This is a genomic window from Hyphomicrobium sp., assembly GCF_003987855.1.
In the GTDB taxonomy this organism is placed as follows: domain Bacteria; phylum Pseudomonadota; class Alphaproteobacteria; order Rhizobiales; family Hyphomicrobiaceae; genus Hyphomicrobium_B.
The window spans coordinates 132,778-188,717 of record NZ_RXIZ01000015.1 but is presented as its reverse complement, the minus strand read 5'-3'; the positions used below and the strand labels follow the sequence as shown (position 1 = coordinate 188,717).

Genomic DNA, 55,940 nt, shown 5'->3' with positions numbered 1-55,940 from the left:
CCGCGCGGCATCGGCATTCGTCGATCCGGTTTCGGCGACGTGCACGATGCGAGGCGGCGAGAACCCTTCCATCTTTGGTTAGAGGGCGTGGCCCGGAACGAGCACGGCGGCCGCAGCGCTTGCCGCGTCGACGACGGCGCCGCCGACGAACGGCAGAACAAAGATCACGGTAAAGACAGCCGACAATGCCATGACCGCGAAGGTCCGTCCCTCGCGAGGCGCGAACGCTTCAGCCGGCTCGTCGAAGAACATGATCTTGACGATGCGGAGATAGTAGTAGGCGCTGATCACGCTGGCGATCATGCCGATGACGGACAGCGGATAGAGCCCGGCTTTAATGGCCGGGAGAAACACGTACCATTTCGCCCAGAAGCCCGCGAGCGGCGGAATGCCCGCGAACGAAAACATCAGCAGCGCGAGAATGGTCGCAAAGGTCAGGTCCGACCGTGCGAGGCCTGCGAGGTCGGAGATGTTTTCGACATAGCGATCGCCTCGACGCATCGAGAGAACGCAGGCGAAGGCACCGAGCGTCATCGCCACGTAGATCGCCAGGTAGATCAGAACTCCGGCGGTTCCCTCGGCGCTGTTAGCGGCAAGTCCGACCAGGGCGAAGCCGACATGGCCAATGGAGGAATAGGCCAGCAGGCGCTTGATATTGTTCTGGCCGATGGCGGCGAACGCGCCGAGCCCCATCGAAGCGATCGAGATGAAAATGATGATCTGCTGCCATTGCGAGGCAACGGCGGGGAGCGCCGCCTGCGTGAAGCGAAGAAGCAGCGCCATGGCGGCAATCTTCGGCGCACCGGCAAAGAACGCGGTCACGGGCGTCGGCGCGCCCTGGTAAACATCCGGCGTCCACATGTGGAAAGGCACGGCGGCGATTTTGAAGGCGATACCGACGAGAACGAAAACGAGACCGAACGTCAGTCCGACGTTGGTCGTCATCTGCGGCAGGCTGACGGCGGAGGCGATGGTGGCGTAGCTCGTCGAACCGGTGACGCCATAGAGGATCGAGGCGCCATAGAGCAGCATGCCGGACGACAGGGCACCAAGGACGAAATACTTCAGGCCCGCTTCGCTCGAGCGAACATCGTCGCGCTTGAAGGCGGCGATGACGTAGAGGGCGAGCGATTGAAGCTCAAGGCCGAGATAGAGGGCGATGAGGTCATTGGCCGAGACCATCATCAGCATGCCGAGCGTGGCGAGCAGCACGAGCACGGGATATTCGAACAGCAGGAGCTTGGCGCGGCCGAAATTGTCGAAGGTCATCAGCAGCGTCAGAGCGCCGCCGACGAGAATGACGATCTTCAGGAAGCGGGTGAAGCTATCGGAGACGAACGCGCCGTTGAACACGCTGGCCGTGCCGGTCTGCTCGAAGACCGCGACTCCGGCGATCACGAGCACGATGATCGCCAGCCAGGAAACGGTCCGGCCGGCAGCCTCGCCGTCCTTCGTGAAAACGCCGATCATCAAAAGCGCGATCGCGCCGAGCGCCAGAATGAGCTCCGGCATGACGACGGAAAGGACCGTGCTATCGATCATTGGACACCTCGGGTCGTCAGCGACGCGGCGGCCGTTCCCTGCGCGGACTGATAATTCTGGACGAGATTTTTCACGGACGTCGCCGTCACATCAAGGACGGGCGAGGGATACACGCCGTAAAAGATCGTCAGGATGATCAGCGGCGTGAGGATCGCGACCTCGCGGGGCGAAAGATCAAGAATGCTCTTCAAGCTGGCTTTCTCGAGCGCGCCGAAGATGACGCGGCGATAGAGATAGAGCGCGTAGGCGGCCGACAGGATCACGCCCGTCGTCGCGATGATCGCGACCCAGGTGTTGGCGTGGAAGGCGGCGAGCAGCGTCAGAAATTCGCCGATGAATCCGCTCGTTCCCGGCAGCCCGACGTTCGCCATCGTGAACACCATGAAGGCAAACGCGTACTTCGGCATCCGCTCGACCAAGCCGCCATAGGCAGAGATCTCGCGCGTGTGCATGCGGTCGTAGACGACGCCGACGCAGAGGAAGAGTGCCGATGAGACAAGGCCGTGGGAGAGCATCTGGAAGATCGCGCCATCCACGCCTTGCTGTGTGGCGGAGAAGATGCCCATCGTGACGTAGCCCATGTGGGCGACGGATGAATAGGCGATGAGCTTCTTCATGTCTTCCTGAACGAGCGCGACGAGCGACGTGTAGACAATCGCGACGATGGATAGCGTGAACACAAACGGCGCCAGATCGGCGGACGCGTTCGGGAACATCGGCAGCGAGAAGCGCAGGAAACCGTAGCCGCCCATCTTCAGGAGAATGCCGGCAAGGATGACGGAGCCTGCCGTCGGCGCTTCGACGTGCGCGTCGGGAAGCCACGTATGGACCGGCCACATCGGCATCTTGACGGCGAAGGAAGCGAAGAACGCCAACCACAGCCACCATTGCATCTCAGGCGGGAATTTCGTCTGCAGCAGCGTTGGGATATCGGTGGTGCCGGCGTGCCAGTACATCGCCATCATGGCGAGCAGCATCAGCACGGAGCCGAGCAGCGTGTAGAGGAAGAACTTGAAGCTGGCGTAGACGCGGCGCTTTCCGCCCCACACACCGATGATGATGAACATCGGGATGAGGCCGCCCTCGAAGAAGAGGTAGAAGAGAACGATGTCGAGCGCGCAGAAGACGCCGAGCATCATCGTCTCGAGGATGAGAAAGGCGATCATGTACTCCTTGACGCGGAGTTGGATCGATTCCCAGCTCGCAAGGATGCAGAGCGGCATCAGGAACGTCGTCAGGATGACGAACAGCATCGAGATGCCGTCGACGCCCATCTTGTACTTCAGCGGGCCGAGCCAGGCATGCTCCTCGACGAACTGAAAGCCGGCGTTCGCGGAATCGAAGTTGATCCAGATGAGCAGCGACACCGCGAAGGTCACCAACGTCGTCCAGAGCGCGATCCAACGCGCATTGCCCTTGGCTTCAGGATTGAGGAACGCGATCAAAACCGCGCCGACGAGGGGCAGAAAGACCGTGATCGAGAGAATGTTGCTCATTTGAGCACCCCGCCGAAGAGCCCGTTATAGGTGAGCCACGTCAGGATGGCGGCTACGCCGATCAGCATGGCGAAGGCGTAGTGGTACATGTAGCCCGTTTGCAGCTTGACCACCCGATCGGTGACACGAACGACGCCTGCCGCCGTGCCGTCGATGGTGCCATCGATGATGGCTCCGTCGCCGCCCTTCCACAGCAGCCGGCCGATCGCGAAGGCGGGCCGCACAAAAATGAAATTATAAAGCTCGTCGAAGTACCACTTGTTGAGCAGGAACAAGTAGAGGGGCTTGAACGCGCGGGCGGTCGCTTCCGGCAGCCAGGGCGCGCCGATGTAATAGACCCAGGCGATCGCGAAGCCGAGGAGCATCGCGACGAACGACGAATAGCTCACCCATTCCGGCACATCGTGCATCTCATGCAGGATGTGATTGTTCTGTCCCGTGAAGATCGCGGCGCCCCAGAATTCCTTCTGGTCGTGGCCGATGAAGTACGGCGCGAACACGATACCGGCAGCCACCGCGCCAAGCGACAGAACGGCCAGCGGGATCATCATCGACGGCGGGCTTTCGTGCGCGTGATCGTAGGTGTGATGGTCGGCGCGCGTTTTGCCGTAGAAGGTTAGGAAGACGAGCCGCCAGGAATAGAACGACGTCATCAGGGCGGCGATGACGAGCAGCCAGAACGCGTAGTTGTTCGGCGTCGCGGCGGCGTAGGATGCCTCGATAATCGCATCCTTGGAATAGAAGCCAGCAAAGCCGGTGAGATGGGGAATGCCGACGCCGGTCAGCGCGAGCGTGCCGATCAGCATGGCGGCGAACGTCCACGGGATCTTAGGGCGCAGGCCGCCCATGTGGCGCATGTCCTGCTCATGATGCATGGCGTGAATGACCGAGCCCGCACCGAGGAAGAGCAGCGCCTTGAAGAAGGCGTGCGTGAAGAGATGGAAGATGCCGGCACCATAGGCGCCGATGCCGCACGCCACGAACATGTAGCCAAGCTGCGAGCATGTCGAATAGGCGATGACGCGCTTGATGTCGTTCTGAACCAAGCCGACGGTCGCCGCGAAGAACGCGGTTATCGCGCCGATCAGGGTGACGAAAGCCAAGGCGTCGGGGGCGAGTTCGAAGATCGGCGACAGGCGCGCGACCATGAAGACACCGGCCGTCACCATCGTGGCCGCATGGATCAAAGCCGACACGGGCGTCGGGCCTTCCATCGCGTCCGGGAGCCAGGTGTGGAGCAGGAACTGCGCGGACTTGCCCATCGCGCCCATGAACAACAGGAGCGAGATCGTGGTCAGGATATCGACGTCGTGCCCTGCGAAGTTGAACGTCTTGCCGACGGCGCCCGGAACCGCTGCGAACAACGCATCGAAATTCACGGTATGGAAGACGAAGAACAGTCCGAAGATGCCGAGGGCGAAACCGAAGTCGCCAACACGGTTGACGACGAACGCCTTTATGGCCGCGGCGCACGCCGACGGTTTCGTATACCAGAAGCCGATGAGGAGGTAGGAGGCAAGGCCGACGCCTTCCCAGCCGAAGAACATCTGGACGAGATTGTTGCTCGTCACCAGCATCAGCATCGCGAAGGTGAAGAGCGAAAGATAGGCGAAGAAGCGGGGACGCGAGTCGTCCTCGTGCATGTAGCCGATGGAATAAAGGTGCACGAGCGATGACACGGTGGTGACGACGACGAGCATCACCGAGGTCAGAGTGTCGATCTTCAAGGCCCAGGAGATGTCGAGTTCGCCCGACGTGATCCAGCGCATGAGCGTGATCTCATGCGTCTCGTGACCGAGCGCGACCTGGAAGAAGACGATCCACGAAAGCACCGCTGCGATCATCAGGAACGATGTGGTGATGACCTCGCACGGGCGCGCGCCGATAATGCGACCGAAGAAGCCCGCAATGAGCGCGCCGGCAAGCGGCAGGAAAACGATGGCGGCGTAGATCATCCCGCCTCACCCCTTCATCATGTTGATGTCTTCAACCGCGATCGAACCGCGGTTGCGGAAATAGACCACCATGATCGCAAGACCGATGGCGGATTCCGCGGCGGCGACCGTCAGCACGAAAAGTGCGAACACCTGCCCGACGAGGTCGCCGTTGAAATGCGAGAACGCCACGAAGTTGATGTTGACCGCGAGCAGCATCAATTCGATCGACAGCAGAATGACGATGACGTTCTTGCGATTGAGAAAGATGCCGAAGATGCCGAGCGTGAACAGACACGCCGCGACGACAAGATAGTGTCCCAGCCCGATGGTCATTCGGCGGCCTCCGGATGCTTGGCAGCTGGCGGGATGACGGATCCGCCGCTTGGAACCTTGATGATTTCGAGCCCCGTCTTCGGTCCGCGGGCGACCTGGGCCGAGATCGATTGGCGCTTGACGCCTTCACGATGCTTGAGGGTCAGCACGATGGCCCCGATCATCGCCACGAACAGGATCAGGCCCGACGCTTCGAAGAAGTAGACGTATTTCGTGTAGAGAATTTCGCCGAGCGCCTGCGTATTGGTAATGTCCGAACCAGCGGCGGGAACCGGAGAAGCGACGTTCAGCGTGGAAGCCGCGGTCAGGCCGCGATAGCCAACCAGCGCCAGAATCTCGGCGAGAACGATGCCGCCGACCAGCGCGCCAATGCCCGCATTCTTGATGAAGCCCGCCTTCAGTTCCGCGAAGTCGACGTCGAGCATCATGACGACGAACAGGAACAGCACGGCAACCGCGCCGACATAGACGATGACGAGCAGCATCGCCAGGAATTCGGCGCTCAGAAGGACGAAGAGCCCGGCGGCATTGAAGAACGCCAAGATCAAAAAGAGCACGGCGTGGACGGGATTCTTGGTCAGGATCACCGCTGCGCCCGATCCCACCGCGAGCGCCGCGAAGATGTAGAAGAAAATAGCCGATGCCATTCTACCCCCTCACCCGGCGATTCGCGCCGACCTCTCCCCGAGGGGAAAGGTGTGTGTCACAGCGTATCCCCTCTTCCCTTGGGGAGAGGGTTGGGGTGAGGGAGAGTTGCTCGATCACGTTCATGACTTCCCTCACCGGTACTTCGCGTCGAGCGCGATGTTCTTGGCGATTTCCCGCTCCCAACGGTCGCCGTTCGAAAGCAGCTTTTCCTTGTCGTAGAAAAGCTCCTCTCGCGTCTCGGTCGCGAACTCGAAGTTCGGGCCTTCGACGATGGCGTCGACAGGGCAAGCCTCCTGGCAGAGGCCGCAGTAGATGCATTTCGTCATGTCGATGTCGTAGCGCGTCGTCCGGCGCGTGCCGTCGTTACGGCGCGGGCCCGCTTCGATCGTGATCGCCTGCGCCGGGCAGATCGCCTCGCAGAGCTTGCAGGCGATGCAGCGCTCTTCGCCGTTGGGATAGCGGCGCAGCGCATGCTCGCCACGGAAGCGGGGCGACAGTGGGCCTTTCTCATAGGGATAGTTCAGCGTCTTCTTCGGCGAGAAGAAGTACCGCATCGTGAGAAAGAAGGCCGAGACGAATTCGGTGAGGAAAAGCGACCTCACGCCTTGCGTGACGTTCATGACAGGAAGCCTCCGAATTGCAGTACGGCGGCCGTGAGAATGACCATGACGAGCGACAGGGGCAGGAAGACCTTCCAGCCAAGACGCATCAGCTGATCATAGCGGTAGCGCGGCACCATAGCCTTCACCATGGCGAACATGAAGAAGACGAACACGAGTTTCAGCAGGAACCAGAGAATTCCAGGAATGGCGTTCAATGGCCAGAGATCGACCGGCGGCAGCCATCCGCCCAGGAACAGAATTGTCGTCAGCGCACACATCGTGGTGATCGCGACGTATTCGCCGAGCATATAGAGGAGGTATGGGGTCGAGGAATATTCGACCATGAAGCCGGCGACGAGCTCAGATTCCGCCTCGACGAGATCGAACGGCGGCCGGTTCGTCTCGGCGAGCGCCGATATAAAGAACACGACGAACATCGGGAAGAGCGGCAGCCAGTGCCAGTCGAGGAATGAGCTCGTCAGGCCGACGCGCGTGCCGAGCCCGGCGCGTTGGGCGTTGACGATGTCGGTGACGTTGAGCGAGCCGACGCAAAGGATCACGCAGACGATGACGAAGCCGATCGAGACTTCATACGACACCATCTGCGCGGCCGAGCGAAGGCTTCCCATGAAGGGATACTTCGAGTTCGAAGCCCAGCCGCCCATGATAATGCCGTAGACGCCGAGCGAGGAGATCGCAGTGAGGTAGAGGATGCCGACATTCATGTCGGAGATCACCCACTTGCCCCAGCTGTTCTGGTTGACCGGAATGACCGCCCAAGACGCAAGCGCAAACACCGCGGTTGCAAGCGGGGCCAGCAGAAACACCGCCTTGTCGGAGCCCGCCGGAATGATCGTCTCCTTGAGGACGAATTTCAAAAGGTCGGCGAACGACTGCAACAGGCCGAAGGGGCCGACGACATTGGGGCCGCGGCGCATCTGGACAGCGGCCCAGACCTTACGGTCCATCAGAAGCAGGAATGCGATGATGATCAGCAGCACGACGAGGAGCAGCAGGGAAAAGCCGACGAGCGCCAGCAGGTTCCAGCCATAGTCCGTCATGAATGTCTGCAGCGATTCGAGCATGGTTCCCTACTCCGCTGCGTTGAGTTTTTGGTTTTTGGAGGCTCTGAGCGCGCTCATGCCGGCCATCACCGCGGAAGCGCGGGCGATTGCGTTCGTCAGGTAGAAGTCGGCGATCGCCGGCGCGAACGGTTCGGACGAGGGCTGACCGGAAAGTTTGGCCAGCGTTTCGAGGCCCGAGACAGCACGCGTCTCGACCGTATCGAGAGCGGCAAGCTGCGGGCTTACGCGGTACATCGCGGCGCGCAGTTCTTTCAGGTTGTCATAGGGCAGCGTCGCCCCGGCACGCTGAGAAAGCGCGCGGAGGATCGTCCAGTCCTCTTTCGCGCTGCCGGGCGGGAAGACCGCGCGCACCGTTTGCTGCGCGCGCCCCTCGGTGTTGACGTAGGTCGCGCTTTTCTCGGTGTAGGCTGCACCCGGAAGGATGACATCGGCGCGCTCCGCGCCTTTGTCGCCGTGGGTTCCCTGGTAGACGACGAAGGCTTTGGCATCGAGACGGGTCAGATCGCACTCGTCGGCACCGAGCAGGTAAAGGAACTGGGTTTCGGGTCCGAGAATGCCTGCGATGTCCTTGCCGCCCTTCCCCGGAACGAAGCCGAGATCGAGGCCGGCAACGCGAGCGGCAGCATTATGGAGAACGTTGAAGCCGTTCCAGCTCGCGTCCTTGCCTTCCGATGCCGCGAGCAGAATTCGCGCGGCGAGCGAGAGCACTGCGAGACCGTCCGGCCGGGCAAACGCACCCTGCCCGACGATGACCATCGGCTTTGCCGCCGTCTTCAGAGTTTCAGCGAAGGAGTGCTTGCCGCTGGCGATGTCGGCCAATGTTTCCGGACCGGCGCCGAGGTACTCGTAGGGATAGGCGAGATCAACCTGCGGGCCGACGACGGCGATCTTGGTCGGCGCCGTGCGCCAGCGCTTGCGGATGCGTGCGTTGAGCACCGTGGCTTCGATGCGCGGATTGGCGCCGATCAGCAGAATGGCGTCGGCCTGCTCGATGCCCTCAATGCTGGAATTGAAGAGATAGCTGGCGCGGCCGAGTTTTGGATCGAGCTTATCGCCGGCTTGGCGGCAATCGAGCGATGTGGCGCCGAAGCGGGCGAGAAGATCCTTCAGCGCGAGGATTTCCTCAGCGCCCGCGAGATCGCCGGCAATCGCGCCGATCTTGTCGGCTGGTGTCGATTTCAGCTTTTCGGCAACGAGGCTCAGCGCGGCGTCCCACGTCGCCGGCTCGAAGCGGCCGTTCTTCTTAATGTAGGGCTGATCCAGGCGCTGTGTCTTGAGCCCGTCGGAGACGTGCCGCGTCTTGTCCGAAATCCATTCCTCGTTGATGGCGTCATTGTTGCGTGGAAGAATTCGCATAACGGTAGCGCCGCGAACATCTGCGACGATCGAGGAGCCGACCGCGTCCATCACGTCGATCGTTTCGACGCCTTCCATTTCCCAGGGGCGAGCGCTGAACGCCCATGGCCGATGCGTCAGGGCGCCGACCGGGCACAGATCTACGGCATTGGCGCTCATCTCGGACATGATGCCGTGCTCGAGATAGGTCGTGATCTCGGCGTCCTCGCCGCGACCGATCAGGCCCAGTTCTTCGACGCCTGCGATCTCCGTCATATATCGAACGCAACGCGTGCAGTGGATGCAGCGCGTCATCATCGTCTTGATCAGCGGCCCGATGTGCTTCTCTTCGACCGCGCGCTTGTTCTCGTGATAGCGCGAGCGTCCCATGCCGAAGGCCATGGCCTGGTCTTGCAGGTCGCATTCGCCGCCCTGGTCGCAGATCGGACAATCGAGCGGGTGGTTGATGAGGAGGAACTCCATCACCCCTTCCCGCGCCTTCTTCACCATCGGCGAGGCGGTGTTGATGATCTTGGGCGAGCCATCCTTGTTCGGCGGTAGGTCGTTGACGAGCATGGCGCACGACGCGATCGGCTTCGGCGAACCCTGCACTTCGACGAGGCACATGCGGCAATTGCCGGCGATCGACAGCCGCTCGTGATAGCAGAAGCGCGGAATGACCGAGCCCGCCATCTCGCAGGCGTGCATCAAGGTCGTGCCGTCCTCGACCTCGATCGGTGTGCCGTCGACAATGAGTTGCTTTGGCATCTTGCTTTACCCGCCGCTTATTCCGCCGCCATGCGCGCATGCTTGGCTTGATATTCCTCGATGCGCTGCTCGATCACAGGGCGGAAATTCTTGATGAGGCCCTGGATGGGCCAAGCCGCCGCATCGCCCAGCGCGCATATCGTGTGGCCCTCGATCTGTTTCGTCACGTCGAGCAGCAGATCGATCTCGCGCTTCTCGGCTTCGCCGCGTTCGAGGCGCTCCATCACCCGCCACATCCAGCCGGTGCCTTCGCGGCACGGCGTGCACTGGCCGCAGCTCTCATGCTTGTAGAAATAGGAGATACGCCGGATAGCCGCGATGATGTCGGTCGACTTATCCATCACGATGACCGCGGCAGTGCCCAGACCGGAACCCAGCTTGCCCAGCGCGTCGAAATCCATCGTCACGTCGGCTGCCTGCTCGGCGGTGATGCAGCGGACCGACGAGCCACCCGGGATTACGGCGAGCAGGTTATCCCAGCCGCCGCGAATGCCGCCGCAGTGCTTGTCGATCAGCTCCCGCAACGGGATGCCCATTTCTTCCTCGACGACACACGGACGCTCCACGTGCCCTGAAATCTGGAAGAGCTTGGTGCCGGTATTGTTGGGTTTGCCGAGCGCCGCGAACCACGTCGAGCCGCGCCTCAGGATCTCGCCCGCGACGGCGATGCTCTCGACGTTGTTGATCGTGGTCGGTGCGCCATAGAGGCCGACGTTCGCCGGGAACGGCGGCTTTAAGCGCGGCTGCCCTTTCTTGCCTTCGAGGCTTTCGAGCATCGCGGTCTCTTCACCGCAGATATAGGCGCCGGCGCCGTGGTGGACGTAGATGTCAAAGTCCCAGCCGTGACTGTTGTTCTTGCCGATGAGCTTGGCGGCGTAGGCTTCATCGATCGCGCGCTGCAGCGCCTCGCGCTCGCGGATGTATTCGCCGCGCACGTAGACGTAACAGGCGTGCGCGCGCATGGCGAAGGATGCAAGCAGCGCGCCCTCGACCAGCAAATGCGCATCGTGGCGGAGGATCTCGCGGTCCTTGCAGGAGCCGGGCTCGGACTCGTCGGCGTTGATGACGAGATAGCTCGGCCGGGCGTCGGCCTTGGGCATGAACGACCACTTGAGTCCCGTCGGGAATCCGGCACCGCCGCGACCACGCAAGCCCGACTTCTTCACCTCATCGATGATGTAGTCGTGACCCTTGTCGATGAAGAACTTCGTTCCGTCCCAAACGCCACGGCTTTGCGCGCCCTTGAGGCTGACGTCGTGAAAGCCATAGATGTTGCGGAATATCCGGTCGCGATCATGCAGCATGCGCGCTACCCCTTGGGCTTTTCGCCGGCTTTGCTTTCGGGCCGCCACCCGGAAGCGAGCTTTTGAGCCTGCTCGATCCACTTGTCACGCGTAACGCGACCCTTAAAGCCGTCAAGCTGACTTTCGAACCATGCGATGTTCTCGGGCGTCCACTTGGCGATCTGATCGAAGTGCCAGATGCCGATTGCGTGCAGCTTGCCGACCAAGCCGTCGCCGACACCCCAGATGAGCGAGAGATCGTCTCCCGCATCACTACGCGGGCCTTTCAGCAACTCGGGCTCGACCGCCGGGACTGCGGCAGCCGCGGCGGCGATGGCCCGGTCGCGCATCATATCGGCCTTGATCCGATCGAGTTCGCCGGCGGAGAGCGGCTTGCCGTCGCCACGGGCTTCGAGTTCCTTGACGAGACCGGCATTCGCCATTGCCGTCAACGCTGCAGGATGAACCGGCGGCGCGCCCTGTGCCGATGCGTTTCCCGATGATCCTGGCGATGAAGGCGACGTTCCCGCGGCGACCTCAGCCTTGTGCGCGGGAGATGCCAGAGCCGATGGCGGCGCGGTTTCCTGCACCTTGTCGGATGCCTCCGCGGTCGTCTCCTCGAAGCGCTTCTTCCAGGCTCCGATCGTCGAGCCGTCATATAGCGTCTTGTCGGTCAGCGACGTTGGTCCGGTGCTCGGACACGAAGCCGTGCGTCCGGTCTGCGAGCCCGGCTTCGGCTGCTGTCCGGCGATGAACCCGTCGATGATCTTTTCCAACTGTTCAGCGGTCAAATCTTCGTACGTATCCTTGTTGACCTGCACGACAGGAGCGTTCGCGCAGACGCCGATGCATTCAACCTCTTCCCAGGAGAGCGTGCCATCGGCGTTCGTATGATGGGCATGCTCGCTGATGCGCTTCTTGCACACCGAGATGAGTTCGCCCGAGCCACGCAGCATGCACGGCGTCGTGCCGCAGACCTGCAAGTGCGCCTTGCTGCCAACGGGCGACAGCTGAAACATCGTGTAGAACGTCGCGATTTCCATGCCGCGGATGTGCGCCATGCCCAACATGTCGCAAACGAGCCGGATCGCCGGCTCGGGAAGCCAGCCGCCGGCCTGCTCCTGCGCCCGCCAGAGCAGCGGAATGATGGCGGATGCCTGCTTGCCCTGCGGATATTTCGCGATCGTCTCTTGCGCCCACGTGAGATTCTCAGCCGTGAAAGCAAACTGGGCAGGTTGCTCAGGATTCAGTCGGCGAACGGCCATTCACGGCTCCCTCGAACGTCAATCCCATGCCGCCGCAAGAAAACGAGCCGCCGTCAGCCGGGCTATTCAGGCCTTGTGCTCTTCGTCGATTCACGGAGCGACATTAACTCTCAGGTACGCACGCGGTCCAGTACGAGGATCGCGTTCGCAAAGCAAGCTTTTGTCTATGTGCCGCATGCGACAAGTATTGATGGTCATCAACACAGTGGTGCGACGAAAAGCGCGAAGGTCAGGGCGATGCTGGCGGAAGCGTCGTCGTCGACTCAGAGGGAAGGATGCCACGCCGCTGCAACGTCTCGGACGGACGCTCGGTCGCCCAACGCCGTTCGGAAAAACCGAGAGGCACCGCGAGCCAGCCGAGCAGCAAAAGAAACGTCGCAATCGGTGCGAGGAACAGCGAGATCTGCGAACCAACGCGCAGCAGTCCCGTCCACAATCCGGCGAACAGGAGCCCAAGCGCGATGATCACCCAGCCGCCGTCATCGGCGCCGCGCGCCGTCGCAAACAGCAACCCGGCGAACAAGCCGACCAGACCAATCAAAACCGGTACGAACGGCATATCGGACTGAAGCGCACCCATGGGCCACCCGCGCGTGCGGGCGAACAACCGGTATGTCGCGAGGCTCAAACCCCATCCGAGTGCCGCGACCGCGAGCAGGAAGAGGTTGTCGACCAATGGGGCAGCACTTGGAAGCATACGCGGGTCCTTTCCCCCGATACTGAACTACCCGAGCATCGTACCTGAGGCGAAACGGGCGGGGATAAGTTTTTTTCATAGGACAGGCGATTGCCGATCGATTTTGCCGGAGCCGAGGCCGAGCGATCCCAGGATCGCCGAATGTATGACGCTTTCGCGCGGTTAGGCGCTCTCGGCCCTGGACTTCAGCGCGTCGTTCATGGCGCGGAAGCCCCGCTCGCTGTCTCTGAGTATGCCGCCCACCAACGGCACCAACAGGCCCGAGAAACTTTCGGACTGCTCAAAACGCGTGCCCGCCGCTTCAGGGGTCAACGCAAAACGATGTTCGCCGGTAAAGAGACCCGGGATCGGCAGTGATCCGCGCCAGCAAAAGACGCGCTCCGGCACGTACTCCACGACGACCGGGGTGAACGTCGCCGGCTTACGGCCGGGCGGCACGATGATCGCCTCCAGTCGTCCGCCCAGGCGCTTCTCACCCTTGAGGCTCTGGATGAACGGGTTCCAGGATGGATAGCTGTCGAAATCCATCAGCACCGACCAGACGCGCGAGGGCGCGGCCGCGATCAGCACGGACGTCGTGATCGCGCGGGACATGGCGCTTCCTAGCGGTCGATTTCGCCGAACACGATGTCGAGCGAACCGAGGATCGCCGAGACGTCCGCCAGCATGTGGCCACGGTTGATGAAATCCATTGCCGCCAGGTGCGGGAAACCCGGTGCGCGGATTTTACAGCGATACGGTTTGTTGGAACCATCCGCCACGAGATAAACGCCGAACTCGCCCTTGGGCGCTTCGACCGCGGCGTAGACTTCGCCGGGGGGAACGTGGACGCCTTCCGTGTAGAGCTTGAAGTGGTGGATGAGCGCTTCCATCGAGCGCTTCATCTCGGCGCGCTTCGGCGGCACGACCTTCTTGTTGTCGGCAACGTGCGGTCCCTGGCCGCTCGGCGACTTCAAGAGTTCGCAGCACTGCTTCATGATCTTGGTCGCTTCCCGCATTTCCTGCATGCGGATGAGATAGCGATCGTAGCAGTCGCCGTTCTTGCCGATCGGAATATCGAAGTCGAGTTCGGCGTAGCATTCGTAGGGCTGCGCTTTGCGCAGATCCCAGGCCGCACCCGAGCCGCGCACCATGACGCCCGAGAAACCCCATGCGAACGCTTCATCCAGGGACACCACACCGATGTCGACGTTGCGCTGCTTGAAGATGCGGTTTTCCGTCAGAAGCCCGTCGATGTCGTCGCAGACCTTCAGGAACGGATCGCAGAAGGCATAGATGTCGTCGATCAGCTTCTCGGGAAGATCCTGATGCACGCCGCCAATGCGGAAATACTTGGCGTGCATCCGCGAGCCGGAGGCGCGCTCGTAGAAGACCATCAGCTTCTCGCGCTCTTCGAAGCCCCAGAGCGGAGGCGTTAGAGCGCCGACGTCCATCGCCTGAGTGGTGACGTTGAGAAGATGCGACAGCAAGCGGCCGATTTCGGAATAGAGGACGCGAATGATCTGGGCGCGGCGGGGAACTTCGAGGCCAAGCAGCTTTTCGGCTGCGAGACAGAAGGAATGCTCCTGGTTCATCGGCGCGACGTAGTCGAGCCGGTCGAAGTAGCCAATCGCCTGCATGTAGGTTTTATGCTCGATCAGCTTTTCGGTGCCACGGTGCAGCAGGCCGACGTGGGGATCGACGCGCTCCACCACCTCGCCGTCAAGCTCGAGCACGAGGCGGAGGACGCCGTGTGCCGCGGGATGCTGCGGCCCGAAGTTGATGTTGAAATTGCGGATCTCAGTCTCGGCCATTCTCAAACGGTCCCGCGCGTTATCGGAGCAAGCCGGGCGATCTTCGCCTTCTCGTTCACTCGCTGCTCGAACTTTTCCCAATCGACGACCATACGCTGATGCTCGCCTTCACCGATCAAATCAATGCCATCGTGGGCTTTGACATGAAAATGGAGGCGGCGGCCAGCCACTTTCGTACATTCGGCGTCCACCGTCACGGTTTGTCCCGGGACTGTGGCTGCGACATGTGAAACGTTGATGTGGACGCCCAACGACCCCTCCCCCTCATCGAGATGCGGAGCAATGACATGCAGGCAAGTCCATTCCATCAACCCGACCATGAACCCGGTGGCGAAGACGGTCGGCATCAGCTGGAACTCGTGGGCTTCCGGGTAGAGATGGGGCACGGTCTTGTCTGCCGGCACGCGATAGGAAAATTGCGCCCTGGCTCCAGCCTTCAGCGTGTCCTTCATCCGCGTTGCCTCACAGGCGATCTCGCAGATTGCGAATGGTGACGAAGAGGCTCGATGCGGTACCGGCTACGGCGAACATGCCGACGAAGAAGCTCCAGAAATGCGGCTCGGTCGTGTGACCAAACCAAGAGTACAGCACTTCGGCGACCGCCGAGATGATGACGACACCGGCGGGAACGATGATGGTGCCGTAAGGCAAAAAGCGGCAGACCGCGCCCAGCGCAAGGCCAGCCAGCGCACGCGGCCAGTCGAGCATGAAAGATGCGATTGCCACCACGCCTGCAATCGCAACGCTGAGTTCGAACTGCATGGGGACATTGGCCCTGTGCGTCAATGCCATTTCACGCCTCCGACAAACTGCGGACTGGCAGCGGGTAGCAGCCACGTCTCTGCCGAATTATGAAACCGATAACCCGTCCAAGCTGAAACGGTACGGGCGACTTATAGTTCGGTAGGCGAGGCAAAGCGAAAACCGATGCGCACTATACTGAACAAACGGCAACCTAGCTCGAGGATTTGGGAACCGCTTTCTCGTCGCCAGGCAGAACGTGGCTCGGGCCTTCCCAAGGGCTCTCGAAATCGAAGTCGCGGAATTCCTGCGTGAGCTTTACCGGCTCGTAAACGACGCGCTTCTTCTCGTCGTCGTAGCGAACCTCGACGTAGCCGGTCAGGGGGAAGTCCTTCCGCAGAGGGTACCCCTGGAAGCCATAATCGGTCAGCAGCCGGCGCAAGTCGGGGTGGCCCGTGAAGCGGATACCGTAGAGGTCGTAGGCTTCACGCTCGTACCAGTTCGCGGCCGGGAAGACGTCATTGACGCTGGCGATGGGCGTGGCTTCATCGGTCGAGATCTTCACGCGCAGCCGTTGATTGAGACGGGGCGACAGCAGGTGATAGACCACGTCGAAGCGCTCGGCGCGCTCGGGGTAGTCAACGCCGCAAATATCGATCAGGACCTCGAACAGGCATTTTGGGTCGTCGCGCAGCTTCGTCAGCACTTCGACGATGTTCTCGCGGGCGACGATGATGGTGACCTCATCGTGGGAGATCTCATTCGAGAGGGCCTGGCCTCCAAGAATTGTGCCAAAATACGCGGACTGGGCGGATAGGTCCATGACGGTTCGACCCACTATGGCTTCGCGCTCGTGCGCATCAGATCGGAGCAGCCGGCTGTCGCCTGCTCGCCCGATTCCAGATAGCACGCAGCGATATGATCTGCACTCAAGATGCGCCCCTGAACCTGGCCCTTGCTGGCCGGAGAGACCCATCCGAACGATACATTGTCAGGGAAGACGATGCCGAAGAAATCCTTGCGACCATCCTCGTAGACGAAGTAGCCGCGAAAGCGCCGGTCGGTCTGCTCGGTGATGTGCACAGTGCGGTCGCGCGTGCGGAGACCATGGACATCTCCGATCGTATTCGTCTTCCCCGTCCAGGTGCCGATCAGGCTCGGGCCATCATCGGCCATCGCGGGGCACGCGAGAACGATCGCCCCCAGCGCGAAAGGCAAGCTTCGAAATGTCCGCCGCGCCAGCACAACAGCCACCGTCTTTCCCATTAACGCTCGATCGTGCCCGTGCGGCGTATCTTACGTTGCAGCAAGAGAATTCCGTAAAGGAGCGCCTCCGCGGTCGGAGGGCATCCCGGCACGTAGACGTCCACCGGCACGATACGGTCGCAACCGCGGACGACGGCATAGGAATAGTGATAGTAACCGCCGCCATTGGCGCAGCTGCCCATCGATATGACGTAGCGCGGCTCCGGCATCTGGTCGTAGACCTTGCGGAGCGCGGGCGCCATCTTGTTGGTCAGCGTGCCGGCAACGATCATGACGTCGGATTGGCGGGGCGAGGCGCGCGGGGCGAACCCGAACCGCTCGACGTCATAGCGGGGCATCGACGCCTGCATCATCTCAACGGCGCAGCAGGCGAGGCCGAACGTCATCCACATCAGCGAGCCGGTGCGCGCCCAGGTGATCAGATCGTCAACGGTGGTAACAAGAAAACCCTTGTCGGCCAGCTCGTTCGAGACGTCAGCGAAGAACGGATCTGAAGCTGGCGCAACCGTCGTCGAGGCGCCTTCGCGCACGCGGTCGAACGTCCGATCGAGGATCAGGCCACCCGGCCCCTCACCTTTGCCGATCATTCCCATTCCAGCGCGCCCTTCTTCCACTCGTAGATGAAGCCGATGGTCAGCACGCCGAGAAACACCATCATGGACCAGAAACCGAAGACACCCACCGACTTGAAGGCCACGGCCCAGGGGAACAGGAAGGCGATCTCGAGGTCGAAAATAATGAAGAGGATCGACACCAGGTAGAATCGCACATCGAACTTCATGCGGGCGTCGTCGAAGGCGTTGAAACCGCATTCATACGCGGACACCTTTTCCGGGTCCGGATTACGAACGGCAACGAGAAACGGCGCAACCATAAGCGCTGCGCCGATAAAAAGCGCTACGCCGATGAAGATGGCGATCGGCAGGTATTGCGAGGTCAGATCAATCATCGCAGTGCGTCCGCTGGTACGAGAGATTCCAGGCTTTGTCGCGATGCGGTGTTAACCCACGCCGCCAAGTGGTGCAACTCCCCAGTCCTGACCCCATCAGGCGCTTGAAAAAGAAGAGGGGTTCGAAGTCAACATGTCACATGCGCGGCTGCCGCCCGTTCGCACGCTTGCTTGCGCTCGACCCGTACCGAGAGAATGCGCACACGAAGCAGTACGCGAAGTTCAAGCCTGTGGATCAGGCTGAGGTCATTCCAATAGCGTTCGTATTCCGACGATCTCCGCCGATCTTTTATCCGGCAGTTAGTTTGCCGAGCCCCCGCTTAGGCTTTGGCTCATCCTGCTTTTATTAAATCGCAATTCGTACCCGCGAATGTAAGCATTGTTCAGCGGCCATTCACGGGCTGAAGCGTTACATCGCGGAAATCCGAAGGGAGACCCCCGATGAAAGCAATTCTTTTGGCCGTTTCCGCGCTCGCTGCAGCTGGATCCCTTGCCCCTGCAGCGCAGGCCGCCGACCTTGATGGATATGAGGGAGGGTACGTCGATCGCGGACCCGTCGTCGAGCGCCGGTATTACGAATACGACGAAGCGCCGGTCGTGACGTATTACGCGCCCCGCGTATATCGGCCATATCCGTATTACGCGGGTTATTACCCCTACGGATATTATGGACGCCCCTACTGGCGCGCGCACGGCTATTGGGGTGGCCGCGGCGGCTACTGGGGACATCGCGGACATTGGGGTGATCACCGCGGCTGGCGGTGACCCTTGGTGACGACGCGCGCATGAAACGGATTGAGTTGATTCCACGCGCCGCATGGGCGCGTGGCAGTTGCATATCCGGCCTTCGTCATCACGGTTGTTCATTACGCAGCGCCGAAAAGGCGCAAAATTGCAGATAGCCTCGCTGTCGCCCCGACTCTTAGGCTAGGGAAGGCGCCATGAGCATGAGCGCCTTCAGCCAGGACCGGGATCGCGGAGACGTGCAGGGGAAGAGTCCCCCGGCGATTCGTCGCCGCATGTCCGGCGCCCGCGCCGCAGCCGGCATTGTCGCGATCTGTCTCCAGCTATTCTCGGCAAGCATCCTCGAAGCGCAGGAGCGCGCGCCGGGATCTTCCTCGGCGGCGGAAGCGGCCGGGCAGATCGCCGATTTCTTTGGCCAGATGGGCGACCAGATCTACGAAGACTGCATCTTCGAACTCTCGCAGGAGCAGATCGAGGTGCAGCAGGCGCTGATCGTCGCTTACATCAAGGCGGGCGCGAGCAGCGCGGTCGCCCGTAAACTCGCGGTGAAGCAGATCCATACGCCGAAGCTTTCCGCAAAGTGCGAGCAGATCCGTCGCATGCCGAAGCAGGCAGCGCCTGTGATCGAGGAGCCAACTGCCCCACCGCCGCCGCCGGCTGAAAAACCGGTTGTTGCCGCGTTGCCGAAAATTCCAGCGAAGCCCGTCGGTCCCGCGATCAGCGTCGTCAACAAGAAGACGCTGCCGCAGTGGGACTGCGCTCCGGGCGTGGACTTCGTGACCATTCAGCTCAACGGCTATGCGCGAAAGCTGACGGGTGGCGAGATCTGCAATCCGTTCGAGGACGTGGTGCACGAGGTTCCAGCAGGCGCGTCCAACTTCCGCCTCGGCTATACCATCCGCACCGGCCGCCTATTCATCGTCTCTGACGATCCGCGCGTGCGCGGCCAGACGATCGCCTGGGCGATCTCGGGGCGCGAGATGTGCCGCAACAATCCCGATCCCGATTGCTTCGCGACGCGCGCCGTCGGTCCGTTGCCTCCGGGCGAATACACATTTGGTTCGCCCAATGGCGAACAGCGCATCACGTTCGGTCCGAAGACAAAGCGCAACGTCGCCGGCATCTACCTGAGGAAACTCTGGAACACGGACAAGTTCACTCCGCGCCAGACTGCAGCCATTCTCGCGCGAGGCAATATCGCCATTCACGAGCGTCTCAAGGGCGAAATGTCGGAGGCGTGTCTTGGTCTCGAAGCAAAGGGCTGGGCTTACGTCGCGTCGCTGATCAAGAGCGGGCGCGCGACAGGGGTAAACGCCTACATCGACGAACCTTATCCGCAGGTCGCGGAGAACCCGCCGATCGTCGTCGCCTCATCGTTCTCGCTGACGTCGCTCTTCAAATAACCGTCGCCTGTCACGCCAGAACGTATCCTACCGGCTGCAGTTCGTCGGGCAGCGGCTTCATGCCAAGAAAATCCATGAGCTCTCGCTCGACCGTTCGGACCAACGCTTTCAGCGGCAAACTGTTGTCGGCCGGCGCGAATGGCTCGGCAAGATCGTCTCCGATCGCATCCAGGCCGAAGAAGGTGTAGCTGATGAAGGCGACGATCACCGGGGTTCCCCAGCCGAGCTGGGGCGCCAAAGCAAACGGAAGCAGCACGCAGAAAAGATAGACGCTTCGGTGAATGAGAAGCGTATAGGCGAACGGCAGCGGCGTTGACTTGATCCGCTCGCAGGCCGCTTGCACACTTGCAATAGCGTTCATCCGGTTCGCGAGCGTTGCATATCGCCAATCGGACAGGGTGCCCGCCTTGTTGAGCGATATGAGCTCCGATCCGATCCCTCGCAGAATCGCATCGCAGGTGTTCGGGCCTTCGGGCGCCTCGACCTCCCACTTCCGTGCCGCCGCCGTTTCGTCTCCGCCCTGCAGACGGGCGGCAAGCGCGTTGACATAGGCGATGAGCGAGATGAAGACGCGCTTCCTCGAAGTCTCATCCAGATCCGGCAATTCGCGCGCGAGAGAGCGGACCTGCACGAGGAGATCGCCCCATTGCTTACGCCCTTCCCACCAGCGGTCATAGGCGGCGCTGTTGCGAAAGCTCATGAATATCGAAATGGCAATGCCAATCAGGCCGAAGGGCGCGGTGCCGAGGTGGGACATCGGCTCCAAGTGAAAGTCACCGGTGAAGACCACGACGCAGGCCAGCACGGTGATGAACAGGCAGCGCCAGGCAACGCGCCCCGCAATAGAACCGCGTACCGCGAAGAGAATATCGAAGAGCGTTGGCTTCGGTCTGACGATCACGATCGTGCTCCCCGCGAAATGGGCAGTCCCACCCCGCCTCTGGTAGCTCAGACAGAACATCCGGGGCAATTCGTTTCGGCTCGGCAGCCCGACTCGGCAGAGGATGAGGCCCGACGCCCTCGGCGCTTGCGGATCACCTCGGCCGCTGAAATATTCCCCGAACCCGAATCTATTTCGCCAGATGCTCGCAGGTGACCCTTGACCGGATCCGATACCGTTTCGACTAGCCGCGTCCTCCTCGCGAGTCTCGCGGGCACGGCAATCGAGTTCTTCGATTTTTATATCTACGCGACGGCATCGGTCATCGTCTTCCCGACGCTCTTCTTTCCCAACGCCGACCCGACTACGGCGACGCTGCAATCCTTCGCGACGTTCTCGATCGCGTTTTTCGCGCGTCCGGTCGGTGCCGTGCTGTTCGGCCACTTCGGCGACCGGATCGGGCGGAAGGCAACGCTCGTTGCTGCGCTTTTGACGATGGGATTGGCGACGGTGGCGATCGGGCTGCTGCCCACTTACGGATCGGTCGGCGTGTGGGCACCGCTGCTGCTGGCGACGTGCCGCTTCTTCCAGGGTCTGGGACTCGGCGGCGAGTGGGGCGGCGCGGTGCTGCTTGCGACGGAGAACGCGCCGGGATCAAAAAAGTCGTGGTTCGGCATGTTCCCGCAGCTTGGCGCGCCGATCGGTTTTTTGTGCTCGACGGGCATTTTCCTGCTGATCACGGAAACGCTGACCGATGCGCAATTCCTATCGTTCGGTTGGCGCATCCCGTTCCTCGCCAGCGCCCTCCTCGTGCTGGTCGGCCTGTACGTGCGGCTTCGCATTTCGGAAACGCCGGCTTTCAAGAAAGCCATGGAGAACGACGAGCGCGTGCGCGTTCCGCTCCTGACGGTCTTTAGCCGTCACGCGCTGCTCCTGGTGTTCGGGACTTTCGGTGCGCTGGCGACGTTCGTGCTGTTCTATCTCATGACCGTCTTCGCGCTGAGCTGGGGGATCAGTTCGCTCGGCTTCACGCGGCAGCAGTTCCTACCGATCCAGATGGTCGGCGTGGTGTTCTTCGGACTGACGATCCCGCTGTCGGCCTGGCTCGCGGACCGGTTCGGCCGCCGCAACATGCTGTTGTGGGCCACGGCTCTGATCGGCCTGTTCGGCTTGCTGTTCCAACCGCTCTTCGGCTCGGGTGAGACCGTCAATGTCGTCACCTTCATGATCTTGGGTCTGGCCTTGATGGGGCTGACGTATGGGCCTCTCGGCACTGCGTTGTCCGAGCCGTTTCCCGTCGGCGTTCGCTATACCGGGGTGTCCCTAGCTTTCAATCTCGCGGGGATTTTCGGGGCCTCGCTCGCACCCTACATCGCGACGACGCTTGCCAAAGACTACGGCATCGAAGCGGTGGGCTTCTATCTCGCCGGCGCGGCTCTCATTACGTTTCTGGCGCTTCTCGGGCTCGGGCGATTGGAAGCGGAATCCAAGAGAGAAACGCTCGCGGCCGCGGCTTAGGCGGGCTTCCGTCGCCCCGGCGGCCGGGTCGATAAAATTGCGTTCTCAATCTACACTGAACGTTCGTCTCAAGGCCCTTAGCGCATCGCAATACGCTATTCGTTTGACTATGGGTGATCGCCGCAAGACATTTCCCAATGTCGCGGCGAGAATTCGGCTCGCTTCGAAGTCATGGCCGGGACCGCGGCCGGAGGCACAGATGACGTCATTCCTTCGATCCATTGTGGTGTTCGCTCTCCTCGCGTTGGCCGCAGCCGCGCCTGCATGGGCCGACGATCAAAAGCTCTCCAAGCAGCAACTCGACCAGATGCTGGCGCCCATCGCGCTTTATCCGGACGACCTTCTATCGAACGTATTAATGGCAGCGACCTATCCGCTGGACGTCGTGGAAGCCGAGCGCTGGCGGACCGATCCGGCGAATGCAGATCTCAAGGGCGCCGCCCTCGTCGATGCCTTGAAGGCCAAGACTTGGGATCCAAGCATCAAGGCGCTTGTTCAGTTTCCTGACGTCCTCAAGATGATGAGCGATCAGCTCGATTGGACGCAGAGGCTCGGCGATGCCTTCCTCGCCCAACAAGACGACGTGATGAATGAAGTGCAGTTCCTGCGCCAGAAGGCCGACTCGAGCGGGCACCTCAGGAGCAACTCGCAACAGACCGTCACGCAACAGGACGGCTCCTACATCATCCGGCCGTCCGATCCCGACGTCGTCTACGTGCCCGTCTACGAACCGTCCGTCGTCTACGGCCCGTGGTGGTATCCGGACTATCCTCCCTATTATTGGGGATACCCTGGCGCGGCGTTTGTCGACGGTTACTTCTGGGGCCTCGGCGGCATCGCGATAGCCGGCGGCATCTGGGGCTGGAACCATTGGAACTGGCGCGATCGCCATATCGACATCAACGTGAACCGTTGGAATGCGATCAACGGCGACCGGCATCGCATCAACAATCAAGTCTGGAAGCACAATCCGGATCATCGCTGGCGCGGCGAACACCGCGGCAAGGATTTCAGCCGCGCGGACATCGAGCGCCGCCTGCAGAAAACCGATCATTCCGTGGTCAACAAGAACTTCAACCACGGCGCGGAGCTCCGCAAAAATGGCCGTAACTTCTCCAAGACGCACGCCCGCAATCCGCAGACGGTGCGCCGGCGCACCGGCGGCGGCGGCAATCAAAACTTCGTCAAGAGAGGCGGCGGAGGCAATGCCGCCCGTCCCGCCCACATCCGGCGCGCGCCAGCAGCTCATCGCGGCGGCGCACGACGTGGTGGAGGACGGCGGCGCTAATAGGCCGGCAGCGATAAAATACGCCCCGCTCGTATCTGCGAGCGGGGCGTTTTGCATTCGAGGCTTTGGACTATCGGTTAGCGGCGATCATCGAAGTCGCCGAGCCGGTTGAAGCAATCCTGCAACTGCTCCGCGCGTCCGCGCTGTTCGTCGAAAATTGCGCGACGCGGCGCCCAACGGCACCACATGAAATGGCCGCGCAGATCGGAATCCCAGCGCGGACCGCGATAGCCGCACCGGAAGCGATTGTTCGCATCCGCCTGGACCTGTGCGATGCGCGCATAAACTTCGCAACTGGCGCGCTTGCCTTCGACATCGCCGCGACGGTCATTCGGGCCGAACCTGAAGGAGAACCCGCGGTCGTCCAGACGAATGGTCTGAGCCTGCACAGATGCCGTTGACGCCAGAATACCGGCCGCTGCCAAGCCCATCACGAAAAAGCGCATTCGATTTACCTCATTGGATGTTTCCGGGCATCCCAATAGTCATCGATTGTGGCTGCCTCATTGCATCCAAGGGGCAACATTCGCACCAGCGCGCCCGGATCGGGGTGAATTTCCTTCGCCAAACCGGTTTGACCCAGATCAGCGTCCGCCACCCCGCCCATGGTAGCCAGATGCGGGTGTTCGGCCCGCCGGCGGGCGAGCAGGCGACCTCGTCGTGCAACTGCGGAATCGGGACTGAGCAGCGTGAACAGCAATGCCCTGCCTAACCCCCTGCTGACCATCGATCTCACCGGACCCGGCACGATGCTCGTGGCTCGCGGCGGCTGGACGGGTTCCGACACCAAGCAGCTCGATCATCTGATCGACGCCTTCCTTTCGGACAGCTCCCGCAAAGCGGTGACGATCGACATGCGGGGGATCGAGGCGTTCGACACCTTCGGCGCGTGGGAGCTTTCGCGCCTTGCGGCGACCCTGAGATCCCGCGGACATGAGCCGACGATCGTTGGCCTCGAAAGCCGCTACGATGTTCTTTTTCGTTCCGTTGAAGATGCGAGTGTCCGTGCCGACAAAGAGCAGGTGACGCCCCGGAATGAATTCACGGGCCTCGCGGCTCTTGGCGAAACGGTCGTCGGTTGGGGGAAGGGTTTTCTTCTCCTGCTCAACATGGTCGGCGCCGTTTGCGCCGCCGCAGGACGGGCCATCCTCAAGCCCTCGACCTTTCGTTTCACATCGGCCGTGCACCAGCTCGATCGCGTGGCATGGCAGGCCATTCCGATCATCCTGCTGATCACCTTCCTGATCGGCAGCATCATCGCCCAACAGGGCTTCTTTCATTTCAGGAAGTTCGGCGCCGACGACTACGTCGTCGATATGGTCGGCATTCTCGTCTTGCGCGAGATCGGCGTGCTCATCGTCGCCATCATGGTCGCCGGACGTTCGGGAAGTTCTTACACCGCTGAACTCGGCTCGATGAAGATGCGCGAGGAGATCGACGCGCTCCGCACTATGGGATTCAATCCCGTCGACGTGCTGATCTTGCCTCGCATCGTCGCGCTGGTGATAGGCCTGCCACTGCTCACGTTTCTGGGTGCGATGTCGGCGCTTTACGGCGGTGAGCTTGTGGCGTGGCTCTACGGCGGCATGAGCCCGGAGATCTACATCGCTCGCCTCAAGGAGGCGATCTCGATGACGCACTTCAAAGTCGGGATGATCAAGGCACCGTTCATGGCGTTCGTCATTGGCGCCGTCGCCTGCACGGAGGGGCTGAAGGTCGGCGGCAGCGCCGAGTCGCTGGGCCTCAGAACAACCGCCTCCGTCGTCACGTCGATCTTTCTCGTGATCGTCCTCGACGGCCTTTTTGCCGTTTTCTTCGCGTCGATCGGGATGTGATCGGATGCTCACCCCGATGGAACAGCCCGTGCTCAGCGTCCGCGATCTCGTCGTGGGATTTCGCGATCGCAATGTGCTCGATCATCTCTGCCTCGATGTCCAAGCCGGGCAAATCCTAGGGCTCGTCGGTGGTTCAGGGAGCGGAAAATCCGTGCTGCTGCGGACGATCCTGGGATTGCTCCCGAAGCGGTCAGGGACCATTGCGGTTTTCGGCACGGATCTCGACAGCATCGACGATGCCGCCCGGCAGAAGCTTCAACGCAGATGGGGCGTTCTCTTCCAAAACGGTGCGCTCTACTCATCGCTGACGGTGATGCAGAACGTGCAATTTCCGATGCGCGAATTTCTACATCTTCCCGAACATCTGCTCGATGAAATCGCGGCAACGAAACTCGCGATGGTGGGCCTTTCGCGAAAGGACGCGAACAAGCTTCCCTCCGAGCTTTCCGGCGGAATGACCAAGCGCGTTGCGATGGCTCGTGCGCTGGCGCTCGATCCGGAGGTCGTCTTTCTTGATGAGCCAACCTCGGGCCTCGATCCGATATCCGCGGGCGACTTCGATTCCCTTATTCGGACCCTGCAGCAAACCCTCGGACTGACCGTGTTCATGATCACACATGATCTCAACAGCCTGCACACCGTTTGCGACCGCATTGCCGTGCTGGCGGACGGAAAGATCGTAGCGGATGGGCCCATCGCAGCGATGCTCGCGAGCGAGCATCCTTGGGTCAAATCCTATTTCCGCGGCCGGCGCGGCCGTCTGCTCGAACATTCACACGAACATAGATCGGCTTGAGGCACAGCATGGAAATCCGCGCACGCTATACGCTCATCGGACTTTTTACGCTGGCGACCGTCGTAGCCGCTTTCGCCTTCGTCTACTGGCTCAACCATGCCGGAGGGCTGACGCAACAAGCGCGATATCGTGCTCAGTTTGATGGTTCGGTGTCCGGGCTCCTCAAGGGATCGGCGGTCCTCTTCAACGGCATCAGGGTCGGTGAAGTCGTGGCGCTCGAACTCGATACTGCAAATCCCAAGGTGGTCACGGCCGTCATGTCGGTTGATCGTGACACGCCGGTGCGTTCCGACACCAAAGTCGGCATTGAGTTTCAGGGACTGACGAGTTCTCCCGTTCTTTCACTCATGGGCGGCGTGCCGAACGCCGCGCCGATAGCGGCTAGCGGCAGCGAGCCTCCGCTCTTGACCGTCGATCCGAACGCGACGCACAGCATCACCGACTCGGCGCGCGGCCTGCTGCGGCGTATCGATGACGTCATCGCCGAAAATCGCGAACCGTTGAAAACGCTGATCGCCAATATCGACACGTTCTCCGCCGCGCTCGCCAAGAATTCTGACAAGGTCGACGGCATTCTCTCGGGTCTTGAGCGTTTGACAGGGGGTGGCAAGAAGGCGAACGTTCCTGTCATCGACATTCTGCCCGTGCAGAAATTCAACGGCATTACCAAGATACCAGAGGGCCAACTTGTGGTGCCCGAGCCGGACGTGGTCGGCAGCGTGTTCAACGATCAGGTCGCGGTGATAACGCCCAGCGGAGAGCGGTCACCGGCGTTCGACGGGAAATGGCCGGATACGCTCAGCCGCGTATTTCAGTCGCGCGTCGTGCAGAGCTTCGAGAACGCCGGCTACCTCAAGGTCATGGGGCGGCAACCGGACGCGCTGAAGGTCGATTACCAACTGGTGATCGATTTGCGCAGCTTCCAGGTCATCGTGTCAGATCATCCAACAGCGGAAATCGCGTTCTCAGCTAAGATTGTCGGAGACGGCGGCCAGATTCTCGGCGCCAAGCTTTTCACGGCGAGCGTTCCAGCCACCATCACCGATCAAGCGAGCGTCGCCGCGGCGTTGAACACTGCTTTCGACAAGGTCATCGGCGAACTCGTGGTTTGGACGCTGAACACGGCGTGAAGCGATCGCAAGATCGCTCCCGCTGCGGTCCGCCTTATCTTCGGCTTCGCAGAAGTCTCGCATAGAAAAAGCCCGCCGGAGATGGACTCGCGGCGGGCTCGAGCGTCGGGAGATCAAGCCGCTTTTATTGAAATTTTCTTTTCAGCGGCTTTCGCTTCCGTCGTTTTCGGCAGCGTGACGGTCAGGACGCCCTTCTTAAAGCTCGCTTCGATCTTGTTGGTGTCGACGCCCTCAGGAACGCTGAAGCGACGTTCGAAGGAACCGTAGCGGCGCTCGGACAGGTAATAGTCCTTCTTCTTTTCTTCCTTGTCTTCTTTCTTCTCGCCCTTGATCGCCAGCATGCCATTGGCAACCTTCACGTCGATGTTGCTCTCGTCCATTCCCGGGAGCTCGGCGGAGATCTCGTAGGCATGCTCCTTCTCAACGATGTCGACGGGAGGAGCGGATGTCCACGTCAGCTCGCGCTTCAGCAAAGGCTCGACGTCGAGGAGCGAGCCCCGGAATGGCGAGCGAAGAAAGCTACGATCGAAATCATCAACGAGTTCGCCGAGCTGGCGGCGAATGTTCTCCATCGGCCACCAATCGCGCCGTTGCGGCGTGGTCGCTTCTGCTTTCTCAGATTTCAGGGGGAGCTTTACTGCAGGTTCTGCCATAGCACATACTCCTTGCTGACAAATTCCCGCAGAGTTTTCTAATCCGACGGAATGCGGCCGCGTTGACCCCAGTCAACAAGAGCTAGCAAATTGAAATAAAGCCGCTTTAGCCGACGAGACTGTGTTGAACGCGCGGCGAACGCACACCCCAGACGGATCTTACTGCGGCGCGCTTCAAGAGCTTGTCACATATCCGGGATAATTGAGCGCAGGGCACCGAGTCGTCCGTCCGCGGAACGATTTGGCATGCCTGTTTTTTGTGGGGGAACCATCTGATGAAATCCAAGATTCTGCTCGCCGTCGCGGCAGTCCTCGTTGCTTTCAGCGCAACTCCGGCAGCGTATGCTGCCAAGGCGAAAGCCAAAGCGCAGAAGCATACGGGACACCACAAAGCTCACCACATCAAAGGGTGGAAGGCTTGCAAGGGCACCTACAAGTACCTCGAAAAGGGCAAGTGCCTCGACTCGCGCAACAAGAAATCTAAGTAAGCATCCAGTTTGCGAAATCGGGCGCGGTGTGGGTCGCCCGGTTTCGCGAACCTGCTAATTACTCTTCCGCTGCCAGATGGTCGAGATGGCGACGAATGTGCGCCGCCTGGGCGGGTGTGGTGGCGAGCCCGATCGCCCGGTCGAAATCAGCGCGAGCTTCGGCGGAACGGCCAAGCTGCTGAAGGAACGCGGCGCGGGCGCCGTAGAAATGAAAGTATCCAGAGAGCGGTTTTTCAAGTGGCGCGATCATCGCCAGACCTGCTTCGGGTCCGTGAAGCTTCGCGGTCGCAACAGCGCGATTGAGCGTGACGACGGGTGAAGGCTGCATCCGCTCGAGCGCGGCATAGAGCAAATCGATCCCTGCCCAATCCGTTTCTGCAAAAGTCCCGGCGCGGGAATGCGTGGCGGCAATCGCGGCTTGAACCTGATACGGCCCAGGCCGGTTATGCCGCATGGCTTTATCGAGAAGCGCCACGCCTTCGCTGATCAGCTTGGCATTCCACAGCGAACGATCCTGATCTTCGAGCAGAACGGCTTCGCCATCGCTGTCGAACCGGGCGGCCAGGCGCGATTGCTGCAGCAGCATGAGCGCGGTTAAAGCCATCATCTCGGGTTCAGTGGGAAACAGCCGAAGGAGAAGTCGCGCCAAACGTATTGCTTCATCGCACAGCGATGCGCGCGCCGGGTCGACGCCGGCCGTGTAGCCCTCATTGAAGACGAGGTAGATCATCGTCGCCACCGCGGCGAGCCGCTCGCCCCGCTCGACCGGGCCCGGCGCTTCGAACGGCACATCAGCTTTCGCGATACGGGATTTCGCTCGCGTGATGCGTTGTTCCATTGCGGCTTCGCTAACGAGAAACGCACGGGCAATTTGGCTGACCGAAAGTCCGGAGACGATGCGAAGCGCGAGCGCCACCTGCTGGGTGGCAGGAAGCTCCGGATGGCAGCAGATGAAAAGCAGCCGCAATACGTCGTCGCGGTAATGAGACTCATCCAGGCGCTCTACGAGCGGAGCTTCCGCATCGGCGAGATCGGAGATCAGTTCGTCCGGCGGCAACGCGACCGTCCGGCTTTGACGGCGCGTTCCATCCAATGCCGCGTTGCGTCCGACCATGATGAGCCAGGCGACCGGGTCGCGCGGCGGGCCGTTCTGCGGCCAATTCCTCAGCGCGCGAAGGCAGGCCTCCTGATAGGCCTCTTCAGCCGTATCCATATCGCGGAAGTAGCGGAGCAGCGCACTGACCGCCTGGGGCCGTGAGGCCGTCAGCATACTATCGATCAGCCCGGGATCATGGATGACTTGGCTCATCTCAATAAGCTTTGACCCGATCCTTTGGCGCATTCGGCCGGGCTTCCGGCACGTAAAGCGCGACAGGACGAATCTCGTAGGTGCTCGTCGGGTTGGCAGCGGAAAGCTCGCGAGCAACCGCCAGGGCGGCGTCGAGGTTGGGAACGTCGATTACGTAGAAACCGAGCAGCTGCTCCTTTGTCTCGGCGAATGGCCCATCGATGACCAAGTCCTGCCCACGCAGCGTGGTCGCAGTCGTCGTCGGCAGAAGACGGAGCGCAGGTCCGAGCTTGCCCTCCTTCACGAGTTTCTCGTGGACGACATTCAAGCGGCCCATGACCGCGTCGTCCTCTTCCTTGCTCCAGGACCAGACAACGTCTTCTTTATTGTAGCACAACAGAGTGTAGAGCATTGGACCTCCTCGGTGTCTTCCAAGGACGGCAGCATAGCCTCAGGTCCGACAGGTGGGCCAAGATTTTTAAGGGCTGGCAGGAGTTGAGGGCGTGAGCGTCGTTGGTTCGACAATAGCAAAAGGTGAAATGGGATCTGCCGGCCATATCAGGCGCGGGCGCTTCAGTGAACAGAGCGCCCGCGCTGTGATGGAATGCTAGGCGCCGTAGCCACCGATGATGGGGAGAATTTCGCCGGTGATGTAGCTGGAGCAGCTCGGCGCAGCCATAAACACGAATGCCGGTGCGATCTCTTCCGGCTGCGCTGCGCGGCGCATCGCCGACTTCGACCCGAACTTCGCAACGGCTTCAGCGGGACGGTCGGCCGGGTTCAAAGGCGTCCAGACCGGACCGGGAGCTATGGCGTTAACGCGAATGCCGCGATCGATCAGCTGTGAAGACAGCGAGCGGGTGAATGCGTGAATGCCACCTTTCGTCATCGAATAATCGAGTAGCTCTTTGCTCCCTTCGATACCCGTGACCGATCCGGTCATGATGATCGACGCACCAGGCTTCATATGCGGAACAGCTGCTCGCGCCATGAAGAAGTAACCGTAGAGGTTGGTTTTCAGGGTCCGGTCGAAGTGCTCGTCGGTCAGATCGAGAATGTCGTCGGTATGCTCCTGGAACGCGGCGTTGTTGACCAGGATGTCCAGCTTGCCAAGCTTATCGACGGTCGTTTCAACCGCCGACTTGCAGAAATCCGACTGCGAGACGTCGCCTTGAATGAGGAGACATTGCCGCCCCTCTTTCTCGACCGCCTCCTTGGTCACCAAGGCATCGTTGCGCGACTCCAGAAAGCAGATGGCGACGTCGGCGCCTTCCCGGGCGAATAGAACAGCCACCGCGCGGTCAATACCGGAATCGCCACCGGTGATCAGCGCAACCTTGTCCTGCAGCTTGTGAGAGCCCTCGTAGCCCGGCGCGTCGTACATCGGCGCGAGCTTCAGCTCGGCTTCATTTCCCGACTTGTCCTGATGCTGTTTGGGAAACTGCGAGGGATACTCACGCATCCCAGCCTGCATCGGCTTCTTGGCATCGCCGCCGTTGTCTTTCGCTTGCCGCTCGTCCTTGCGATCGACGTCAGCCTGGATATTCCTGCCCTGTTCGGCGGCTTCGCGGGCGTTCGACTGTCTTGCCATCACTGTCTCCTATGCGCGCCGCTCTGCGGCTCTCCGCCGATCAACGGAACGCGGAAGCAACGGTTCCAGTGGTGCGGGGCTACTAAAAAGACCCTCAATCCCTTGATCTCCTCAATAACGCCCCCATTTCACCATCCAGGTGGATGGTGCAAAGGTGTCGAGATGGTCAGGGATAACGTTCGGGAACTGAGATCTCGCGGGCCAGAATCAGAGAAGATCACAATCAATCTTGGCCACGTGGATCTCGGGCAAATCGATTTGCTGGTCGAAGAGGGGTTTTATTCGAATAGAACGGATTTCATTCGGACCGCTATTCGCAATCAGATCGAGCGACATGCCGAGGTTGTCCGAAAGGCCGTGACGCGGCAGTCGCTTGATCTCGGATTGCGGACGTTGACTCGCGACGAGTTGGAGGCGACGCGAGCGGCCGGCGAGCAGCTCGAACTGCGTGTCCTCGGCCTTTTGACCATCGCGCCCGACGTTCCGGCGAAATTAGCGCGCGCCACAGTCGCATCAATCACCGTTCTTGGAACTCTGCACGCAAGCGCGGAAGTGAAGGACGCGCTAGCTGACCGCATCCACTAGCTTAACTATTTTTCGGGCAGACTCGCCCCACCTGCAACAAGGATCCCACGACATGAAGATGTTAGACATGGCCAAGATGCAGGAGGCGACGCGTCTTACGCGGGCCGGACGCCTGAACGAAGCTCTCGCGATACTGCAAGGGGCGAGCGCAGGTCCATCGGAACATCACACACCTGCTTCCAAGGTTATCGATGGCGAAGTGGTCTCCGAGCAAAAGGGGCAAGAAAAAGTGTCAGCCGGAGTTGCTCGTGCTCTCCATGGACTCAACCTTCCCGGCACCGGACGATCTGCCTTTAGAGAATCCGACCTGGCGCCAGCGGACGGCCAATTCATCGGAGACTCCTTTTCGAGTTCGCAGGGGGCTCGGCACTATAAGCTCTACATTCCGTCCGCCGCGAAAGCGGAAGCGCGGCCATTGATTGTCATGCTGCACGGCTGCACCCAGACGGCGGAAGACTTCGCTGTGGGAACGCGTATGAACTTCGTGGCCGAATCCCAGGGGTGTTACGTCGTCTATCCGGAGCAGCCACAGGGAGCCAATGTTTCCAAATGTTGGAACTGGTTCCGGCCGAGCGATCAGACGCGAGGAACGGGGGAGCCAGCTTTGATCGCCGGCATTACCCGTCAGGTCGCCGAAACCCACAACATCGACACTTCCCGTGTCTATGTGGCAGGCCTCTCGGCAGGAGGAGCTGCGGCCGCGATCATGGGGGAGACTTATCCCGACATCTATGCGGCGGTTGGCGTCCATTCCGGGTTGGCATGCGGCGCCGCTCACGACCTGCCATCGGCCTTCAGCGCCATGCGTGGAGCCATCACGGGCGGCAAGGATCGTCACACCGCAAGCGCTGCGGGCTCGTCGCGGAAACCGACGATTGTTTTTCATGGCGACAGCGACGCCACCGTCCATCCGCGCAACGGCGCCCATGTGATCGACAGGGCGCGTGGTGAAAACAAAATGGAGATGCAGAGCGAACGAAGCCGCTCGTCCAACGGCGAAAGTTTTTCCCTGTCCGTCCATCGAGACGAGACCGGCACGAGCATCTTCGAGCTATGGGAAGTGCACGGCGCCGGCCATTATTGGTCCGGCGGGAGCGCAACGGGCAGCTTTGCGAGCGAAGATGGCCCCAACGCCTCAGCGGAGATGGTGCGCTTCTTCCTTCAACACCGATTGCTGCGGACCGCATCGTTTGCCGATGCTTCGGCGAGCCCGTGAAGGTGCAGCGCCTCGAAATCGAGGACGACGGGTCGGTTATGCTCTTTTCGTGCGCTGAGGGAAAAGACTGGATCACAAGCCATTGGAGAATGCGTCCGCGCGCAAGACCTTTCCGGTGAATTCGCTCCTGCTCCACATCGCCGCCGCTCCTCTCGCCTCTGGCAACCAGGTGGTGCTGCGCGCCGGTGAAGGACGCGTCGGGCGGCGCTCCGCTTGACGGGAGCCGGGGGTAAGCTTTGTCGTGTGGAACCCCGTTGCCTCTGCGTTCGCTTCAAGAGCGGCGCAGCACCGGGTTCGCAATGTGGCGTAAATCCGATTTCGGCCGGGCATCTGAACTATGCTACACGCGCGAAGTGGGAGAGGGCTGTGGATGAGCGCGGTGCGAATGCTCATTATACAAGCGGATTTGCGGTGATTTATGCGGGTCACAAAATAGATGCTGATATAAGTCCCCAAGCTACTCCGCAACCATATAGGCGATGCTGCTGTAGGGAACAGCGATTGACTCGCGCCCGTTGCGAATGAAGCAACCATCTTCATGCAACTCGAACTCGGCATCCTGTCCAAATTGCCAGACTTTGTCGTCACCAATGATGCGCATTTGAATCGTCAATCCCTCCGCGCTGGCTTTGCCGACTATTTTGCTAATCGCTAAGCGAAACCGGAAGGGAAGATCTGTTCGCTTCAAATTCGGAGCTCCTCTCGGCCGCGATCGAGCAATGGAAAGCGCATGCACAAAGCCATTGTGAAGTCGCCGCCGCGGTGTTCAAACCGCTACAAATTGATCGCTCGGTTGACTTGCGGTCAAGATCAATACCTGGGCAAAAAAAGCCTGGAAACCGAGCAAAAAAGGATGTCCGCCAAGTGGTGATGAGCGTAGGCCTTTCGCTATTGTCCTGATTTTATTAAACGATCAATTAATTTTCTAATCTGGCACGTTCGTTGCTCTTATCCTTGATGATTGCAGGTCGAGCACGAAGAGTGACGCCATTGTGAGCAAAGAGAAATCTCTGCGGCCGACGAAGACCACAGAAAACCTTCATGCCCGCTCATCGTTGATCAGCAGGCGGCGCGAGCCGGCAACGTCGGCCATTTCCGTCAGCGATCTCGGTGCGACGAAGCCGACTGAGTCCGATGAGCGGCCGCCTTCAGCAGTGCCCCATGCGTTGGGCTTACCTCGCGACCACTTCCTAGTTTGCAAAGAACCTTTCGTCCGCGGCATCGCAAAGGACGCAAGTCCAACACGTGTTCACACTCTTTGTCTGAAGGAGCTCGCCCAATGAACATAATGTCCGGAATGCCAGAACAGTCTGACGCGACCGCGCGGACGTTAGAAGCAATGAAACATATCGTCGAGACGGGGAACTCGGAATGGCGTAGCCTGCCGCCTCACGCCTATCGATCCCAAGAAATTTTCGATCTCGAGAAAGAGAAAATATTCCGTCCTGGCTGGATTCTTCTCGGCCGGCCGGACATGGTCCCCAATGCAGGTGACTTTGTCTCGATTGACGTGATCGACGAGCCGCTCGTCATGGTCCGCGACAAAGCGGGAAAGCTCCGTGTTCTCTCTCGCGTTTGCCGCCACCGTTGGGCGCCTGTCTGCGACGGTGCCGGCAACACCAGCTCTTTTGTCTGTCCCTATCACGCCTGGGCATTCAACCTTGACGGCTCTCTCAGAAATGCCCCTGGTATGGAGGATACGCCGAACTTCAAGCCAGAAGAAATGGGGTTGTTCGAAGTTCGCCACGAGATATGGCAGGGCTTCGTCTTCATCAATCTTGACGGTAAAGCGCAATCGCTAACCGAACGCATGGCCCCTATCGTCGATGAGATAAAAGAGTTCCGCCTCTCCGAGTGGAAGCTCGTTCGTTCGCGCGACTATGGCGAATGTCCTTGGGACTGGAAGGTCTTCATGGACAACGGTGAGTGCTATCATCATATTGGCGCCCACAAGGACACTTTCGAGATCGATTTTCCTGGCCTCGAGTCGTGGGATTCGCCGAACAACGGCAATTACGTTCTGACATGGTGCCGCTCGCGGCCCACGTCTGTCGTAAAGAGCACGGCCGGAGAGGACGTCGTGTCGCCTCTCTTCAGCAGCGACATCATGCCGGGTCTGACCGAGACGCAACGTCTCAACCTGTGCCTGATCTATGTGTTCCCGAATTATTTCATCAATCCGTGGCCGGACATCACCTACTACGTGCGCATGTTTCCGCTCGGGCCCGGACGCATCCGGATGATCCTCGACTACCTCGTGCCACCGCATATGGAGGACGGTCCGGAACTTCAGAAGAAGCTCGATGAGCTCGAAGTGTTCGTCAACAAATTCAACGATGAGGACACGGCGGTCTGCACATTCGTTCAAAGGGGCGTGCAGTCGACAAAAGCCATTCCAGCACCCCTTAGCCGATGCGAGGGGCTCAACCGTGACTTCGCGCTTTGGGTGTCTCGGCAGATGACCGCCTGAGCCAACTCTTTCGTCTCAAGCGGGCGGCGTTCGCGCCACCCGCTCCTCCAACGCTCTTACGGATGCAATGCTTCGATTCTTTCCACTCCGAATTGCGAACCGACGCATCGAGTCTTCGTCCGCGATTTCCATCGCGATCGAAGTTCCGACGCGTTGGCGTCCACATTTCAAATTTACTCCAGGGCAGTATCTGACGCTTCGAACACAGGTCGATGGCCGCGACGTCAGAAGAGCCTATTCCATTTGTAGTGGATCGAATGAAAGCGAATTGCGCGTCGCGATAAAGCGCGTGGAGGGCGGATTATTCAGTAATCATGCCTGCGACACATTCGAGTCCGGGCAAGCCATCGAAGTTATGCCGCCGCATGGGGATTTCGTCATTTCCCCCGGTAGCGGCGCTGAACGTCACATTGTTGGAGTTGCCGCTGGCAGCGGTATCACCCCTGTCGTCTCGATTTTGAAGTCGGTTCTCGCATCTGAGCCCTTGAGCCGCTTCACGCTCTTCTACGGCAATCGCTCACCTGAGGAATCTCTCTTTCTTGGTGAGCTCACAGAGTTGGCGAAGGGATTCGCACCTCGTCTAAAAATCATAAACGCCTACAGCAGAAAGTCCGACAATGACGGGGTCATTGGCCGCCTGGACAAGGTCTTTCCGCACCTCCTCCACACTTTCGTCAACGATGTCCAAGCCGTGGATCGCTGGCTCATCTGCGGCCCGGAAAACTTGATGGTGTCGGCAACCGAAGTGATCGGATCATTGGGTGTTGCGAGCCATCGAATTGCATCGGAGCGCTTCGGCGGCCGCGGCGAAGTCGCCCCCGAAGGCACGAACTGCGACGCGATCGTCCACATGCGATTATTCGGGCAATCAACCGAATTTTCTCCCGGCAATCTCACCATTGCAGATGGTGCGATCGAAGCTGGGGTGAATTTTCCGTATTCATGCGGAATAGGCGTTTGCGCGATTTGCAAGGTGCGCGTCGAAGAAGGGCGCGCTGCTATGGCCGACAATACAATCTTGCCCGCGGAAGAAATTGCGAAGGGCTACATCCTCGCGTGCTGCAGCTACGCGATGACGCCGAAGCTCGTCATCGATTGTGACGTCGAATAGGAAAGGATCGGAAGTGCCTATCAGTTTCAATTTTTCCGGACAAACCGCGCTGGTGACGGGCGGATACAGTGGGCTCGGACGCACACTGGCTTTTGCGTTCGCCGAAGCTGGCGCCAACGTTGCCATCGTCGGAAGGGATCCCGCTCGAACGCGGGAAATGCAGGACGAGCTTTCAAAACTGGGCTGCAACGCGCTTGGGGTTGTGGCGGACGTCCGAAAACCAGACGAAGTCAAAGCGGCGGTTGCCACCGTCATGTCTCGCTTCGGTAAGATTGAAGTCCTCGTCAATTCCGCTGGCGTCTTTCGCTCCGCGCCGGCCCTAAAGACATCCGACGAAGAATGGAGCGATATCCTCGCCACTAATCTCAACGGCACGTTTACGTTCTGTCGCGAAGTCGGCGGCCATATGGTCGAGGCCAAGTACGGACGCATCGTCAATATAACATCGACGGATGCGTTCACTGCGATCCCGGAAGAGGTCGCCTATTGCGCGAGCAAATCAGCGGTCGTCGCTATGACCCAGGTGATGGCGATCGAATGGATCAAGAGCGGCGTCAACGTCAACGCCGTAGCACCATGCGACTTCGATACCCCGATGTTGGCGCCAGCGATGGCGGATCCCGCAACGGCTAACTGGATCATAAACGCACTGCCGGTGGGTCGCATCGGCCGGCCTGAAGAAATCATCCCAGCAGTTCTCTATCTCGCATCGCCCGAAGCCGAAATGATCGTGGGTCACACGCTCACGATCGACGGCGGCAGGCGTGTTGTCTGAACAATAGCGGTTATCACTTTAATCAACGCAAGGAGCGTGAAGCATGAAGCATTCGTCCTTTGAACCAAATTGGTTGAGGCGCATTTTCACTGGCTTCTTTGCCATAGCAGCATTCGCGTCGTTAAGCGCGACCGCTGCGAACGCAGCAGAGCCCGAGTCCACCGATCCGATTACGATCAGTCAATCGCCATGGACGGGCAACCTCATCACGAGCGACCTTGCCGCCAAATTGCTTCTGAAGATGGGATACAACGCCAAGGTCGTTCCGATCGACGGCGTCGCGGTATTTCCCGCGATGGATGCTGGCGACATTTCTTTCGACGTCGAGATCTGGGAATCGACAAGCTTGCAGCTCGTCGAGGCTTCGGAAAAAAGCGGAAAATCAGTAAAACTCGGCTCACTTGGTTTCGAGGGAGAAGATCATTGGTGGTATCCTGAGTACGTAAAGGAGAAGTGCCCGGGCCTTCCTGATTACAAGGCGCTCCAAAAATGCGTCGATCTTTTCAAAACGCCAGAGACGGGCGACAAGGGGCAGTTGCTGGTCTATCCTGTTGACTGGGGTACCAACGACGAACCGCGCGTGAAGACACTCGGTCTGGACTATCAGGTCGTTCACGCGGGTTCGGAAGCCGCACTCCTCGCGCAAGTCAAAGCCGCTTATCAACGGAAGCAGCCGATCCTGGCATGGCTCTACCTGCCGCACTGGGCGCCTGCCGTCTATAAAGGCGAGTTTGTTAAGCTGCCACCTTATACGCCTGAATGCTACTCGAGCGGCACTTACGGCTGCGAAAAGCCCAAAGCCGCGATTACGAAGATGGCTTGGAGCGGCGCGAAGGCGAAGTGGCCACGTGCCTATAAAATGATTGAGGCATTCCAGCTTCCCCTCGCCGACTATCAAGCAATGGAGCGCGATGTCGACGTGGACGGCAAGGACCCAAGTGCCGTCGTCGATGCATGGATGGCAACCCACGAGGCCATATGGAAACCATGGATCGAATAGCGGTCTCAATTCCTGATGACATATGGTCAAACCTACACTGCGTATAGAGACCACACGCGGGACGTATACCTTCGTTGGATCAAAGGACGGGGAGGCCTTGCGGCGCTGCTGGTGGCTGCGATTTTCGTCGCAGCCACTCGGCACGTCGCTCCCCTGATGCGATGGCCGAGCGACCTGACGATCCCGTTCGATGGCTGGCTAAATGGTATTTTGAATTCGATTGCGGGGCTTGATTCATTTGGCGGGCTGACGGTGCGTGATGCCACACGTGCTGTAGGCGCGGTCATTGCCCAGCCGGCGGAGTTCTTGCGAGCGCTTCTTGCCACTGGTTTCACGCGCGGCTTTGGCGAGCAGCAGGTCATGGTGTTTCCTTCCATATCCTGGCTATCTCTAGTCTTGATCATTATTATAGCGTGCTATCGCAAAGGAGGCGCGGGCCTTGCGGCATTCGCAGCGATGACCTGTCTCTATCTTCTTGTTTTTGGACTGTGGGCCAGCACCATCACGACGCTCGCACAGCTGGCCGTGGCTGTTCCCCTGAGTTTGCTTCTCGGCTTTTCGGTCGGTCTGCTCGTTTTTAGGTTTCGGTCACTGGAAGGCGTAGTGTTCGCCGTCCTCAATCAGATGCAAACGATTCCTCTGTTCGCTTATCTCGTTCCTATTATCATGTTTTTCGGCATTGGAACGACTGCTGGAATTCTGGCCGTAGTTATATTCGCCGCGCCGCCGATGGTGCGGGCGACGGTCTTTGGACTCGCCGAGGCGAAAGCGCAGTACGCGGAGCTTGCTGCTGCAGTTGGCGCAACGCCCGCACAAGCGCTTTGGAAAATTTTGTTACCAGCCGCGCAAACTTCGCTTCGCCTCGGTCTCAACCAGGTGATCATGCTGGCATTTGCGACTGTGATATTAGCAGCGCTCGTCGGCGCCCAGGGAATTGGCTATGAGGTTCTCACCGCTCTTCAGCGGCTCGCTATCGGCCGTGGGCTCGTCGCCGGTCTGGCAATAACGCTGACCGCAATCCTTTTCGATCAGTTTCTGCAATCCAAAGGCTCGCCTCGATTCAGCGGCCGTTGGATTATTGGTATAGCCGTCGTCGTGACCCTTATTCCTTGGCTTTTATCATCGAAGTTTCCACAGCTCGACGCGTATCCCCGCGCATGGACGCTGACGACGACCAGGGGTATCGACGACCTGGTCGATTTTATTATCCAGATTTCCTATGTGCCAATCTCCTTCGTGCAGAGCGTGCTGGTCGTTTTGGTTTTCTCGCCGTTAAAGGCGTTGTTGTTAGGACTTCCATGGTTCTCGGTAGCAGCCGGGGTTTTCGTGCTTTCCTGGAAGACCGCCAGCTTGACGAGGGCTTTTGTTCTCGGGGGCCTCGTCGCCCTAATCGCTGCAACGGGGTTCTGGGATAGAGCAGTCTTGACATTCTACCTCTGCTTTGCAGGGAGCATCATTGCGTTGCTCGTCGGCTTCCCACTCGGTATTCTTTCTGCACGCAAACCGAAGGTCGGCAGATTCATTCTTCCGCTCGCAGATACCTTTCAAACGCTGCCGGCGTTCATCTATCTCATTCCGGTCATCATGCTATTTGGTAGCGGCGACGTCCCGTGCATCGTAGCGATCGCCATCTTCGCCGCCTGTCCGGCCATCCGCTACACGGCCGCAGCGCTTTTATCGCTTCCTACATCTCTCGTGGAAGTCGGCGTGCAGATCGGAGCCACGCCTTGGCAACGGCTCACTATAATCGAATTGCCGGCCGCCCTCCCGGGCATCCTTCTCACGATAGCGCAGGTCGCTTTAATGGCGCTTGCGATGGTCGTCGTGACCGCGCTGATCGGCACGACGGACCTCGGCCAGTTAATTTTATTATCCATTTCAAAAGCGAACTCGGGACAGGCCCTGATGGCGGGAATCTGCGTCGCCATCATCGGCGTCGTCGTCGATGGATTACTGACAGACAAAGCCAATCAAATTAACGCCAGGCGGAGGTCGACATGACACGCGCGCCGGGAACGCCGCCAGCATTCCAAATCGATCGGGTCTGGAAGATTTACGGCAAGGGCGCCGACGCCTTGCCGCGAGAGCCCGACCAGCTGCCACCAATCGAAAGCTTCCCGCAGATCGGATTATTCGGAGCCGTAATCGATGCCACGTTCGCGATAAACCGCGGCGAGACGTTCGTCATTATGGGGCTATCAGGCTCGGGAAAATCCACAATTCTGAGGTGCCTGTGCGGACTGATACCCGCAACGGCCGGCTCCATCCTTCTAGACGGCCAGGACATTATACGGATATCAGACGAAGATCTCCGCTACATCCGGAAGTTCAAGGTAGGGATGGTCTTTCAAAACTACGCACTGCTGCCTCATCGCAATGTCGTAGATAACATTGCGTTGCCTCTCGAGATCCAGGGGGAAGCCGAGGGACGCCGGAAGCGCCGAGCGTTGGACCTGGTCGAGCTTGTCGGATTAACGGGCAAAGAGGCCTCCCTGCCCCATCAGCTTTCGGGAGGACAACAGCAGCGAGTCGGCATCGCGCGTAGTCTCGCGAATGATCCCGAAATTTGGCTTCTCGACGAGCCGTTTTCAGCGCTCGATCCACTCATTCGGCGAGAACTCCAAGACGAGCTTTTGCGGCTACAGCGCATGATGAAAAAGACTGTCGTTTTTATCACCCATGATTTCGACGAGGCTGCCCGGCTTGGGAATCGGATTGCCATAATGCGGGCGGGTCGCGTTGTGCAGATCGGGACGCCCGAAGAGCTGATTTTATCGCCCGCGTCCGATTATGTGGGCAAGTTTACCGAGAACGTTGATCGCAGCCAAGTTCTGACCGCGCGAGCAATTATGGAGCCCTTCAAGCAGGCTAAATCCTCCGCAGGCGAAATCTCTTCGACGGCCCCAATCGCCTCATTTGCGCGCGATATCTTGAAAAACAGGCAGCCGGTCGCGATTGTCGACGACAAAAGGCAAATTGTTGGTGAGGTCACACCCGAAGCTATGCTGAATGCACTGCTTCCGTCCCCGATAGCGACGGAGTCAAAGTCGTACGTCGAGCTCATTCCAGAAGTGTCTTAAGGTCGTCGATAGCACCCGCAGATACGGATGGTCCGAAGGCTGAAAGACACTTCGAGAGAAACAAATATGACGAGCATAAAGAAAAAGAATGTCGCTTCCTCAGTCGGCGTCGAAGTCGTTGATCGTCAGCCGACTGCTGATGCGGTTGAGCTTTCCACCGCGAGCCGGGATAAGCGGGCTGATAAAGCCCGGACCCTCCTCACCGCCTCGATGAACCTCTTCGAAAACAGGCATTTTGCGGAAGTCTCGACCAAAGAGATCGCTGCCGCCGCAGGAATGAACCCTGCGATGCTTTATTATTATTTCGAAAGTAAGGAGGAATTGTTCCGAAGTGTCGTCGAGACGACAGTCCACCATGCTCTTCAGCACTTCCGCGATCTGCAGGATGAGGCCAAGTCGCCGCGAGACATTATTTCAGGATGGCTGGAAACACACATTCGCCAGTTCGAGATTATTCGCAAATTCGTGAAGATGTCTCTGAACTATCGGAGTAGTGGGACTAGATGCGCTGAGATCGACGCGGCGATTTCGCGGTTCTACGATACGGAGCGGAGCGTTCTCACCTCAGCAATAGAGACAGGCATAAAAAACCGATCTTGCGACGTCGTCGACGCCGGTCAAATCGCTTCTCTCATTTCGACATTCCTCGACGGCATCATGGTGAGATCCATCATCCTCCCCAATTTGGACGCCACCCGGGAAATCGGGCGGTTCAACGTGATGATTCACGTTCATCTTAATTGGCGGATTTGATGAGAAGGCGTCTGCGATCGCTCTTTAGTCGCTCAAAGCGGCCCTACGGTGTTATCGCTCGTATCGGCATTCGGTACGATGCCTCCACCGCGACTGAGTTTCTGAGGCATCGTGTGCCGCCTACTCGATAATGACAGCGCCCGGCTCAGCTCTTCCGGCGACAAAAATACACCACTTCCGGCATCAGCGCTGTGCTCCAAAAGACAGAAGAGTTGTCGGAGCAGCATATAGCGGCTAATTCTATTTTATGGGGTTGGGGGGTCTTATACGTTTGAATTCGAATTGGCGGCAGCGTCTGAGCTGTCTGCTGATAATTGTCTTTGCGCTCCGTGCACTCATCCCCGTCGGATTCATGCCCGACATTCGCGGTGATGGCCGCCTTGCAATCGTCATTTGCTCGGCTGCCGGCATCAAGACAATTGACGTCGACATTCCCGCTCACCAAAATCAAAAGCACAAACAGCAAAAAGCCGAACATTGTGCGTTTTCTGGCATATCGCATAGCTATGTCGCAGTAGCGCCGTTTGAATACATTGGCTTCAACGAGATCTCTGCGTCGAGTACGACGACGTTGACCGCCTTCCTTCTTCCGCCACCGCGGGCGGGACCTGTTTTAGGATCACGGGCTCCACCAACCATACTGACTTGAGATCGCTTTCGCCGCACAGCGCAGCCGAACTGCGCTGGCATCATCTCATCTCAGGATATTCATCATGCCTCGCGTCCTTAGGAAGACGGAAACGGCTTTGGCCGTTGTCATTGCTACGGTGCCGTTTTGGATTGAGTCATCATCGGCCCAGGAAGCCAAGGACGCGCAATCTTCGCAGCTTCCTCCGGTTGTGGTGTCAAATCCCGGGCAAACTCCCGCAAAAAATTCTCCAAGCAAGCCAAGGAAAAAGATCTCGACATCTCCGCAGCTGGTGGTGGCAGGATCTGCTAAGGCGACATCAACGCCGCTGGCGAATGCAACAGGCACTTACAATCCGGCCCTGGACCTCAACATCGAGTTACCCCCAGGGACGACGATCACTACAGCGGGTCCGGTTCAGGGCTATCGGGCCCTCTCGGCCATGTCATCCACCAAGACGGCGACGCCGATCGAGCAGATTCCGCAGTCGATCCAGGTCATCCCCAAGAGCCTGATTACCGACCAGAACAGTCTCACAGTCAGCGAGGCCATACAGAACGCGTCGAACGTGCAGGGACCCAATAGTCTCGGCATAGGAACGACGAGTCTGACGCCGCTCATAATTCGCGGCTTCCCGGCGCAACAGTGGCTTGATGGTCTTCCTGTCAATTACGATGCTGGCAATCGCGATTCATTTGCGAACGTAGAACGCATTGAAGTCCTCAAAGGGCCGAGCGCGATCCTCTACGGCGGCGGAACGGGAGCTCCTGTCGGCGGTGCGGTCAATATCGTTTCGAAGATGCCGACTGATATCGCGAGCGCGGAGGTGGGAACCACCTTCGGGAGCAACAATTACTACCGTCCCTATTTCGATATCAATCAGCCAATCTCAACGGACGGTACCGTTCTCTTCCGCTTGACCGGAGAGTATACGGGAACAGATAGCTTTGTGGACGTCGTCCATCAGGACCGGTATTCGGTCAATCCCACTCTAACCTTCACTGACAAAACCGACACGACGCTGACCATCCAAGGGCAGATGTCGCGCTTTGAGCAGCCAGCTTACGAAGGCTTGCCTGCAGTCGGAACAGTGGCGGGCGACTTCCGTCTCAACCGCGATCTCTTTATTGGCCCGACCGATCTCCCGACCAGCTACACCGAGGTCCATGGCGTCACGGTCACGTTCGACCGAAGGCTCGATCCAACGTGGTCATTCAACGTCAAGGGCAGATGGGCCGCTTCAAGCTTTGATCAGAAATCGCAAACGACGGTTTCCGCGGCACCGGACGCAGGACCGACGTCCTGGACAATTGCTAACATCGAGCTGCCGCAGCAGCAGGAGGAATTTACGATCAATCCCAACGTGCAGGCGAGATTTGCGCTTGGGCCTACCAAAAACGTCTGGCTGGCAGGCGTTGACTACAGCCATGTTACAGACAGTGGCGGCATGTTTACGGACGGCTATCTATTTGGCTTTCCGCCCGTGGATCTGCTCAACAATCCGGTTTTCCCCACGCCCTACTCCAATCCCAATCCCACCTCGCCGTTCTACTTTCCCTTCTACGATTTCCACAGCACCTACGTGACCAAGGGTGCGTACACGCAGATACAATCGACCATCTATGATCGCATACATGTTCTCGCAGGCGTGCGCGTCGCCAACATCGACATCGACTACCACGAGAAATACCCGTATGGGCTTGGTGTCCTCGATCCCACAACGTTCACGACCAATGAGACAAAAGCTCTGCCGCGTGTCGGCGCGGTGATCGATGTTCTGCCAGGTATCTCCGTTTACGGCAGCTACAGCGAAGGCATGCTGGCAACGCCATTCACCCAAGCCGTCAGCACATCAATCGCCCCTGAGACCTCAAATCAAGTCGAAACGGGCCTGAAATTCAACTTTGGTGACCAGCTTACCGGCACAATCGCATTCTTCGACATTCAACGTCAGAATGTGCCTGCCTTTGTCAGTGTGGGCATCAACGCGTTATCAGCCCAAGAGTCTCAAGGTTTCGAGACCGATCTCCTCTGGCAACCCAACAGAAATTGGCGAGTGCTTGCCAGCTACGGCTACACGGACGTCGTATTCTCCGATTCACTGGTCGTACCCAAAGGAAATCGCGTATCGGGCGTGCCGGAGCACTCCGGTCGCGTATGGGTCGACTATGCCTTTGATTATCCGATGCTGCGCGGATGGAGTGTGGGCGCTGGCATTTACGCCGCCTCATCCCAGTATGTCGACAACGCAAATCTTTACAGGACGCCTGGCTATTTCACGATCGACGCCAAGATCGCCTACGAAACCGAAAAGTATCGCGTGTCCTTCAACGTGAAGAACCTGACCGACGAACAGTATTTTGTTCCGTTCGCATGGCTCGGCGGTCAGGTCGCCCCCGGCGACGATCGCGCGTACTACGGAACGGTTGCTTACAAGTTCTAAGGAGAGAACTCATGACCATTTCTCGCCGGTCTTTTGCCGAAGCAGCTTTTGCGACGGCATTTCTTTCACTTCTTTCGGAAAAGGCGAAAGCCGAGGCGGAAGCTCCCGCGCCGGTGATGCCTGACCATGACATGAGCGGGATGCCCGCATCCTGGATGGGCAAGGAAAAGGTTGCCTTCGTTATCTATCCGGGCCTCGCTGCAATGGATTTTATCGGGCCGCATTGCAGGATCGGCAATTTGATGGGAGCCACGAATTATATCGTCGCAAAAACAAAAGACCCGGTACTTAGCGACACGAAAGTTAGTTTCAACCCGTCGACGACGTTCGCCGAATGCCCCGAAGACATCGACATCCTTTGCGTTCCGGGCGGAGATGCAGGCACTCTCGCTGCGATGGAGGATGCCGAGACGATTGCATTCATCAAAGACCGTGGGTCTCGCGCGAAATACGTTACGAGCGTGTGCACTGGCGCGTTTATTCTGGCGAGGGCGGGGCTTCTGGAAGGATACAAGGCGACCACCCATTGGTCGGTGCGCAATCTGCTTGCGGATTTTGGTGCAGAGCCGGTCGATCAGCGTATTGTCTTCGACCGAAATCGAGTGACTGCAGCGGGCGTCACCGCTGGTATCGACATGGGGTTGTCACTTGTAGCCAAGCTTCGTGACCAGACATATGCCGAATCCCTTCAGCTCATAGCCGAATACGCGCCAGAACCGCCGTTCAACGCTGGATCACCACATACAGCTCCCAAAGCCGAGGTCGACATGATGATGGCGATGATTGCGCCGTTTGCTTCCAAAGCAAAAGAACTCGCGAAGCAGAGCCGCTGATGACGATTTCGCCGTGCGCGCTACTTCACAGTGCAATCGGACTAATCTAAATTCCGCCTGCTCGGTGGTTCCACCAGTTCGGTGGATCAAAAGGGAAGCCGGTGAGTCATCACGACAAGGCCGGCACTGCCCCCGCAACTGTAAGCGGTAAGCCACGCTGCACCATGCCACTGCCGGATCGGCGGGAAGGCGCAGCGCTGACGATCATCCGCGAGTCAGGAGACCTGCCACGTGAGCCCAGCGGAAGAACCGTTGGTTTTCAACCCGCATCACTCGGAGGGAGACGATGCATATCGAGCCCGGTCTCGTCACGGCACCAAAGATCTTTTTCAGCTACGCAACGGCGGCAGCGGCGAGCGCATATGCGCTCAAGCTGACGTGGGACGCTATAGGTGAGAAAGGACTTGCGTCAGTTGTCACTCGTTGTGTTATCACGACAGCATTGGTGTTCTGCTTCTTCGAAGTCGGCCCGCATTATCCGGTCGGAATTTCTGAAGTTCACTTTATTTTCGGCTCCACACTGTTTCTTATCTTTGGAGCCGGTCCAGCAGCTGTTGGCCTCGCTCTGGGCTTGCTCTGTCAGGGGTTGTTCTTCGAGCCTCAGGATCTTCCGCAGTTCGGAATGAACGTCACAACGCTGCTTGTTCCGCTTTTAGGCTTAAGCGCACTCGCGAAGCTGATCATCGCTGCCAATACACCGTACGTTGATTTGAAATATCGCCAAGCGTTTGCACTATCTACCGCTTATCAAGGTGGGATCGTTGCGTGGGTTGCTTTCTGGGCGCTGTACGGCCGTGGCTTCGGAGCCGAGAATATTCATGAGATCGCGGCCTTTGGCGGGGCTTACATGCTAGTCGTGCTCGTCGAGCCGCTCGCTGATCTTGCCGTTCTGGCAGTCGCTAAGACACTTCGCGGCATGAGTAATAGCGGCCTCTTCACGCCACGGCTTCACAACCCCGAGGCAACGTAACAGATCGCGAAATTTTATCCCTAAGCGGTCCAAGCCGCTTAGGGTACATTCGATCGAGCAGGTTTTTCCCCGCGAGCGCCATTACGCTTCGACGAGCTTTTTGCACTCTTTGATACAGTCCACGCAGGATTCCATGCAATTTTTGCACGCGGCATGGTGATCCGCGTGTCTCTTGCATTCTTTTTCGCAGTCCTCGCAAATCGCGATACAGACCTTTGCAAATTCTTTGAGCCGAGCGGCTTCGAGAGAAGCAAGCTGCGCCAATGTTGAACAGGTCGGAAGCATGGCTGAGACGGTGCGAATGCAATCCTTGATCGACGTATCGCCCTTACTCAAAAGCGTGATGCAGTGGTTGAAGCAGACATCCCCACGCTTCACGCAATTGAGAGCGACGTCGATCACCGTTTGGTTGGGAGATAGACCGCTTCCATGATCCATGGCCATGTGATCCATATGGTCCATGTGGGCGCCTTCGTCGTCAGCGGTGGCCGACTTTGATGCAAGCGCCAGCTGGGCCAATCCGGCGCTGGCCGCTAGGCCTAGGGCGGTTCTGCGCGAGACTTGGCTTTCGTCCAAAGTGAGCTGTTTCTGGCTATTCATTCTGAAAGTCTCCGATAGGCAGCATTACGATAAGCTTACATCGAATTTCGCCCGCAGCCCATGTGCTGCTACGGCTTGGACATGCTGAAAGACTCCGCGAATGCGCTGCAACTGGGATTCCGGTGTCTCGCAGCAACGGGGAGATGGCTGTAGGAATGGTCCGCTATGGGTCAAAAGCGGTTGTTGATGTCATCGGGACGCTTCTGATTGACCACTGAAAGCCGACGTCGTAGCAGTCCCAGACAACAACCTTCCAAAACCACCTGCCAGGGTCCGCTCCTGGGATCAAACGGACATTCCGCAAGAGGATTGGCGCCTCAGGCGGATGACGGTGGCGTTGTTAAGTTCGATGCGCGCCATCTCGCGTTGGACGGAAGCGGAGTATTCCTTCCTCGGGTCAGACCAGTCTGGCTCGTCCGACTGCCTCAACACTGGATCGAAGCCTTCCGCAATGAGATCGGCCCATTCGATTTGATGACCCTTAGCATTACACGCACCGGCGAAGGCGCTCGCCGATGCAAATGTCAAAGGGTCACTACGCGGATGGGCGACGACGAGCAGGACCTTCTTGGCCAGAAAAACTAGAACTGTCCGATAGCGATGTTGGACCACGCTCGGAGGTTCTCAATAGTCCCCCTTATGCGCAGGTTTGACGATAGCCAATGTCAGCAGGATGTAGACTAAACCCCCTACGAAAGCTGTCGGCAGGGAAGCAGTAAGGTATTCGTAGGGAAAGCGGCTCGCATACGTCAACGGGTTGAGCAGATAGACGTAGGTCGCGCAACCTACAGCCATGGCGGCAAGGGACGCCGGGTTGAACCCACCCCAGTAGCGGTAGGCGCTGTCGGGACCGCCATCGAAAAGGCCACGGACGTCAATACGCCGTCCCCGTAGGAAGTAGTAGTCGGCGATCTGGATGCCGCAAAGCGGTGCAAAGGCCAAGCCGATGAAGGCCAAGAAAGTACCGAAGTTTGCAAAGAAGAGCTCCGGGATGAAAAGGCCGACGACGCCGACAGGCGCGATTGAAAGCAGCAGCAGCGCCGGCCAGGACAGGTTTGAGAAGGCCGGAACATGGCGAAGGCCAATCGACGAGGCATAGACTCCGGCCACTGCCGTACCGAGGTTTGCCGCGGCGACAAAGAGGAGCGCGATGATGCCGTAGGTCGGCCCGCCAATTGAGCGCAACCAGGAGGCGGGATCCGAAACCTGCAAGACAAGGATGCCGGCAATGCCAATGGCCGACAGAAGTGGAACCGGCGCGCCCATGCCAAGCATGATCGGCATCGCGGCCGAGCGACCATTCGGGGCCATGCGAACCATGGCTCCGATATAGGGCCACCAAGATAAAAGCGATACGATGCCGATTTCGACGCCAGTCGTGTAGTTCCAGAGCGGACTGGGCGATGCCGACGCAGGCACTGCCTTTACGAGGTCGTCCCAGCGTTGCGTGACTAAGATGTAGAGCATCCACATGCCAACGAAGACGTGCGCAACCAGAATTTTCGAGACTTTATCGACGCCGGACGATCCGTTGAGAAGGAACAAGAACACTAGAGCCGAAGCCAAAAGCACGGTAGCCGGCACCAGCATTGAGCTTGAGCCCTCGCCGACCAAATGGAGTGCTTGCAGAAGCTGCGTCGTCGACTTCGCGAAGAAGATCAGCAGGAGGGAGTTCCAGCCGACAATCGACACGAACTGCATGATAGCCGGTATGATCCAGCCGACAGAGCCGAATTGGGGTTTGCACGAAGCGATCGAATCAACGCCGAAGCGAATACAAACCGGTACCGCCGCCAGCGCAACGATGAGCATGCCAATCATGCTTCCGGCAAAGAGGGCCGCGAAGCCCTCGCGGAAATTAAGGTAATACCCGACGTATTCGCCGATAATGTAGCACCATGTTGCGGCAGCAGCCGTGGCAAGCGAGATACCCAACTGCCAAGAGCCCCAGGTACGCTCAGCCGGCAGAAGCGGCCAGGCACTCTTATCGGCCTCGACCAGAACCGAATCCGAAGCTTCTATTGTCATCACGCTCTCCCAAGCCAAAGTGCGATGATGGGAAGAACGATGCCAAGAATGATCAGTACGGCCCAGGCGCTTGCGTCATAATCTTGACCCTGGTTTTCGGATCGTTCGAGCAGCTTCACACGGCGCTCAAGTTCTGGATGAAGACCTTTGCTTTGCACGATCATTCTCCCTTTTTGTTGTTTAGCGTTGCGGTGGTGCTGAATTGAAGCATTCGGCGTCTGCGTACGGAAACCACCAGAAGTCCTGGTTCGATGCCTTCGGGTCGATCATGACAAACTTGGTGTTTTGGAACTGAGCGAGGCCCTCGGGGCCGAGCTGGCGGCCACTACCGGAGAGCTTCCGGCCGCCAAATGGCAGCGCATCGTTGTCGAGAAGTGGTGCGTTCACCCAGAGGATGCCGGATTCAATCTCGCGTACCGCGCGGAAGGCTTCATCCATGTCCAGGGAATAGAGATTTGATCCCAGGCCAAATCGCGAGCGGTTGGCAAGCCTGATCGCTTCGTCGAAGTCTTTGACCTTGCAGATTGGCGCGACAGGGCCAAACGGCTCCTCGTTGATGATCTCCATGTCAGGCGTTACATCGGTCAGCACGGTCGGCTCGACGAACCAGCCGCGGTTGAGCTCGGCCGGGCGGCCGCCTCCCGTCGCGACCTTGGCGCCTTGATGACGGGCGCGTGCTATCAAGCCCTCGTAGCGGTCGCGTTGTTTGCTCGTCGCGAGCGGACCGAGGTCAACTGCGTCGAGGCCGTTGCCAATGCGAAGTCTTTTTGCCTCCGCCACGAGACCTTCAACGAATTGATCATGAATTTTCTCGTGCACATAGAACCGCTCGGCCGATGTGCACACCTGACCGCAATTCAGATACGCCGCGAACGCGGCACCACGCACGGCCATATCCATCGGTGCCGACGGCATGACGATGAATGGATCGTTGCCAGAGGCTTCGATTAGAACTGGTTTGAAGGTCTCGGCGCAGGTTCGTGCCACAGCTTGTCCGACAGAGACGGAACCCGTATACGCGACCCCGTGAGTTTTGGGGCTTGCGATCAGGCGCTGGCCAACTCGCGCGCCGCCGGTCACCACTTGCATCAACCCAGGTGGAAGTGTGGCAAAGACCTCCATAAATTTGAGAGTGGTGAGGCTCGTTTGCTCGTGAGGCTTGATGATAACGGCATTGCCAGCAGCAAGAGCTGCGGCAGCCTCCCAACACAATAGGACGAGCGGATAGTTGAATGGCAATACAATCACTATAGTGCCGAGCGGCTCTTTGATGCTGAAGTGAAATTGCCCAGGCACTGTAGCACCGGCGATGCGTCCCGATTCATGGCGTGCGAGTTCAGCGTAATAGTCGATGGCTGTCGCGCACCATGACACCTCGTCAACAGACTCCTTGTACGGCTTGCCTTCTTCGCGAGTGAGGCATTCCGCGTACGGAGCCTTGTCTTGTCTCAAGAGCGAAGCGATGTCGTGGAGGACAACGGCCCGACTGCGTGCGTCCATACCCATCCAAAGGCGCCGCGCGGAGTTAGCGAGCTCAATGGCGTAATCCACCTCGTCGTCGGTAGCGTCAGCGATAATTCCAGCGCGTTCCTCCGTCGCAGGATCGATCACATCTAGATGCTCTGTCGCGCGGCTCGCTACGAAGCGACCGTCAACGTAGATCTTCCCCGAAAGTCGTTCGAAATCCTGCGGAGCAGTCATCATCTCTCTCCATTCCAACCGTCAGGCTTTGACGCGTTCCGATTTGGGGTCGTACCAGGGTCCGAGTTGAATCCGTGCGGGATACCGTTCCCACGCGATCTCCACCTCGAAATTCTGGTTGGCTATGAGTTCCGGCGTAACGCCATCATCGTCGCCGATGTAGCCTAACCCGAGAGCCGCGCCGACGCGGTGCCCATAGGCTCCCGAAGTGACAGAACCTACAATTCGGTTCCCGCACCAAATTGGTTCGTCATGATGCAGGAGTTTGTCGCAATCGTCGGGAAGGGCAATCTGAACTAGCCGTCGTGTCGGAGGACCGACGTTTCGCCGACGTAGCAGTGCTTCGCGGCCGATAAACCCGCCTTTTTTTTCAAAGGCGACGGCGAACCCGAGACCGGCTTCGAGAGGAGTATCCTCCTCCCCGATGTCATGGCCCCAATGCCGATAGCCCTTTTCCAAACGCATGGAGTTGATGGCAAAGAAGCCCCCATGGCGTAGGCCGAGGTCGGCGCCTGCAGCCAATATTGTATCCATCACATGTGATGCAAATTCCGTGGGTATAGCGAGTTCCCAGCCGAGTTCGCCAACGAACGTCACGCGACTGGCTCGAGCGCGCGCGTAACCTACCTCAATCTCGCGACTGGATCCGAACGAAAATGCAGCCGTTGAAAAATCATCGGGCGAAACCCGGGATAGAAGATCCCGCGACTTGGGACCCATGATAGCCAACGTCGCCAACCCCGATGTGATATCGCGCGCGAAGACGTGAGCTTCGTTGGGCAAATGTCGCTGGAGCCATGCAAAGTCACGAGTTTGCGAGGCTGCAATACTTACAATCAGAAATGATGTCTCGGAGATCCGAGTTACGGTGACGTCCGCTTCGATGCCGCCGCGATCATTAAGCCATTGCGTGTAGACCAGCCGCCCAACGGGAACATCGATGTTGTTCGCGCAGATGCGGTTAAGCACGGGGCACGCATCGCGCCCCTCGACGATAAACTTCGTAAAGCAGCTCTGGTCGAACAACGTGACGTTGTCCCGCGTGTTTCGACATTCCTCGCCGCAGACATCAAACCAGTTTTGTCGGCCGTAGGAGTACACGAATTCTGGCTTCACTTCGGCTCGGGCAAAGAAGCCTGGCCGCTCGTAGCCGGCGGCCTCTGTCATACACGCTCCGAGGGATACAAGCTTGTCGTGGAAGGGACTGCGCCGAATATCTCTCGCCGTAGCGTATTGGCGATTTGGCCAGTGCATATCGAAGAGAAGTCCGAGCGTTTCCTTCGTGCGGTCAAAAAGGTATCGCCTATTGGATTGAAAATGAGCCATGCGACGGACATCTACATCCGACAGCTCGACTGGCGCATGCCCGTCTCGAATCCAGAGAGAAAGCGCCTTACCTACTCCTCCCGACGAAAGAATTCCGACGGAATTGAATCCGCAGGCGCAGAAGAGGTTTTCGACTTCTGGCGTCTCACCGAGTAAATATCGGTCGTCGGGCGTAAAACTCTCTGGCCCATTAAAGAAAAGTTGGATGCCAGTGTTCGCCAGTATCGGCACCCGACTGACCGCCTGCTCGAGTATGGGCGCGAAGTGATCGAAGTCCTCGGGCAAAGCGTCGAAGCAGAAGTCGTCCGGGATACCGGAAGCACCCCAGGGCTTGGCGTCTTTCTCGAAGCAGCCGATAAGCAATTTGCCGGCATCTTCTTTGTAATAGGTTTGCTCATCGGCGACGAAAAGGACCGGCAAATCTTTAGGTAATCCAGGTATCGCCTCGGTCACGGCATAGAAGTGCTCGGCCGCATGTAGTGGCAGCGAAACACCGATGGAAGCGGCAAGTTCGCGCGACCACATCCCCCCACAAATTACGACTTTCTCAGCTCGGACCTCACCCTTATCGGTCAAAACTCCGACTGCTCGGCCGTGCTCAACTAGAATGCGACTGACACGTGTATTTTCCGCAATACGCGCCCCTCCAGCTCGCGCGCCCTTCGCTAGCGCCATCGTTACGTCCGTGGGGTTGACCTGCCCATCGTTAGGCGACCAGAGCCCGCCCAGGACCCCTTGCATATCAAGGGGGTTCCAGCGTTCTTTAATCTCTTCAGGTGTGAGGACATCGATTACAAGGCCAAAACTGCGGGCCATGGAGGCGCCGCGTTTAAGCTCCTCAAAACGACCCTGGGTCTTAGCAAGCCGGAGCGCTCCGTTCTGCTTGAACCCTGTCGATTGTCCCGTTTCGCTCTCGAGATCACGGAAAAGCTCTCCGGTATACTTCGCGAGTTCCGTCATATTGCGCGTTGCGCGTAGTTGCGTAACAAGCCCAGCGGCGTGCCAAGTTGTACCGCAGGTAAGCTGGCGGCGCTCGCAAAGCAGTACGTCGCAGATGCCGATTTTCGCAAGATGGTAGGCTACCGAACAACCGGCGATTCCGCCGCCGATAATCAAAACCTCGACCTTTTTCGGTACATCGGTCGTCATCATGAACCCTAGTAACTCGGTGGTGTGATCGCCCAGATCACAACTGTCTTGGTCCGTCCTGGATTGCGATAGCGATGGGGCAAATGGCTTTCGAAAGCGAAACTATCTCCCTCCTCAAGCATGAAGTGTTTGTCTCCGACCCACACCTCAAGCCGACCCGAGATGACGATGCCGGTCTCTTCGCCGCGATGGGAGTAAGCTGCGTCACCACTTGTCGCGCCAGGCGCGAACGTGCAGCGAAGCAACTCGAGCTGGCGATCTAAGTTTGGGGAGAGAAGTTCGTCGGTTATGCCCGAATTAAACTTGAGTCGGCGCCTTTGCCCTGCACGGACGACGATGTCTCGTTCGATCGTCGATTGCTCGTCGCTCGGTTTGAAGAACCAGCTAATGGTCACGCCGAGTGCTCGACTGATGGCATGAAGTGCATCAACAGCCGGACTGGATATGCCGCGCTCGATCTGGCTCAGATACCCAATCGAAAGGCCCGTTGAAGTTGCTAGATCATGAAGGGTGATGTCACGGGCGTTGCGCAGAGATCGTATTTCGCTGCCAACAAACACCGCGTCGTCATCAAGCTTCCCTGATGCGACAGGCACTTCGTCAAGATTTGTGGGTCGCAGCATTCGAGGAAGAGACATGGGGCAGCATACCTCGCTTTGGAGCGATCGTAGAGCGTTCCATGAAAATAACAAGACTAAATTTCATGAAAATCGTTGACCGCGTTTTCATGATCTCCGGCGTGTTCTCTAACGCCCAGGCGCACGTAGACATCGGGCAAACGAAGGATGTGGAATCTGCGTCGAGAACGGCCGCGCCGTTTAGATCAGGGCAATGAGCGCGGCGAGCTGCGCCCGCGCGCAAACCGAGGCCGCGATGAGTTGGCGTTTGTGGGCACGAGGCAATTTCCAAAGCTCGCCGCGGCGGAGCACCACGTTGATGGCCTCGATGCCGTCCTCCGCGGCCACTCCAAGTGATCAGGCGCCCTCGTCGGCGCGGGGGTCTTGGGTTTCGATCGAGAGTTTGAGGTCGTCGATGATTTCCGATTCCGACCGCGACCATTCCTCAAGGCGTTGCATCCATGCCGGTAGCTGGTCCGGCGACGTGATGGCGTGCCGGCTGCTGTTCGCGTCCGGCACAACCGGCGTCGCCCGCAAGATGGCCAGCATCTTGCGGAAGCAGATCTCGGTCTTGGCGATGCGGGCCAGAATCTCGATGATGAGATCGCGGGGCCCGAAATGGTTGACGAGCCACCGCCTCATCTCGGCTGCGCGCTGCGTGGTGCGGTCGAGGTTGCGGCTGATGACGATGTCTGCGCGGGGGCAGATCTTGGCGGGCATGGCGGCTTTGCGGGTTTCCGCGAGGGAAAGGCCGTAAAGTGCATCAAGCTCGGCCTGGCAAACTCTGGCTGAGGTCAGCGTTATAGGTCATCAACGCGCCTGCTCGTTGCGCGACGTTTCAAAGCCCTCGGAAAGTCCTTACTCCCATCTGGTCGGCTGTCGGCTCATAAGGCGCGCCGACAATGCTGAGGTAGGTCTGCAGTTCCCGAAGCAAACAGCTTCAGCGCCCAGCGTGCGTCAGAAACCGCGACCGGATGCAGCGCCGTGAAGTGCCGGTGGACGTCTATCATGGCGATGGGGTCGCGGGCGCGGTGGTCTGGGAGGAAGTGCCCGCAGAAGTAATGCAGGCAGAGGCCAGCGGCCGGTTCATGGGAGAGCGGCTCGGCGGTGATGCCGCCCGTCTGCGCGATGCGCTGGTAGTGCCGGAATGCGTCGCGGCTGAGGCCGCGACGCTCCTGCGGATTACGCGGCAGGGCTTGGCTTAGATGCGGCTCAAAGGAAATGGACCGCGCTATTATAAGCTGGGCACATCAAAGAGGTCTGCGGTGTTGTATAAGAAGGTGGATGTCGTTCGGTGGTTG

Annotated in this window: 59 protein-coding genes and 1 riboswitch (1 of these 60 running past the window's edge); of the genes, 22 read left to right on the top strand and 37 right to left on the bottom strand. The window is 59.2% G+C overall.

Translation table 11 applies throughout. The annotated features are described in order from the left end of the window. The 20 genes from EKK30_RS13890 to EKK30_RS13795 form a co-directional block, all read right to left on the bottom strand. On the bottom strand, positions 1–72 hold the beginning of the coding sequence (locus tag EKK30_RS13890; RefSeq protein WP_290986061.1) for a biotin--[acetyl-CoA-carboxylase] ligase. 702 nt of this gene lie to the left of the window's left edge; only the first 72 of its 774 coding nucleotides appear in the window; its start codon is at positions 70–72; its stop codon lies beyond the left edge, outside the window. Positions 73–78: 6 nt separating this feature from the next. Further along, entirely contained in the window at positions 79–1,542 is a 1,464-nt protein-coding gene (nuoN, locus tag EKK30_RS13885; RefSeq protein ID WP_290986059.1) for an NADH-quinone oxidoreductase subunit NuoN, read from the bottom strand. Continuing rightward, positions 1,539–3,038: an NADH-quinone oxidoreductase subunit M gene (locus tag EKK30_RS13880; protein ID WP_290986058.1), complete on the bottom strand. Its 1,500-nt coding sequence runs from the start codon at positions 3,036–3,038 to the stop codon at positions 1,539–1,541. The genes nuoN and EKK30_RS13880 overlap by 4 nt, the downstream gene beginning before the upstream one ends. After that, positions 3,035–4,993 (bottom strand): NADH-quinone oxidoreductase subunit L, encoded by a 1,959-nt coding sequence (gene nuoL, locus EKK30_RS13875; protein ID WP_290986056.1) that lies wholly within the window; start codon positions 4,991–4,993, stop codon positions 3,035–3,037. The genes EKK30_RS13880 and nuoL overlap by 4 nt, the downstream gene beginning before the upstream one ends. A 6-nt stretch (positions 4,994–4,999) precedes the next feature. After that, positions 5,000–5,308, bottom strand: a complete 309-nt coding sequence (gene nuoK / locus EKK30_RS13870) for an NADH-quinone oxidoreductase subunit NuoK (RefSeq protein WP_290986055.1) — start codon at positions 5,306–5,308, stop codon at positions 5,000–5,002. Then, positions 5,305–5,955, bottom strand: coding sequence for an NADH-quinone oxidoreductase subunit J (locus tag EKK30_RS13865; RefSeq protein ID WP_290986054.1), 651 nt, complete (start codon positions 5,953–5,955; stop codon positions 5,305–5,307). The genes nuoK and EKK30_RS13865 overlap by 4 nt, the downstream gene beginning before the upstream one ends. Before the next feature lie 132 nt (positions 5,956–6,087). Further along, on the bottom strand, positions 6,088–6,576 hold the full coding sequence (nuoI, locus tag EKK30_RS13860; RefSeq protein WP_290986053.1) for an NADH-quinone oxidoreductase subunit NuoI: 489 nt from the start codon (positions 6,574–6,576) through the stop codon (positions 6,088–6,090). Further along, positions 6,573–7,643: an NADH-quinone oxidoreductase subunit NuoH gene (nuoH, locus tag EKK30_RS13855; protein WP_290986052.1), complete on the bottom strand. Its 1,071-nt coding sequence runs from the start codon at positions 7,641–7,643 to the stop codon at positions 6,573–6,575. Before nuoH ends, nuoI begins: the two co-directional genes overlap by 4 nt. A gap of 6 nt (positions 7,644–7,649) precedes the next feature. After that, positions 7,650–9,746: an NADH-quinone oxidoreductase subunit NuoG gene (gene nuoG / locus EKK30_RS13850; protein ID WP_290986051.1), complete on the bottom strand. Its 2,097-nt coding sequence runs from the start codon at positions 9,744–9,746 to the stop codon at positions 7,650–7,652. A 17-nt stretch (positions 9,747–9,763) separates the two neighbouring features. Next, the gene (nuoF, locus tag EKK30_RS13845) at positions 9,764–11,050 is read right to left on the bottom strand and encodes an NADH-quinone oxidoreductase subunit NuoF (RefSeq protein ID WP_290986049.1); all 1,287 of its coding nucleotides are present in this window, start codon (positions 11,048–11,050) and stop codon (positions 9,764–9,766) included. 5 nt (positions 11,051–11,055) lie between these two features. Beyond that, positions 11,056–12,294 carry an NADH-quinone oxidoreductase subunit NuoE gene (gene nuoE, locus EKK30_RS13840; RefSeq protein WP_290986048.1) on the bottom strand — a complete coding sequence of 413 codons (1,239 nt, stop codon included), beginning with the start codon at positions 12,292–12,294 and terminating at the stop codon, positions 11,056–11,058. Between the two features lie 229 nt (positions 12,295–12,523). After that, positions 12,524–12,991, bottom strand: coding sequence for a hypothetical protein (locus tag EKK30_RS13835; protein WP_290986046.1), 468 nt, complete (start codon positions 12,989–12,991; stop codon positions 12,524–12,526). Positions 12,992–13,153: 162 nt separating this feature from the next. Then, positions 13,154–13,585, bottom strand: coding sequence for an SRPBCC domain-containing protein (locus tag EKK30_RS13830; protein ID WP_290986045.1), 432 nt, complete (start codon positions 13,583–13,585; stop codon positions 13,154–13,156). An 8-nt stretch (positions 13,586–13,593) separates the two neighbouring features. Beyond that, positions 13,594–14,784 (bottom strand): NADH-quinone oxidoreductase subunit D, encoded by a 1,191-nt coding sequence (locus tag EKK30_RS13825; RefSeq protein ID WP_290986044.1) that lies wholly within the window; start codon positions 14,782–14,784, stop codon positions 13,594–13,596. A 2-nt stretch (positions 14,785–14,786) separates the two neighbouring features. Then, positions 14,787–15,236, bottom strand: coding sequence for a thioesterase family protein (locus tag EKK30_RS13820; protein ID WP_290986043.1), 450 nt, complete (start codon positions 15,234–15,236; stop codon positions 14,787–14,789). A gap of 10 nt (positions 15,237–15,246) precedes the next feature. After that, entirely contained in the window at positions 15,247–15,576 is a 330-nt protein-coding gene (locus tag EKK30_RS13815; protein ID WP_290986042.1) for a hypothetical protein, read from the bottom strand. Between the two features lie 163 nt (positions 15,577–15,739). Continuing rightward, positions 15,740–16,348, bottom strand: coding sequence for an NADH-quinone oxidoreductase subunit C (locus EKK30_RS13810; RefSeq protein WP_290986041.1), 609 nt, complete (start codon positions 16,346–16,348; stop codon positions 15,740–15,742). Positions 16,349–16,362: 14 nt separating this feature from the next. Then, complete coding sequence (locus EKK30_RS13805) at positions 16,363–16,791, bottom strand: hypothetical protein (protein WP_290986040.1); 429 nt, start codon at positions 16,789–16,791, stop codon at positions 16,363–16,365. Further along, positions 16,791–17,384 carry an NADH-quinone oxidoreductase subunit B family protein gene (locus EKK30_RS13800; protein WP_290986039.1) on the bottom strand — a complete coding sequence of 198 codons (594 nt, stop codon included), beginning with the start codon at positions 17,382–17,384 and terminating at the stop codon, positions 16,791–16,793. Before EKK30_RS13800 ends, EKK30_RS13805 begins: the two co-directional genes overlap by 1 nt. Next, complete coding sequence (locus EKK30_RS13795) at positions 17,375–17,740, bottom strand: NADH-quinone oxidoreductase subunit A (RefSeq protein WP_290986038.1); 366 nt, start codon at positions 17,738–17,740, stop codon at positions 17,375–17,377. Before EKK30_RS13795 ends, EKK30_RS13800 begins: the two co-directional genes overlap by 10 nt. Before the next feature lie 441 nt (positions 17,741–18,181). Between EKK30_RS13795 and EKK30_RS13790 the strand changes: the two genes are divergently transcribed. Together EKK30_RS13790 and EKK30_RS13785 are read left to right on the top strand one after the other, a co-directional pair. Then, positions 18,182–18,505 (top strand): hypothetical protein, encoded by a 324-nt coding sequence (locus EKK30_RS13790; RefSeq protein ID WP_290986037.1) that lies wholly within the window; start codon positions 18,182–18,184, stop codon positions 18,503–18,505. 176 nt (positions 18,506–18,681) lie between these two features. Further along, positions 18,682–19,887 carry a DUF2778 domain-containing protein gene (locus EKK30_RS13785; protein ID WP_290986036.1) on the top strand — a complete coding sequence of 402 codons (1,206 nt, stop codon included), beginning with the start codon at positions 18,682–18,684 and terminating at the stop codon, positions 19,885–19,887. Between the two features lie 10 nt (positions 19,888–19,897). Here the strand turns inward: EKK30_RS13785 and EKK30_RS13780 are convergent, their stop codons facing one another. Next, positions 19,898–20,788, bottom strand: coding sequence for a bestrophin family protein (locus EKK30_RS13780; RefSeq protein WP_290986035.1), 891 nt, complete (start codon positions 20,786–20,788; stop codon positions 19,898–19,900). A 198-nt stretch (positions 20,789–20,986) separates the two neighbouring features. Between EKK30_RS13780 and EKK30_RS13775 the strand changes: the two genes are divergently transcribed. Further along, on the top strand, positions 20,987–22,285 hold the full coding sequence (locus tag EKK30_RS13775) for an MFS transporter (protein WP_290986034.1): 1,299 nt from the start codon (positions 20,987–20,989) through the stop codon (positions 22,283–22,285). Between the two features lie 199 nt (positions 22,286–22,484). Continuing rightward, positions 22,485–23,573 carry a DUF3300 domain-containing protein gene (locus EKK30_RS13770; protein ID WP_290986033.1) on the top strand — a complete coding sequence of 363 codons (1,089 nt, stop codon included), beginning with the start codon at positions 22,485–22,487 and terminating at the stop codon, positions 23,571–23,573. 77 nt (positions 23,574–23,650) lie between these two features. Here the strand turns inward: EKK30_RS13770 and EKK30_RS13765 are convergent, their stop codons facing one another. Next, positions 23,651–24,019, bottom strand: a complete 369-nt coding sequence (locus tag EKK30_RS13765; protein WP_290986032.1) for a hypothetical protein — start codon at positions 24,017–24,019, stop codon at positions 23,651–23,653. Between the two features lie 243 nt (positions 24,020–24,262). Here EKK30_RS13765 and EKK30_RS13760 point away from each other — a divergent pair, with 243 nt between their 5' ends. Genes EKK30_RS13760 through EKK30_RS13750 form a run of 3 tightly spaced genes read left to right on the top strand, consistent with a single transcriptional unit; the run spans position 24,263 to position 27,334 of the window. After that, a complete protein-coding gene (locus EKK30_RS13760; RefSeq protein ID WP_290986031.1) occupies positions 24,263–25,408 on the top strand; it encodes an ABC transporter permease in 1,146 nt (381 codons plus the stop codon). A gap of 4 nt (positions 25,409–25,412) precedes the next feature. Beyond that, positions 25,413–26,204 (top strand): ATP-binding cassette domain-containing protein, encoded by a 792-nt coding sequence (locus tag EKK30_RS13755; RefSeq protein WP_290986030.1) that lies wholly within the window; start codon positions 25,413–25,415, stop codon positions 26,202–26,204. A gap of 8 nt (positions 26,205–26,212) precedes the next feature. Continuing rightward, positions 26,213–27,334, top strand: coding sequence for an MlaD family protein (locus tag EKK30_RS13750; protein WP_290986029.1), 1,122 nt, complete (start codon positions 26,213–26,215; stop codon positions 27,332–27,334). A 113-nt stretch (positions 27,335–27,447) separates the two neighbouring features. On the opposite strand, the gene EKK30_RS13745 is transcribed toward EKK30_RS13750, so the two are convergent. Next, positions 27,448–27,987, bottom strand: coding sequence for an Hsp20/alpha crystallin family protein (locus EKK30_RS13745; RefSeq protein ID WP_290986028.1), 540 nt, complete (start codon positions 27,985–27,987; stop codon positions 27,448–27,450). A 275-nt stretch (positions 27,988–28,262) separates the two neighbouring features. On the opposite strand from EKK30_RS13745, the gene EKK30_RS13740 reads away from it, so the two are divergent. After that, positions 28,263–28,475, top strand: coding sequence for a hypothetical protein (locus EKK30_RS13740; RefSeq protein WP_290986026.1), 213 nt, complete (start codon positions 28,263–28,265; stop codon positions 28,473–28,475). A 58-nt stretch (positions 28,476–28,533) separates the two neighbouring features. On the opposite strand, the gene EKK30_RS13735 is transcribed toward EKK30_RS13740, so the two are convergent. The 3 genes from EKK30_RS13735 to EKK30_RS13725 all read right to left on the bottom strand — a co-directional run bounded on the left by EKK30_RS13735 (position 28,534) and on the right by EKK30_RS13725 (position 31,354). Beyond that, complete coding sequence (locus EKK30_RS13735; RefSeq protein ID WP_290986025.1) at positions 28,534–29,784, bottom strand: RNA polymerase sigma factor; 1,251 nt, start codon at positions 29,782–29,784, stop codon at positions 28,534–28,536. Position 29,785: 1 nt separating this feature from the next. After that, positions 29,786–30,175 (bottom strand): YciI family protein, encoded by a 390-nt coding sequence (locus EKK30_RS13730; protein WP_290986024.1) that lies wholly within the window; start codon positions 30,173–30,175, stop codon positions 29,786–29,788. A gap of 195 nt (positions 30,176–30,370) precedes the next feature. Next, positions 30,371–31,354: an SDR family oxidoreductase gene (locus EKK30_RS13725; protein WP_290986022.1), complete on the bottom strand. Its 984-nt coding sequence runs from the start codon at positions 31,352–31,354 to the stop codon at positions 30,371–30,373. A gap of 162 nt (positions 31,355–31,516) precedes the next feature. On the opposite strand from EKK30_RS13725, the gene EKK30_RS13720 reads away from it, so the two are divergent. Together EKK30_RS13720 and EKK30_RS13715 are read left to right on the top strand one after the other, a co-directional pair. Next, entirely contained in the window at positions 31,517–31,939 is a 423-nt protein-coding gene (locus tag EKK30_RS13720) for a CopG family transcriptional regulator (protein ID WP_290986021.1), read from the top strand. 52 nt (positions 31,940–31,991) lie between these two features. Continuing rightward, positions 31,992–33,155: a PHB depolymerase family esterase gene (locus EKK30_RS13715; RefSeq protein WP_366927344.1), complete on the top strand. Its 1,164-nt coding sequence runs from the start codon at positions 31,992–31,994 to the stop codon at positions 33,153–33,155. 457 nt (positions 33,156–33,612) lie between these two features. On the opposite strand, the gene EKK30_RS13710 is transcribed toward EKK30_RS13715, so the two are convergent. Beyond that, positions 33,613–33,756 carry a hypothetical protein gene (locus EKK30_RS13710; RefSeq protein WP_290986020.1) on the bottom strand — a complete coding sequence of 48 codons (144 nt, stop codon included), beginning with the start codon at positions 33,754–33,756 and terminating at the stop codon, positions 33,613–33,615. 678 nt (positions 33,757–34,434) lie between these two features. Between EKK30_RS13710 and EKK30_RS13705 the strand changes: the two genes are divergently transcribed. The 7 genes from EKK30_RS13705 to EKK30_RS13675 all read left to right on the top strand — a co-directional run bounded on the left by EKK30_RS13705 (position 34,435) and on the right by EKK30_RS13675 (position 42,344). Beyond that, positions 34,435–35,625 carry an aromatic ring-hydroxylating dioxygenase subunit alpha gene (locus EKK30_RS13705; protein ID WP_290986019.1) on the top strand — a complete coding sequence of 397 codons (1,191 nt, stop codon included), beginning with the start codon at positions 34,435–34,437 and terminating at the stop codon, positions 35,623–35,625. A 67-nt stretch (positions 35,626–35,692) separates the two neighbouring features. Beyond that, the gene (locus tag EKK30_RS13700) at positions 35,693–36,736 is read left to right on the top strand and encodes a 2Fe-2S iron-sulfur cluster-binding protein (RefSeq protein ID WP_290986017.1); all 1,044 of its coding nucleotides are present in this window, start codon (positions 35,693–35,695) and stop codon (positions 36,734–36,736) included. 13 nt (positions 36,737–36,749) lie between these two features. After that, positions 36,750–37,511 (top strand): SDR family oxidoreductase, encoded by a 762-nt coding sequence (locus EKK30_RS13695; protein ID WP_290986016.1) that lies wholly within the window; start codon positions 36,750–36,752, stop codon positions 37,509–37,511. Positions 37,512–37,554: 43 nt separating this feature from the next. Then, positions 37,555–38,511 (top strand): ABC transporter substrate-binding protein, encoded by a 957-nt coding sequence (locus EKK30_RS13690; RefSeq protein ID WP_290986015.1) that lies wholly within the window; start codon positions 37,555–37,557, stop codon positions 38,509–38,511. 111 nt (positions 38,512–38,622) lie between these two features. Continuing rightward, positions 38,623–40,512: a proline/glycine betaine ABC transporter permease gene (locus EKK30_RS13685; RefSeq protein ID WP_290986014.1), complete on the top strand. Its 1,890-nt coding sequence runs from the start codon at positions 38,623–38,625 to the stop codon at positions 40,510–40,512. Continuing rightward, positions 40,509–41,591: an ATP-binding cassette domain-containing protein gene (locus EKK30_RS13680; protein WP_290986013.1), complete on the top strand. Its 1,083-nt coding sequence runs from the start codon at positions 40,509–40,511 to the stop codon at positions 41,589–41,591. Before EKK30_RS13685 ends, EKK30_RS13680 begins: the two co-directional genes overlap by 4 nt. Positions 41,592–41,657: 66 nt before the next feature. Beyond that, on the top strand, positions 41,658–42,344 hold the full coding sequence (locus tag EKK30_RS13675; protein ID WP_290986012.1) for a TetR/AcrR family transcriptional regulator: 687 nt from the start codon (positions 41,658–41,660) through the stop codon (positions 42,342–42,344). Positions 42,345–42,489: 145 nt separating this feature from the next. On the opposite strand, the gene EKK30_RS13670 is transcribed toward EKK30_RS13675, so the two are convergent. Further along, positions 42,490–42,822: a hypothetical protein gene (locus EKK30_RS13670; RefSeq protein ID WP_290986011.1), complete on the bottom strand. Its 333-nt coding sequence runs from the start codon at positions 42,820–42,822 to the stop codon at positions 42,490–42,492. Here EKK30_RS13670 and EKK30_RS18175 point away from each other — a divergent pair. From EKK30_RS18175 to EKK30_RS13655, 4 genes are all read left to right on the top strand, one after another. After that, positions 42,706–42,993, top strand: coding sequence for a DUF2946 family protein (locus EKK30_RS18175; protein ID WP_366927354.1), 288 nt, complete (start codon positions 42,706–42,708; stop codon positions 42,991–42,993). The two genes, EKK30_RS13670 and EKK30_RS18175, sit on opposite strands and share 117 nt — an antisense overlap. 64 nt (positions 42,994–43,057) lie before the next feature. Then, entirely contained in the window at positions 43,058–45,415 is a 2,358-nt protein-coding gene (locus tag EKK30_RS13665) for a TonB-dependent siderophore receptor (protein ID WP_290986010.1), read from the top strand. An 11-nt stretch (positions 45,416–45,426) separates the two neighbouring features. Next, positions 45,427–46,248, top strand: a complete 822-nt coding sequence (locus EKK30_RS13660) for a DJ-1/PfpI family protein (RefSeq protein WP_290986009.1) — start codon at positions 45,427–45,429, stop codon at positions 46,246–46,248. A gap of 48 nt (positions 46,249–46,296) precedes the next feature. Further along, a riboswitch (cobalamin riboswitch) is annotated at positions 46,297–46,495 on the top strand. Positions 46,496–46,534: 39 nt separating this feature from the next. After that, the gene (locus EKK30_RS13655; RefSeq protein ID WP_290986008.1) at positions 46,535–47,218 is read left to right on the top strand and encodes an energy-coupling factor ABC transporter permease; all 684 of its coding nucleotides are present in this window, start codon (positions 46,535–46,537) and stop codon (positions 47,216–47,218) included. 81 nt (positions 47,219–47,299) lie between these two features. On the opposite strand, the gene EKK30_RS13650 is transcribed toward EKK30_RS13655, so the two are convergent. The 9 genes from EKK30_RS13650 to EKK30_RS13610 all read right to left on the bottom strand — a co-directional run bounded on the left by EKK30_RS13650 (position 47,300) and on the right by EKK30_RS13610 (position 55,359). Continuing rightward, entirely contained in the window at positions 47,300–47,818 is a 519-nt protein-coding gene (locus EKK30_RS13650; protein ID WP_290986007.1) for a four-helix bundle copper-binding protein, read from the bottom strand. A gap of 285 nt (positions 47,819–48,103) precedes the next feature. Then, positions 48,104–48,430 carry an NAD(P)H-dependent oxidoreductase gene (locus EKK30_RS13645; RefSeq protein ID WP_290986006.1) on the bottom strand — a complete coding sequence of 109 codons (327 nt, stop codon included), beginning with the start codon at positions 48,428–48,430 and terminating at the stop codon, positions 48,104–48,106. Between the two features lie 12 nt (positions 48,431–48,442). Next, on the bottom strand, positions 48,443–49,846 hold the full coding sequence (locus EKK30_RS13640; protein ID WP_290986004.1) for a cytosine permease: 1,404 nt from the start codon (positions 49,844–49,846) through the stop codon (positions 48,443–48,445). Next, on the bottom strand, positions 49,846–50,004 hold the full coding sequence (locus EKK30_RS13635) for a hypothetical protein (protein ID WP_290986003.1): 159 nt from the start codon (positions 50,002–50,004) through the stop codon (positions 49,846–49,848). Before EKK30_RS13635 ends, EKK30_RS13640 begins: the two co-directional genes overlap by 1 nt. Positions 50,005–50,026: 22 nt before the next feature. Next, positions 50,027–51,547: an aldehyde dehydrogenase family protein gene (locus tag EKK30_RS13630; protein WP_290986001.1), complete on the bottom strand. Its 1,521-nt coding sequence runs from the start codon at positions 51,545–51,547 to the stop codon at positions 50,027–50,029. A 21-nt stretch (positions 51,548–51,568) separates the two neighbouring features. Then, positions 51,569–54,022, bottom strand: coding sequence for an FAD-dependent oxidoreductase (locus EKK30_RS13625; protein WP_290986525.1), 2,454 nt, complete (start codon positions 54,020–54,022; stop codon positions 51,569–51,571). An 8-nt stretch (positions 54,023–54,030) separates the two neighbouring features. Continuing rightward, positions 54,031–54,660, bottom strand: coding sequence for a cupin domain-containing protein (locus EKK30_RS13620; protein WP_290986000.1), 630 nt, complete (start codon positions 54,658–54,660; stop codon positions 54,031–54,033). A gap of 180 nt (positions 54,661–54,840) precedes the next feature. Beyond that, positions 54,841–54,987 carry a hypothetical protein gene (locus EKK30_RS13615; RefSeq protein ID WP_290985999.1) on the bottom strand — a complete coding sequence of 49 codons (147 nt, stop codon included), beginning with the start codon at positions 54,985–54,987 and terminating at the stop codon, positions 54,841–54,843. 9 nt (positions 54,988–54,996) lie between these two features. Next, positions 54,997–55,359: a hypothetical protein gene (locus tag EKK30_RS13610; RefSeq protein WP_290985997.1), complete on the bottom strand. Its 363-nt coding sequence runs from the start codon at positions 55,357–55,359 to the stop codon at positions 54,997–54,999. Between the two features lie 275 nt (positions 55,360–55,634). Between EKK30_RS13610 and EKK30_RS13605 the strand changes: the two genes are divergently transcribed. Next, on the top strand, positions 55,635–55,844 hold the full coding sequence (locus EKK30_RS13605; protein WP_290985996.1) for a hypothetical protein: 210 nt from the start codon (positions 55,635–55,637) through the stop codon (positions 55,842–55,844). The last annotated feature ends 96 nt before the right edge of the window (positions 55,845–55,940 follow it).

Bases quoted from the DNA above. Each gene is read 5' to 3' on its own strand.
- EKK30_RS13820 (WP_290986043.1), bottom strand. From the start codon at position 15,236: ATGAAGGACACGCTGAAGGCTGGAGCCAGGGCGCAATTTTCCTATCGC.
- EKK30_RS13670 (WP_290986011.1), bottom strand. From the start codon at position 42,822: ATGTTCGGCTTTTTGCTGTTTGTGCTTTTGATTTTGGTGAGCGGGAAT.
- EKK30_RS13625 (WP_290986525.1), bottom strand. From the start codon at position 54,022: ATGACGACCGATGTACCGAAAAAGGTCGAGGTTTTGATTATCGGCGGC.
- nuoF (WP_290986049.1), bottom strand. From the start codon at position 11,050: ATGCTGCATGATCGCGACCGGATATTCCGCAACATCTATGGCTTTCAC.
- EKK30_RS13675 (WP_290986012.1), top strand. From the start codon at position 41,658: ATGACGAGCATAAAGAAAAAGAATGTCGCTTCCTCAGTCGGCGTCGAA.
- EKK30_RS13735 (WP_290986025.1), bottom strand. From the start codon at position 29,784: ATGAGCCAAGTCATCCATGATCCCGGGCTGATCGATAGTATGCTGACG.
- EKK30_RS13810 (WP_290986041.1), bottom strand. From the start codon at position 16,348: ATGGACCTATCCGCCCAGTCCGCGTATTTTGGCACAATTCTTGGAGGC.
- EKK30_RS13630 (WP_290986001.1), bottom strand. From the start codon at position 51,547: ATGACTGCTCCGCAGGATTTCGAACGACTTTCGGGGAAGATCTACGTT.
- EKK30_RS13790 (WP_290986037.1), top strand. From the start codon at position 18,182: ATGAAAGCAATTCTTTTGGCCGTTTCCGCGCTCGCTGCAGCTGGATCC.
- EKK30_RS13800 (WP_290986039.1), bottom strand. From the start codon at position 17,384: ATGGGAATGATCGGCAAAGGTGAGGGGCCGGGTGGCCTGATCCTCGAT.
- EKK30_RS13770 (WP_290986033.1), top strand. From the start codon at position 22,485: ATGACGTCATTCCTTCGATCCATTGTGGTGTTCGCTCTCCTCGCGTTG.
- EKK30_RS13660 (WP_290986009.1), top strand. From the start codon at position 45,427: ATGACCATTTCTCGCCGGTCTTTTGCCGAAGCAGCTTTTGCGACGGCA.
- EKK30_RS13880 (WP_290986058.1), bottom strand. From the start codon at position 3,038: ATGAGCAACATTCTCTCGATCACGGTCTTTCTGCCCCTCGTCGGCGCG.
- EKK30_RS13865 (WP_290986054.1), bottom strand. From the start codon at position 5,955: ATGGCATCGGCTATTTTCTTCTACATCTTCGCGGCGCTCGCGGTGGGA.
- EKK30_RS13795 (WP_290986038.1), bottom strand. From the start codon at position 17,740: ATGATTGATCTGACCTCGCAATACCTGCCGATCGCCATCTTCATCGGC.
- EKK30_RS13745 (WP_290986028.1), bottom strand. From the start codon at position 27,987: ATGGCAGAACCTGCAGTAAAGCTCCCCCTGAAATCTGAGAAAGCAGAA.
- nuoK (WP_290986055.1), bottom strand. From the start codon at position 5,308: ATGACCATCGGGCTGGGACACTATCTTGTCGTCGCGGCGTGTCTGTTC.
- EKK30_RS13640 (WP_290986004.1), bottom strand. From the start codon at position 49,846: ATGACAATAGAAGCTTCGGATTCGGTTCTGGTCGAGGCCGATAAGAGT.
- EKK30_RS13785 (WP_290986036.1), top strand. From the start codon at position 18,682: ATGAGCATGAGCGCCTTCAGCCAGGACCGGGATCGCGGAGACGTGCAG.
- EKK30_RS13815 (WP_290986042.1), bottom strand. From the start codon at position 15,576: ATGGCATTGACGCACAGGGCCAATGTCCCCATGCAGTTCGAACTCAGC.
- EKK30_RS13720 (WP_290986021.1), top strand. From the start codon at position 31,517: ATGGTCAGGGATAACGTTCGGGAACTGAGATCTCGCGGGCCAGAATCA.
- EKK30_RS13620 (WP_290986000.1), bottom strand. From the start codon at position 54,660: ATGTCTCTTCCTCGAATGCTGCGACCCACAAATCTTGACGAAGTGCCT.
- EKK30_RS13830 (WP_290986045.1), bottom strand. From the start codon at position 13,585: ATGTCCCGCGCGATCACGACGTCCGTGCTGATCGCGGCCGCGCCCTCG.
- EKK30_RS13715 (WP_366927344.1), top strand. From the start codon at position 31,992: ATGAAGATGTTAGACATGGCCAAGATGCAGGAGGCGACGCGTCTTACG.
- EKK30_RS13680 (WP_290986013.1), top strand. From the start codon at position 40,509: ATGACACGCGCGCCGGGAACGCCGCCAGCATTCCAAATCGATCGGGTC.
- nuoE (WP_290986048.1), bottom strand. From the start codon at position 12,294: ATGGCCGTTCGCCGACTGAATCCTGAGCAACCTGCCCAGTTTGCTTTC.
- EKK30_RS13755 (WP_290986030.1), top strand. From the start codon at position 25,413: ATGCTCACCCCGATGGAACAGCCCGTGCTCAGCGTCCGCGATCTCGTC.
- nuoL (WP_290986056.1), bottom strand. From the start codon at position 4,993: ATGATCTACGCCGCCATCGTTTTCCTGCCGCTTGCCGGCGCGCTCATT.
- EKK30_RS13740 (WP_290986026.1), top strand. From the start codon at position 28,263: ATGAAATCCAAGATTCTGCTCGCCGTCGCGGCAGTCCTCGTTGCTTTC.
- EKK30_RS13835 (WP_290986046.1), bottom strand. From the start codon at position 12,991: ATGCTTCCAAGTGCTGCCCCATTGGTCGACAACCTCTTCCTGCTCGCG.
- nuoI (WP_290986053.1), bottom strand. From the start codon at position 6,576: ATGAACGTCACGCAAGGCGTGAGGTCGCTTTTCCTCACCGAATTCGTC.
- EKK30_RS13650 (WP_290986007.1), bottom strand. From the start codon at position 47,818: ATGAATAGCCAGAAACAGCTCACTTTGGACGAAAGCCAAGTCTCGCGC.
- EKK30_RS13690 (WP_290986015.1), top strand. From the start codon at position 37,555: ATGAAGCATTCGTCCTTTGAACCAAATTGGTTGAGGCGCATTTTCACT.
- EKK30_RS13730 (WP_290986024.1), bottom strand. From the start codon at position 30,175: ATGCTCTACACTCTGTTGTGCTACAATAAAGAAGACGTTGTCTGGTCC.
- EKK30_RS13725 (WP_290986022.1), bottom strand. From the start codon at position 31,354: ATGGCAAGACAGTCGAACGCCCGCGAAGCCGCCGAACAGGGCAGGAAT.
- EKK30_RS13665 (WP_290986010.1), top strand. From the start codon at position 43,058: ATGCCTCGCGTCCTTAGGAAGACGGAAACGGCTTTGGCCGTTGTCATT.
- EKK30_RS13700 (WP_290986017.1), top strand. From the start codon at position 35,693: ATGCTTCGATTCTTTCCACTCCGAATTGCGAACCGACGCATCGAGTCT.
- EKK30_RS13710 (WP_290986020.1), bottom strand. From the start codon at position 33,756: ATGCGCATCATTGGTGACGACAAAGTCTGGCAATTTGGACAGGATGCC.
- nuoH (WP_290986052.1), bottom strand. From the start codon at position 7,643: ATGCTCGAATCGCTGCAGACATTCATGACGGACTATGGCTGGAACCTG.
- EKK30_RS13805 (WP_290986040.1), bottom strand. From the start codon at position 16,791: ATGGGAAAGACGGTGGCTGTTGTGCTGGCGCGGCGGACATTTCGAAGC.
- nuoG (WP_290986051.1), bottom strand. From the start codon at position 9,746: ATGCCAAAGCAACTCATTGTCGACGGCACACCGATCGAGGTCGAGGAC.
- nuoN (WP_290986059.1), bottom strand. From the start codon at position 1,542: ATGATCGATAGCACGGTCCTTTCCGTCGTCATGCCGGAGCTCATTCTG.
- EKK30_RS13610 (WP_290985997.1), bottom strand. From the start codon at position 55,359: ATGCCCGCCAAGATCTGCCCCCGCGCAGACATCGTCATCAGCCGCAAC.
- EKK30_RS13765 (WP_290986032.1), bottom strand. From the start codon at position 24,019: ATGCGCTTTTTCGTGATGGGCTTGGCAGCGGCCGGTATTCTGGCGTCA.
- EKK30_RS13705 (WP_290986019.1), top strand. From the start codon at position 34,435: ATGAACATAATGTCCGGAATGCCAGAACAGTCTGACGCGACCGCGCGG.
- EKK30_RS13825 (WP_290986044.1), bottom strand. From the start codon at position 14,784: ATGGCCGAGACTGAGATCCGCAATTTCAACATCAACTTCGGGCCGCAG.
- EKK30_RS13750 (WP_290986029.1), top strand. From the start codon at position 26,213: ATGGAAATCCGCGCACGCTATACGCTCATCGGACTTTTTACGCTGGCG.
- EKK30_RS13655 (WP_290986008.1), top strand. From the start codon at position 46,535: ATGCATATCGAGCCCGGTCTCGTCACGGCACCAAAGATCTTTTTCAGC.